Source organism: Streptococcus infantis ATCC 700779, from assembly GCF_000187465.1.
GTDB classification, from domain to species: Bacteria; Bacillota; Bacilli; order Lactobacillales; family Streptococcaceae; genus Streptococcus; species Streptococcus infantis.
Map to the genome: position 1 here is coordinate 1,825,797 of NZ_GL732439.1, position 57,671 is coordinate 1,883,467.

Annotated in this window: 54 protein-coding genes, 1 tRNA gene, 3 pseudogenes and 1 other annotated feature (1 of these 59 only partly in view); of the genes and pseudogenes, 56 read left to right on the plus strand and 2 right to left on the minus strand. The window is 37.3% G+C overall.

Annotated features, from left to right (window positions below; all coding sequences use genetic code 11):
• From HMPREF9423_RS12170 to HMPREF9423_RS11415, 23 genes and pseudogenes are all read left to right on the plus strand, one after another.
• Positions 1-1,093: pseudogene (locus HMPREF9423_RS12170) on the plus strand (T7SS effector LXG polymorphic toxin); the annotation flags it as partial.
• 18 nt (positions 1,094-1,111) lie between these two features.
• Complete coding sequence (locus HMPREF9423_RS11320; protein ID WP_006149485.1) at positions 1,112-1,771, plus strand: DUF6572 domain-containing protein; 660 nt, start codon at positions 1,112-1,114, stop codon at positions 1,769-1,771.
• Positions 1,772-2,274: 503 nt separating this feature from the next.
• Positions 2,275-2,553: a TIGR04197 family type VII secretion effector gene (locus HMPREF9423_RS11325; protein WP_006149487.1), complete on the plus strand. Its 279-nt coding sequence runs from the start codon at positions 2,275-2,277 to the stop codon at positions 2,551-2,553.
• Positions 2,550-2,909, plus strand: a complete 360-nt coding sequence (locus tag HMPREF9423_RS11330; protein ID WP_006149489.1) for a DUF3958 family protein — start codon at positions 2,550-2,552, stop codon at positions 2,907-2,909. Before HMPREF9423_RS11325 ends, HMPREF9423_RS11330 begins: the two co-directional genes overlap by 4 nt.
• Positions 2,899-4,536: a T7SS effector LXG polymorphic toxin gene (locus tag HMPREF9423_RS11335; RefSeq protein WP_006149491.1), complete on the plus strand. Its 1,638-nt coding sequence runs from the start codon at positions 2,899-2,901 to the stop codon at positions 4,534-4,536. Before HMPREF9423_RS11330 ends, HMPREF9423_RS11335 begins: the two co-directional genes overlap by 11 nt.
• 10 nt (positions 4,537-4,546) lie before the next feature.
• Complete coding sequence (locus HMPREF9423_RS11340) at positions 4,547-5,161, plus strand: TipC family immunity protein (RefSeq protein ID WP_025170227.1); 615 nt, start codon at positions 4,547-4,549, stop codon at positions 5,159-5,161.
• Positions 5,162-5,165: 4 nt separating this feature from the next.
• Positions 5,166-5,783, plus strand: a complete 618-nt coding sequence (locus tag HMPREF9423_RS11345) for a TipC family immunity protein (protein ID WP_006149494.1) — start codon at positions 5,166-5,168, stop codon at positions 5,781-5,783.
• A gap of 260 nt (positions 5,784-6,043) precedes the next feature.
• Positions 6,044-6,241, plus strand: a pseudogene (locus HMPREF9423_RS12720) (hypothetical protein); the annotation flags it as partial.
• A gap of 293 nt (positions 6,242-6,534) precedes the next feature.
• Positions 6,535-7,110: a hypothetical protein gene (locus HMPREF9423_RS11350; protein WP_006149496.1), complete on the plus strand. Its 576-nt coding sequence runs from the start codon at positions 6,535-6,537 to the stop codon at positions 7,108-7,110.
• A gap of 235 nt (positions 7,111-7,345) precedes the next feature.
• The gene (locus HMPREF9423_RS11355; RefSeq protein ID WP_006149501.1) at positions 7,346-9,379 is read left to right on the plus strand and encodes an ATP-dependent nuclease; all 2,034 of its coding nucleotides are present in this window, start codon (positions 7,346-7,348) and stop codon (positions 9,377-9,379) included.
• Positions 9,361-11,283, plus strand: a complete 1,923-nt coding sequence (locus HMPREF9423_RS11360) for a UvrD-helicase domain-containing protein (RefSeq protein WP_006149503.1) — start codon at positions 9,361-9,363, stop codon at positions 11,281-11,283. The genes HMPREF9423_RS11355 and HMPREF9423_RS11360 overlap by 19 nt, the downstream gene beginning before the upstream one ends.
• Before the next feature lie 43 nt (positions 11,284-11,326).
• On the plus strand, positions 11,327-11,914 hold the full coding sequence (locus HMPREF9423_RS11365; protein ID WP_006149504.1) for a hypothetical protein: 588 nt from the start codon (positions 11,327-11,329) through the stop codon (positions 11,912-11,914).
• Positions 11,915-12,492: 578 nt separating this feature from the next.
• Complete coding sequence (locus HMPREF9423_RS11370) at positions 12,493-12,876, plus strand: hypothetical protein (RefSeq protein WP_006149505.1); 384 nt, start codon at positions 12,493-12,495, stop codon at positions 12,874-12,876.
• A gap of 229 nt (positions 12,877-13,105) precedes the next feature.
• Positions 13,106-13,276 (plus strand): hypothetical protein, encoded by a 171-nt coding sequence (locus HMPREF9423_RS12470; protein ID WP_006149506.1) that lies wholly within the window; start codon positions 13,106-13,108, stop codon positions 13,274-13,276.
• Between the two features lie 531 nt (positions 13,277-13,807).
• A complete protein-coding gene (locus HMPREF9423_RS11375) occupies positions 13,808-14,383 on the plus strand; it encodes a DUF6287 domain-containing protein (RefSeq protein ID WP_006149507.1) in 576 nt (191 codons plus the stop codon).
• Between the two features lie 279 nt (positions 14,384-14,662).
• Entirely contained in the window at positions 14,663-15,253 is a 591-nt protein-coding gene (locus HMPREF9423_RS11380) for a rhomboid family intramembrane serine protease (protein WP_006149508.1), read from the plus strand.
• Between the two features lie 157 nt (positions 15,254-15,410).
• Positions 15,411-16,097, plus strand: coding sequence for an XRE family transcriptional regulator (locus HMPREF9423_RS11385; RefSeq protein ID WP_006149509.1), 687 nt, complete (start codon positions 15,411-15,413; stop codon positions 16,095-16,097).
• A 3-nt stretch (positions 16,098-16,100) separates the two neighbouring features.
• Positions 16,101-17,516, plus strand: a complete 1,416-nt coding sequence (locus tag HMPREF9423_RS11390; RefSeq protein ID WP_006149510.1) for a Y-family DNA polymerase — start codon at positions 16,101-16,103, stop codon at positions 17,514-17,516.
• On the plus strand, positions 17,513-17,875 hold the full coding sequence (locus HMPREF9423_RS11395; RefSeq protein ID WP_006149512.1) for a hypothetical protein: 363 nt from the start codon (positions 17,513-17,515) through the stop codon (positions 17,873-17,875). The genes HMPREF9423_RS11390 and HMPREF9423_RS11395 overlap by 4 nt, the downstream gene beginning before the upstream one ends.
• Entirely contained in the window at positions 17,868-18,161 is a 294-nt protein-coding gene (locus HMPREF9423_RS11400; protein ID WP_006149513.1) for a DUF5960 family protein, read from the plus strand. The genes HMPREF9423_RS11395 and HMPREF9423_RS11400 overlap by 8 nt, the downstream gene beginning before the upstream one ends.
• 100 nt (positions 18,162-18,261) lie before the next feature.
• Positions 18,262-19,062, plus strand: coding sequence for an ADP-ribosylglycohydrolase family protein (locus tag HMPREF9423_RS11405; RefSeq protein ID WP_006149514.1), 801 nt, complete (start codon positions 18,262-18,264; stop codon positions 19,060-19,062).
• Between the two features lie 273 nt (positions 19,063-19,335).
• Positions 19,336-21,144, plus strand: coding sequence for a glutamine--fructose-6-phosphate transaminase (isomerizing) (glmS, locus tag HMPREF9423_RS11410; protein WP_006149515.1), 1,809 nt, complete (start codon positions 19,336-19,338; stop codon positions 21,142-21,144).
• A gap of 104 nt (positions 21,145-21,248) precedes the next feature.
• Positions 21,249-21,776 (plus strand): hypothetical protein, encoded by a 528-nt coding sequence (locus HMPREF9423_RS11415; RefSeq protein WP_006155553.1) that lies wholly within the window; start codon positions 21,249-21,251, stop codon positions 21,774-21,776.
• Between the two features lie 78 nt (positions 21,777-21,854).
• Here HMPREF9423_RS11415 and HMPREF9423_RS11420 read toward each other — a convergent pair whose 3' ends face one another.
• The gene (locus HMPREF9423_RS11420) at positions 21,855-23,330 is read right to left on the minus strand and encodes an AcpB/EbpR/MafR family transcriptional regulator (protein ID WP_006149518.1); all 1,476 of its coding nucleotides are present in this window, start codon (positions 23,328-23,330) and stop codon (positions 21,855-21,857) included.
• A 157-nt stretch (positions 23,331-23,487) separates the two neighbouring features.
• Positions 23,488-24,972: a DUF1846 domain-containing protein gene (locus tag HMPREF9423_RS11425; RefSeq protein ID WP_006149519.1), complete on the minus strand. Its 1,485-nt coding sequence runs from the start codon at positions 24,970-24,972 to the stop codon at positions 23,488-23,490.
• Positions 24,973-25,121: 149 nt separating this feature from the next.
• On the opposite strand from HMPREF9423_RS11425, the gene HMPREF9423_RS11430 reads away from it, so the two are divergent.
• The 33 genes and pseudogenes from HMPREF9423_RS11430 to HMPREF9423_RS11580 all read left to right on the plus strand — a co-directional run.
• Positions 25,122-26,732: a glycoside hydrolase family 13 protein gene (locus HMPREF9423_RS11430; protein WP_006149520.1), complete on the plus strand. Its 1,611-nt coding sequence runs from the start codon at positions 25,122-25,124 to the stop codon at positions 26,730-26,732.
• Positions 26,733-26,900: 168 nt separating this feature from the next.
• Positions 26,901-28,868, plus strand: a complete 1,968-nt coding sequence (locus tag HMPREF9423_RS11435; protein ID WP_006149521.1) for a peptide ABC transporter substrate-binding protein — start codon at positions 26,901-26,903, stop codon at positions 28,866-28,868.
• Positions 28,869-29,029: 161 nt separating this feature from the next.
• Complete coding sequence (locus HMPREF9423_RS11440; RefSeq protein WP_006149522.1) at positions 29,030-30,988, plus strand: peptide ABC transporter substrate-binding protein; 1,959 nt, start codon at positions 29,030-29,032, stop codon at positions 30,986-30,988.
• Between the two features lie 195 nt (positions 30,989-31,183).
• Positions 31,184-32,632, plus strand: coding sequence for an LCP family glycopolymer transferase CpsA (cpsA, locus tag HMPREF9423_RS11445; RefSeq protein ID WP_006149523.1), 1,449 nt, complete (start codon positions 31,184-31,186; stop codon positions 32,630-32,632).
• A 1-nt stretch (position 32,633) separates the two neighbouring features.
• Positions 32,634-33,365 (plus strand): capsular polysaccharide biosynthesis protein Cps4B, encoded by a 732-nt coding sequence (cps4B, locus tag HMPREF9423_RS11450; RefSeq protein ID WP_006149524.1) that lies wholly within the window; start codon positions 32,634-32,636, stop codon positions 33,363-33,365.
• Positions 33,366-33,373: 8 nt separating this feature from the next.
• Positions 33,374-34,066, plus strand: coding sequence for a CspC family polysaccharide chain length determinant protein (locus HMPREF9423_RS11455; protein WP_006149525.1), 693 nt, complete (start codon positions 33,374-33,376; stop codon positions 34,064-34,066).
• 10 nt (positions 34,067-34,076) lie between these two features.
• Positions 34,077-34,769, plus strand: a complete 693-nt coding sequence (locus tag HMPREF9423_RS11460; RefSeq protein ID WP_006149526.1) for a tyrosine-protein kinase — start codon at positions 34,077-34,079, stop codon at positions 34,767-34,769.
• A 23-nt stretch (positions 34,770-34,792) separates the two neighbouring features.
• Positions 34,793-36,163, plus strand: coding sequence for a sugar transferase (locus HMPREF9423_RS11465; RefSeq protein WP_006149527.1), 1,371 nt, complete (start codon positions 34,793-34,795; stop codon positions 36,161-36,163).
• Positions 36,164-36,167: 4 nt separating this feature from the next.
• Complete coding sequence (locus HMPREF9423_RS11470; RefSeq protein ID WP_006155712.1) at positions 36,168-36,953, plus strand: LicD family protein; 786 nt, start codon at positions 36,168-36,170, stop codon at positions 36,951-36,953.
• 19 nt (positions 36,954-36,972) lie between these two features.
• On the plus strand, positions 36,973-37,695 hold the full coding sequence (locus HMPREF9423_RS11475) for a WecB/TagA/CpsF family glycosyltransferase (RefSeq protein WP_006149529.1): 723 nt from the start codon (positions 36,973-36,975) through the stop codon (positions 37,693-37,695).
• The gene (locus HMPREF9423_RS11480) at positions 37,670-38,755 is read left to right on the plus strand and encodes a glycosyltransferase family 4 protein (protein ID WP_006149530.1); all 1,086 of its coding nucleotides are present in this window, start codon (positions 37,670-37,672) and stop codon (positions 38,753-38,755) included. Before HMPREF9423_RS11475 ends, HMPREF9423_RS11480 begins: the two co-directional genes overlap by 26 nt.
• Positions 38,752-39,846, plus strand: a complete 1,095-nt coding sequence (gene wecB, locus HMPREF9423_RS11485; RefSeq protein ID WP_006149531.1) for a non-hydrolyzing UDP-N-acetylglucosamine 2-epimerase — start codon at positions 38,752-38,754, stop codon at positions 39,844-39,846. The genes HMPREF9423_RS11480 and wecB overlap by 4 nt, the downstream gene beginning before the upstream one ends.
• The gene (locus HMPREF9423_RS11490; RefSeq protein ID WP_006149532.1) at positions 39,846-40,811 is read left to right on the plus strand and encodes a glycosyltransferase family 2 protein; all 966 of its coding nucleotides are present in this window, start codon (positions 39,846-39,848) and stop codon (positions 40,809-40,811) included. Before wecB ends, HMPREF9423_RS11490 begins: the two co-directional genes overlap by 1 nt.
• A gap of 20 nt (positions 40,812-40,831) precedes the next feature.
• Positions 40,832-41,983 (plus strand): hypothetical protein, encoded by a 1,152-nt coding sequence (locus HMPREF9423_RS11495; RefSeq protein WP_006149533.1) that lies wholly within the window; start codon positions 40,832-40,834, stop codon positions 41,981-41,983.
• Positions 41,984-42,171: 188 nt separating this feature from the next.
• Positions 42,172-43,584 carry a flippase gene (locus HMPREF9423_RS11500; RefSeq protein ID WP_006149534.1) on the plus strand — a complete coding sequence of 471 codons (1,413 nt, stop codon included), beginning with the start codon at positions 42,172-42,174 and terminating at the stop codon, positions 43,582-43,584.
• A gap of 11 nt (positions 43,585-43,595) precedes the next feature.
• Positions 43,596-44,693, plus strand: coding sequence for a UDP-galactopyranose mutase (glf, locus tag HMPREF9423_RS11505; protein ID WP_006155711.1), 1,098 nt, complete (start codon positions 43,596-43,598; stop codon positions 44,691-44,693).
• 15 nt (positions 44,694-44,708) lie between these two features.
• Positions 44,709-45,764, plus strand: a complete 1,056-nt coding sequence (locus tag HMPREF9423_RS11510; protein ID WP_006149536.1) for a glycosyltransferase — start codon at positions 44,709-44,711, stop codon at positions 45,762-45,764.
• Between the two features lie 394 nt (positions 45,765-46,158).
• A pseudogene (ftsA, locus tag HMPREF9423_RS11515) lies at positions 46,159-47,350 on the plus strand (cell division protein FtsA); the annotation flags it as partial.
• The gene (locus tag HMPREF9423_RS12860; RefSeq protein ID WP_420902917.1) at positions 47,341-47,526 is read left to right on the plus strand and encodes a cell division protein FtsA C-terminal domain-containing protein; all 186 of its coding nucleotides are present in this window, start codon (positions 47,341-47,343) and stop codon (positions 47,524-47,526) included. The pseudogene ftsA and the gene HMPREF9423_RS12860, both read left to right, overlap by 10 nt.
• A 16-nt stretch (positions 47,527-47,542) precedes the next feature.
• Positions 47,543-48,796, plus strand: coding sequence for a cell division protein FtsZ (gene ftsZ, locus HMPREF9423_RS11520; protein ID WP_006149538.1), 1,254 nt, complete (start codon positions 47,543-47,545; stop codon positions 48,794-48,796).
• Positions 48,797-48,801: 5 nt separating this feature from the next.
• Positions 48,802-49,473, plus strand: a complete 672-nt coding sequence (locus HMPREF9423_RS11525; protein WP_006149539.1) for a YggS family pyridoxal phosphate-dependent enzyme — start codon at positions 48,802-48,804, stop codon at positions 49,471-49,473.
• Between the two features lie 9 nt (positions 49,474-49,482).
• Positions 49,483-50,031 (plus strand): cell division protein SepF, encoded by a 549-nt coding sequence (locus tag HMPREF9423_RS11530; RefSeq protein ID WP_006149540.1) that lies wholly within the window; start codon positions 49,483-49,485, stop codon positions 50,029-50,031.
• Positions 50,031-50,291 (plus strand): YggT family protein, encoded by a 261-nt coding sequence (locus HMPREF9423_RS11535; protein WP_004254129.1) that lies wholly within the window; start codon positions 50,031-50,033, stop codon positions 50,289-50,291. Before HMPREF9423_RS11530 ends, HMPREF9423_RS11535 begins: the two co-directional genes overlap by 1 nt.
• A complete protein-coding gene (locus HMPREF9423_RS11540) occupies positions 50,288-51,073 on the plus strand; it encodes a YlmH family RNA-binding protein (protein WP_006149541.1) in 786 nt (261 codons plus the stop codon). The genes HMPREF9423_RS11535 and HMPREF9423_RS11540 overlap by 4 nt, the downstream gene beginning before the upstream one ends.
• Before the next feature lie 8 nt (positions 51,074-51,081).
• Entirely contained in the window at positions 51,082-51,336 is a 255-nt protein-coding gene (locus HMPREF9423_RS11545; protein ID WP_006149542.1) for a DivIVA domain-containing protein, read from the plus strand.
• A 16-nt stretch (positions 51,337-51,352) separates the two neighbouring features.
• Positions 51,353-52,159 (plus strand): DivIVA domain-containing protein, encoded by an 807-nt coding sequence (locus HMPREF9423_RS11550; RefSeq protein ID WP_006149543.1) that lies wholly within the window; start codon positions 51,353-51,355, stop codon positions 52,157-52,159.
• Positions 52,156-52,368: a binding site (T-box leader), on the plus strand. Its footprint overlaps the gene before it by 4 nt.
• A 46-nt stretch (positions 52,369-52,414) precedes the next feature.
• Entirely contained in the window at positions 52,415-55,207 is a 2,793-nt protein-coding gene (ileS, locus tag HMPREF9423_RS11555) for an isoleucine--tRNA ligase (protein WP_006149544.1), read from the plus strand.
• Positions 55,208-55,308: 101 nt separating this feature from the next.
• Positions 55,309-55,677 (plus strand): hypothetical protein, encoded by a 369-nt coding sequence (locus HMPREF9423_RS11560; RefSeq protein ID WP_006149545.1) that lies wholly within the window; start codon positions 55,309-55,311, stop codon positions 55,675-55,677.
• A gap of 131 nt (positions 55,678-55,808) precedes the next feature.
• Positions 55,809-56,501 (plus strand): phosphoglycerate mutase, encoded by a 693-nt coding sequence (locus tag HMPREF9423_RS11565; RefSeq protein WP_004254105.1) that lies wholly within the window; start codon positions 55,809-55,811, stop codon positions 56,499-56,501.
• A 120-nt stretch (positions 56,502-56,621) separates the two neighbouring features.
• Positions 56,622-56,774 (plus strand): 50S ribosomal protein L33, encoded by a 153-nt coding sequence (gene rpmG / locus HMPREF9423_RS12180; RefSeq protein ID WP_001809375.1) that lies wholly within the window; start codon positions 56,622-56,624, stop codon positions 56,772-56,774.
• A gap of 9 nt (positions 56,775-56,783) precedes the next feature.
• Positions 56,784-56,960, plus strand: a complete 177-nt coding sequence (gene secE, locus HMPREF9423_RS11570) for a preprotein translocase subunit SecE (protein WP_004254104.1) — start codon at positions 56,784-56,786, stop codon at positions 56,958-56,960.
• Positions 56,961-57,009: 49 nt separating this feature from the next.
• The gene (nusG, locus tag HMPREF9423_RS11575; protein ID WP_006149546.1) at positions 57,010-57,546 is read left to right on the plus strand and encodes a transcription termination/antitermination protein NusG; all 537 of its coding nucleotides are present in this window, start codon (positions 57,010-57,012) and stop codon (positions 57,544-57,546) included.
• A 109-nt stretch (positions 57,547-57,655) separates the two neighbouring features.
• A tRNA-Glu gene (locus HMPREF9423_RS11580) sits at positions 57,656-57,671 on the plus strand (it continues 56 nt past the right edge of the window).

Below are 57,671 nucleotides of genomic sequence, written 5' to 3' on the forward strand. Positions count from 1 at the left end.
TAAGGCACGTTTTGAGGCCTTGGCTGCCGAGGACCGCGCTAAGAAGGGTTGGATAGACTTGGGTGTTGGCGTGTTCACGGCAGTGATTGGTATTGTAGTGATTGTATCAACTATGGGTGCTGCGACTCCTTTAGTTGTTGCAGGCGGTGTCGTGGGATTTGGGACGAGTGTCTATGGGTTATCTAATGCAGAAGAAGGGGTTCATAATATCGCACTTGGGAATGCAGGGGATATCCAGACCAAGGCAAGAAACCCTATCAGAGATACTGTATTCATGGGCAATGACAAGCTGTATCATGATGTTGGTGGTGCCTTTGTGATAGCGAGTGCTATCATGATTCCCATAGGGAAGACCCAGAGTGTTGTGCAAGGTTTGACAGAGTTTGCGATAGGGGAAGCAGGCGCTTATACAACGGGTCAGGCTGCTTACCATGTGACCAAGCTTGCGGGTGGAAGCGAAGAAGACGCCCAAACCGCAAACTTTTTAGGGAACCTGATAGGAGGGTATACAGCCTCTTCAGTAGCTAACAAGTTTAGTCTCAATAAGGTGAAAACTCAGTTCTCTCCTGAATGGAATGAATATCTAAATGAATTTCCAAAAATTGAAATTGATAAAAATAAAGTAGATGAGATTCTTAGAATAAGTCCTAATCCTGATGATGGCGTATTTAGACCTAACCCTCGGAAATATTTATCTAAAGAATACAGACAGGCTCACAAGGAATTATTTGATGATGGAGTTGCAGCCTTTGTGAAAGATGATTATTTCATTCAGAAATTTGGTAATTTTGGTCGAGAAGATGGGGCTTTTGTTTTTCCAAAAGATGTAGCAAAGGCTATGATTAAAGAGGCGGATGGAAATCCAAGGAAGTTAGAGGCTTTATTGGGGTTTGATGAGGGAAGTCTAGGAGACTCTCCTAAAATGGTACTTCCGCAGGAAGTACATAATTACAGAATTCCTGATGGAAATGAGGGAGGATCACGTGCCAATCCACAGTGGCGACCAGGAGGAAAAACATACCCTGGAGGAGTTCCTGAAGCAGTAATCGACCCAGTTCCAAAAGATAAGTTAACATTAGTAGACATTTGGTAAGCAACAAAGGAGATAAGAATGGAATCAATTTATGTAAGTCAAAAAGATATGTTGGAAATCTGTCAAGATGGTGACAAGTATTTTTTACGTTATCCAACTTTTAATATTACCTACCCAGAAGTGGTTCAAGAAATCCCAAAAGAAGCTGCCGATAGCTATATTTCGGGAGAACATACTGGCAAAGAGTTGATGAATTATGCGCAGTATGGTTTTTGGAAATCTAAAAAACAGTATACACAAGAAGAGTCAGACAAAATTTTTATACGAAATAATCCTGATCTAATTTTTAATGATTTATCTGATAGCCAAAAAATATTTTCTTCTGAAGAGTTTACTCAAATTGTCACCCAAGCCATCGTTTCAAAATTGAAACCTAGCGAACTTGACGCTATTGGTGTTGTAGATAGTCATTTAGAGTTACTCCTTGTGGATCCAATTGGTTGGGAGGAAGAGATAGAAGCGGTTCATTTGGAAATTTTGCAGGAAAAAATTAACAATTACATTCACTTCCTCGAAAGCAAGCAATATGTGGATCGATATGGCGATAGCTTTGACAAAAAAGTCATCCAAATTACTTTCCAATATTCTCCATCTGATAATGGACTAGCTTTTCTCGCAGCAGTTCAGAAGGTATTGCAACCAACGGATATGAGCTTGAAGGTAGAATTGCCAGAGTAAAAAAGGGAGCGGAAACGCTCTCTTTTTATGGTATAATGGAGAAGGATTAGATTTGTACCAGGAGCAATTCAACGAACTCTACCAGCTGGTGAAGTCTTACACGGCTCTATTGGGAGCGGATCTCGCTTTGATGACGGCTACAGGGAAAGAGATGTACCGAACTGATAGTGTCTTGGGTCAAAACATGTTTCCTGGTTTGCAGTAGGGAGGTATCATGAGTTACAATATAAAATTTGATGATATCACCTCTGTTCAAGTGGAAAGTCAAAAGACGATACCTCCAAGGTCAGGCCATGTCGAGTGTGTAAGCTTGTTGGTAAAAGTGTAAAAACTTTGTAACAAAAGTAAATCTGTGTGTAACTGCAACTTACTAGTTGCAGTTTTTTCTTTATACAAAAACTACATTAAAATGGTAACCCCTCTATAAAACATGGTATAATAGGCCTATATAGCTTAATGGAGTAAAAGTATCACAAGGGATTGAGAAAAAGGATAAAACAGTCATGTCAACAGTAAAAAGTGATCTAAATATTGCGCAAACCTATGCGACTCAGCTTAAAAATGCTTGTCAATCGTTAACAGCGATCGCTGCGGCTAGTCAAGATGACCTAACGACCCTTCAAGGGAATAACAAGGCCCATCAATGTCTGACAAAGGCTCAAAATCTAGCTAGTCAGATTACAACTGCTGTCACGCTAACTTCAGAACGACTGCACTCTGTAGCGAGCGATTTTGAGGCGCTAGATGAAGCGGGTGCCAATAGTTTTAGGAGTCATGCATGAGCAAGTTGGATGAGTTGAAGAACAGAGAGCGAGAACTCTTGTACCAGCTAGAAGACAATGGGAAAGAGAACTACCGCACCAAAGAACTAATAGAAACCTTTGAAGGATATGATAGAGCTAGCCACCGTTATCAAAGTGATTTGTGGGAGACTGCCTATCAGAGCCGATACGCAGGACAGTTGGAAGAAGCGCTCTTGCAAAGAAACCAACTCAAAAACCAAATCCTTGAGGACCTCAGCTACCGCATGGATGATTTGAAAAAAGAAAAGTTCCGGTTAGAGGGAGACTTGGATGCGGTTTACTATGAAAGACGAAAAGAACTAGAAAGAGAGGAGGAGAAACAACATGGGCATTGATATGTACCTAGAACAATCACAACTACAAAGTTCGAGTGTAGCGACCATGTGCCAATCTCAGGCGGAGGCTTATCAAGACTTGCAATCAGCCATTCAAAAGTTTTCAGAGGATACAGAGAGTCTAAAGGGCGACGCTTATGATTCGGCTAGAAGTTTTTTTGCAAGTGTCCTACTGCCCTTGAGTAAAGGGGGACAACTCTATGCGGAAACCTTCTCTCAAGCTATCAAGAAATTGCCAGAAGACTACCAAACGATGGTCGACAGCAAGAGTTGGCGGGAGGATGATCTGCTTGATAAGATCCGCCAGGAAGAGCAAATGATTGCTTATCTAGATGAAGTCAACCAATCTCTTTCTAGCTTGACCATGGATAGTGAAGAAAAGGGAAGATTGAGACGCAGTAATGTTGAACTCATGCGAGGGCATCATGCGAATAAACGTGTCTATGAAACGATTTTGAAAGACCTGCGTGCCTATGATAGCTACTCAGGAGGGTTTTTCGATGAACTAGACAGTATCGATGTGCAGTTGAGTCGTGGACTAGCTCAGATTGAAACGAGCTGGGATGCAAAAACAGGGGTCTTTAAAGTCCCATCTGACCTGACTTGGGCCAACTACCTGACTGCATATTCTGACACAAAGGATATGAAACTCAGTCGTCAAGAGAAGGCCTTTGTCCAGACCATGATGGCAGAATACGGCTTTGATGCAGAGACAGCCAAGCAGCTCCTGACTATCAAGCAAGGGATAGACAAGAAGTTCCCAACCTCTAGTCAAGAGTTCCGTGACTATATCTTTTTGCGAGTCGTCGGTGCAGCGTCTTACAACGAATCAAAGTGGGATGAGACTGCAGGCTATTTAAAAAATTATTTTTATGATGAGGTTGTTAGTAGTCCATCTACAGTTGAAAAAATGAGAGTAGAAAAACCACTTTTTGAAATTTTTAAAGAATTGGGATTGAAAGAAGAAAAGGCCAAAGAACTGTATTATAACCTTAGATTGCAACATGAGATGGCGGGTGGGAAAATTGATAATATAGAAAAAATAAAAGAAAACGAAATTGATTATAATAATGCCAAGTTTAAATACGAAAAAGTTTATGGTACTTCAGGTAGCTTTGACCAATTTTGGGACAGTAAGTTAAAGGCCTACTCTAACAATGGAGCTGGCCATGCAGACTTTACCCATCAATCCATTACTATGGCTACTCATCTAAATCCTAGCAGTTTCCAGTTATCTGATATCTATGGCGGTAGAGAGCATGTCAAGGATCTTTCGGGATGGGAGGGAGACACGACCTTTAACGCTAATGATATGAAGCCAAGCATCGGCGAAGATGACTACAAGGCAGACCTAGACTCGGTCAACCTTATCGGTCGGATACAGAAGGGGCAATCCTATGATCAAGCTATATCTTCTTACTATGCTGACCTTCAAAAAGACTCCTCTCAGAGAGAGAAAGAATTTTTGAAAAATAAGGATTGGAAAGAGGTCAAAGGCACAATCTATGCAGGGGTAGCGCCTGGGTATATACTGAGAAAGGGTGAGGCATCTATTAAAGAGTATATTGAGGAAAAATACCCAGAAGTATCCACATTTTTAAATCGTTTAGAGGCTGTGGCAGATTAGGAGGATGATGATGAAAAAAATATTCAGTTTAGTAGCGGTAGTCGTACTAATTGTATTATCCTGTTTCTACTTTTTTATCCGTCAACCTAAAAACATTTTTGATGAGATTTACCAAGAAACTGAGAAAACCTATCGAACAAATAATATTTTAAGGCATATAGATGGCTTTGAAATTAGTCCAGGTTGGCCAAGTGATGGAGAGTATTCTAAATATTATCCGTTTGGAACTTATAATAAAGACCATACCCCAGAAGAGTATTTTGAAGTAGAAATTAGTTTTAATTTTGCTACAAAAACACAGTTAAGTTCAATCTCATTTGAAAAGCGAATCGGGCCAAACGTTAGAGTTCGCTTATGGAATAAATATATTCGTAAGGATCGTGTTTTGAAAAAATTTGTCAAAATAGGTTTGAAGAAAGCAGATACGGAAACTTATATCGAAGATGAGGCCCAAGTGAAATCCTACCTAGAGCAGTATGGTATCACTGCCAAGGATTTGGATTCTTACTACGACGAAATCGTAAATCAGAAAGTCCTGAAAGATTGGTGCTCGATTTATGACAGCAAGTACTCGCCAACAAATTATGGTGAGGTGAAAGTCGAAACCCAGTGGGAGAATTGGTGACAATATGAAGAAGATCCTAGGTTTAGTAGCGGTAGCCGTACTAATTGTATTGTCCTGTTTTTACTTTTTTGTGCGTCAACCTAAAAACATTTTTGATGAAATTTACCAAGAGACGGCAAAAAATTATTTGGGCTATTATAATTTCAATGAATTAAAAAATGTGACAGTAAAAAATCGAAAGCTTTATGATTCGAATATGAATGAAACGGATAAGTATGAATCAATAATAACATACGATGATTCCTCTCTTGGAAGCGATGCGAAGAACTTAGAACTACGATTTAATTTTGATGGTAGTAGTAAAGGTATGAATATTTGGTTTGAAAGATATGCTAACTCAGGAGAAAAAATTAACTTTGTCATTCATTACGGATTTAAGAAAAAAGTACTAGTTAAAAAAATTATGATTTATGAAAATAGTTCGAAAACATATATTGAAGACGAGACGCAAGTGAAATCTTACTTAGAAAAGTACGGTATCACTGCTAAGGACTTGGATTCTTACTACGACGAAATTGTCAACCAAAAAGTCTTGAAAGATTGGTGTTCTATTTATGACAGCAAGTACTTGCCAAGCAACTATGGAGATGTCAAGATTGAAACCCAGTGGGAGAATTGGTAGTAAGTTGTATAAGAAACTGTGAAATAACTTTCAAACAGTTTTACTCATTTTTATTAGGCTATTTAGAATAAGACAGTATATGCTTTCGTTCCAAAGTATTATTTAAATGTTGTTTCTATCACTTTCGTTCTATAATATAGAAGTTTGCTAGCACGACATCTCGAGTATGCGCACTTACCTAGTAGAGGTGCATGGAACTCTGCTTCAGACACTGGTCAATTTGATGAATGACTACTCAACTAACCTCCTATCCAAATTTTGAAGAACATTTAAAACATATCCTAGAAAATCAAGTTTATGGATTTGTGCCTTCACCATTTATCTATAATATTTCCACTAATTTTATCTTTGGAAATCTCTCCTAAAATATCAGTAGAAAGAACTTTGTTCTAGAAAATACCATTCCTGCTGCTAAAGAAGGACGTATCCAAGAATTAGTAGATAAATATTTTGAGTAGTAGTTGATTGAAATTAAAACTTACGAAATTGTACAAAGAACTTTCGTATCTAAAAATATAAAAAGAGGTCAAGTTAAATCTTGACCTTTTTTGATTAAAGAGTATATTATCGTTGTTTAGGTAGAATAAAACAGAATCAGAAAATATAAATATGTATCATATCGAATTCTATCATCTCGGTTGATCAATAAATATTTATTTTATATTTATTAAATTAAAATATTATTTTAGTGTTAAATATCTATTGTTGGTGATATAATTTAAGAGAAGTTTTTTATAAGGAAGTTTTTATTATGGTTATTAACAAAATTAATTTAGTTATACCAAATGATATTCAAAAGGGCATAGAGTCAGGGATATACAAACAGTTTGGTTCTATTATCAGAAATAATAAGGGACAAATTATTAAACATCTCAAAGCTGTGGATCTTTCAAAAGATACTGCAAATAAATTAGTTGGGAACAAAGCTGTAAAAATGAGTCTAGTTGGTGCAGGGGTTGTAGCCGTAGGAGGTGTCGCTTATTTTGGTTATCATACTATTAGAATGAACAATCTAACAAAATCTTTAATAAAAAGATTGACCCAGTATTTAATCATAGCTCAAAAAGGTGAGTTGACTGAAAAAGATGTTGACAAGTTTCTAAACTTCTTAAACAAAAATGAATCTATGCTAAAGAAATTAGAATTAGATACCTCTCTTGATGAATTATTCTTATTGGTTAAGACTTATACAGAACAGTTTGCTGAAGCCAATAACTATGTGTATAATAAAAAATTTAAAACAAAGACTAATCATAAAGATAAAATTATTAACTTAAAAGAGTATCTTGAAGTGCAAAAGGACATTTATGATTCAGAAGTAGTTTAGTTTTTTATTATAAAATATTAGATGCTAAAACAAAATAGTCTCAATTCTAATTTCTGAAATTATTTTTTTAACAAGTATTTTCATTCAAATCATATTTTTTCAATTATAAATGATTTATCAGAATACGAAGGGCGATATAAAATGCTTCAAGTATACTGACAATAGGTTTAAAAAATATAGAAATTAGGACGCTACGATTGAGGGGATTTTTTGGAAATGAAAAAAGGTAGAATTTATGAGAATTAATAAAATTAATATTCGAAATTATCGTCTATTGAAGGATTTTTCTTTAGAATTGAAGAGTGAATTGTCGTTAATTGTTGGGAAAAATAATTGCGGAAAAACCTCAGTTTTATCTGTATTGGAAAAGGTAATTAATAAAAGATCTAGTTTAACCTGGGAAGATATAAATTTAAATCATAGAAAAGTAATTTTTGAAAATATAAAAAAGGTCTCGGACATTCCTGACTCGGAATTAGAACCTACTTTAGGAATCAACCTTCAAATATGGATTCAGTACTCAGAAGAAGATTCTTATCAAAACATCCAGCCATTTATGATGGATCTAAATCCTGATAATAATTTTATTATACTTGAATTTACGTATACAATCCCTATTCAAAAACTTCGTGACTTAAATTATCAAGTTAGTGATTTTATAGATGATTTTTCAAAGTTTGAGTTGTTCATGAAGAAAAATATGAGTAAATTTTTTGAAATGCAGGTTTACTCGCTGGGATACAATCCTTCTACTCAAAAATTAACAGAAGAAAAATCTAATTTACTTGAAATGAAAGATGTTCATAAAATTATTAAAGTAAGAGGGATCAGTGCTAGTCGAGAAGTCTCTAATAAAGAAAATAATCATTCATTGTCTAAGACGTCAAATCGATTTTATAAATTAAATAATGGTGAAGATATTGACACCAATGCAAATAATTTACTTCAATCTGCAATTTTAAAGGCAGATGAGACTTTAACGAAAGCCTATAGTGGTGATGATAGCAACGAAGGTATATTTACTCAAGTCTTTGAACGAGTAAAAAAATTTGGTGGAAATGATAGTGAAGCAGAGTTGGCAATTCATTCATCACTGTCTGAGAAAGATATTTTAAGTAACAATACGACGCTATACTATAAGCATGATGATAGTCTATTGCCGGAAACATATAATGGCTTGGGGTATTTAAATCTATATGGAATTATTTTTGAAATTGAGACTGTAATGGCAGATATAGAAAAAGATCCTGCAGATATTAACCTAGTTTATATTGAAGAGCCAGAATCGCATACACATCCACAATTACAGTATATTTTTATCAAGAATATCAAAGATTTGTTAAAAGTACACGATGATGAACTAAAAACACGCGGAGCTACTAGTGGTATTCAAACTTTAATTACGACTCATTCCTCTCACATAGTTTCTGATTGTAACTTTGATGATCTAATTTATTTTAAACGTGATAACGGCACAGCAGTATCAAAGGCTTTTAATTCATTGAAAGAAGAATATGGTGATGAACAATTAGGATATAAATTTGTAAAGCAGTACCTTACTCTCAATAGTAGTGAATTATTTTTTGCTGATAAAGTCATTTGTGTTGAGGGTGATACAGAAAGAATTTTAATTCCTACGATGATGCAAAAGGTGGATATATCCAATCCAATAAATCGAACTTCTAACACAATGCCATTGCTTTCTCAAAATATTTCAATCATTGAAACAGGTGCTCATTCACAAGTGTTTAGGAAGTTATTTAATTTTTTAGGAATAAAAGTATTGATAATTACAGATATTGACCCAGCGAATAAAAATGGAAATAATCGCTTGACTTCTTGTTCAGCAGTAGAGGCTACTTCTACGACAAATGCTTCAATTAAAAGCTTTTTTGATATTTCTGGAGATGAAGTTTTTTCAATAGTAGCTCAAAAGAGTTTTGAAGAAAAAATAACATCAGATAATAGAATTCGTATTGCCTACCAAATTCCTGAAGATGAAAATACTTATCAGCCTGCTAGTTTTGAGGATGCCTTTATCAGTTTAAATAAACAATTCATTATTAATCAAAAAGATGGTCTTATTAAATTTGAAGCTTTAAAAAACTTCGATGATAGTGAAATAGAAGATTTCTATAAATTTGCTAGGGATAAAGTGAATAAAAAATCTGCATTAGCGTCAAGTTTATTATACTTTGAAGATGATGGAAATACTTGGAAAGTGCCTAAATACATTTCGGAGGGGTTGTTATGGTTGAGAAGACAATAGAACCGGAAGTAGAAATGGTATTTGAAGCAATTAAAGAAGATAAAAACTTCATTCTTGAAGGTGGTGCTGGAAGTGGAAAAACTTTTTCATTAATTTCCATAATTGAAAAAATCTCAAGAGATGAACCAGACAAATCCATTGTATGTATTACTTATACTAATAATGCTGTTGCCGAAATTAGAGAGCGGATAACTAATGATAAATTAAAAGTATCAACGATTCATGAATTTATCTGGAGTATCATTGGACAATTTCAAAATGAAATAAAATACTGTTTAATTGATCTAATAAATGATGATGAGCAGAAAGAATTTATTAGACCTCTTGATTATCCAAGTGAAAGTCAACTTACAGATACTTATTTTGAAAACATTCGTGTAGATTATGATGAGCGTTATTCAATGAGTATAATTGATAATCGCGTTCAAATTAGTCATGACCATATTCTATTAGTTGCTGAAAAAATGTTTTCTACTTATCCTAAGTTATGCGACATTTTGATCGATATAGCTGATTATATTTTTGTAGATGAATATCAAGATACTAGTCCGTTAGTTGTAAAAATTTTATTGGAATATATACAGAATAGAACAAAGAAAAATATTGTGGGATTTTTTGGAGATTCTATGCAAGCCATCTATGACTCAGGAGTAGGAGACTTAAGTTCGTATAATCTAATAAAGATAGCAAAAGCTCAAAATCGTCGCAATCCTAAAAAAGTTATTGATTTAGCTAATAAATTTAGAGATGATGGATTGGTTCAAACTCCATCCAGCGATGATACAGCACCTAATATGGATAATGGGAGTATCATTCCAGGAATAGTGAAATTTATCTATGGGAATGATATTAATCAACTTGAAATTCTTAGAGGTAGTCAACTTTATAGAAAGTTAGAATTTAATGCACCCTCAAAAACAAAAGAATTGCGCCTGACACATAAACTTAATGCAGAAATGGCAGGTTTTTCTAAGTTATTTGAGTTATATAATACTGATTTATTTGTAAAATTAATTACAGGTATAAAGAAAAAAATCAATGAGAACAAGATAGTTGATAATGGAAAATCATTTAAAGATTTAGTAGAAGAAGCTCAAATAGTTGTTAGAAGGGGAGGGCCCTTAATAGTCGATGAGATTAAATCCACTTCAGAACTATCAGCTTTTTATGATGAAATTAAAACGTGCTCGTTTGAAGAAGTTAGTAGTAAGAGTAAAATTAATAAAGAATCGCTATTATCTTATAAATTTAATGGATTAAGTAGTAGATATGAAGCGGGCACAGATAGGGATAGAATTCTTAAAAGGTTGGATTTAGTCTATGAGCTAGTAAAACTATATAAAACAGGTAAGCATAATGAATTTTTACGTATTACTAAGTTTAAAATAACTTCGTCCAAAGATAAAATTAGTCTATCAAATGTTATGACAGAAATCTCTGCTGATGATATCACAATTGGAAGAGTAATAGAGCTTGCAGAGGAATGTGAACTAATTTCAAAGGATGACTTATTTACTAATTTTATTAAAAATAGAGGACATTATTTATGGTCGCGGCTTAAGATAATGCCGTTTCAAGAATATGTAAATAGTATTGATTATCTCAGAGAATATGTATCTGTTATAACGCAACATAAGGTCAAAGGCAGTGAATATGAGAATGTCTTAGTTTTATTAGATAATGGGAAATGGAATCAATATAATTTTGATACCTTGTTTGGAAAAGGTTCTTCTAATGAGAACGTTCAAAATAGAACTAAGAGGTTATTCTATGTTGCAATTACTAGAGCGATGAAAAATTTAATTGTTTACATGCCGAGTAATGATCGTCAGATTATTGAAAAAGCAAAAGATTATTTTGAAGAGAGTGATATTGTTGATGTTCTGTCATTAGTTGATGAGTAAATGAACTTTAACAATTGTTGAACTGAAAGTTGAAGGAGCAATTATGATTACATTGGAAAATGATTTACTTGAATTTGATATTACAGGTGTTCTAGGTTCTGAAATTAATCAGCACATTGATTTTTATAATACCGGAGTAGAAGAAGCTTATGTGGCAATAAAAAATAAAGATGACAGTACAGCACTGTCCATTTTAAGAATATTAAAATCACAACTAGATATGGAGTATGAGTATTTTGATTCTAAAAGGTTTTGGGATTTTGGTAAATTAAATGATGCTTACAGTTATGTTGATGGTATAAATAGAGCTAGTCGAGCATTGGTGGGAGCACCCAATTATCGAAATATGAAATCTATGCTCTATGACATTCAAGATTATATGACTAGAACAAGATTTGATGATGATAGGTATTATGGAAATGTATTCGCCTTAGCTGTTGACAAATGTTTAGATGAGATGACAGCCTCGGAACGTCATTCGCGTTTTGGAATATTCCTTCAAGGGATTAGAACGTTTTACCATCGACCAGGAAAAGGTACAGCAAAACAATGCATTACTCTATCTAAAGGTCTCACTCTTAAAGATATAGAACCTTTTATCTTCGTAGAGCATATTGAGAGATATTTGTGATAATTTATAATGCACTTCGTATATCAAATGTACAAAACAATAACAATTCAAATGGTGTGAACTTTTTGGTAAAATCTAGCTCAATTTGTGTATTTTTAGGGTAAAATTCACACCATTCAACTGAAATATATTCAAATTAGATGAAATTGTTCTTTCTGAAAGCGTTGGAAAACATTGATTTTAAGCCCATCTTGAAACTTATTCAAATAAAAGTGTTTCCAACCAGGTCTTAAGAAAGCTCGTAAAGCATCACAATTTAGTAAACGTTAATTCGAAAGAATTACTATACTTACAAAGAGCACCTTTCAAGGTGTTCTTTTTTAAATTTTCTTACTAAATTGGTGCAATTGATACCGTTGTTGCGACTTTAGTCGCTTACAAATGTGGCTGCAATCTGACAAAGTCAGTTGCCTCAAAACGTTAATCAATACGATACTATTGATGTTTACGGATCTTTAAGGATCTTTAAGGATTTTCTCTTGGATGTCTTTTTTGGGGGCAGAACTTGACTATGTATGAGAAGTTGCTACGTAATAAACTAACTATTTCTACTGTAAGACCTAGAGGGGGTACGAATAATGGAAAATAAAACTATATATACTCTTCCAATGTTTTCTTCACTTCTGTCTGAGTTACCTAAAATAACTTTTTCAGGTACAACTATTTGTATCAATTTAAAGGGATATGACTGTGATGATATCTATTCAGAAGTTGAATTGATCTTTCAAGAAGTCCACTATTTTTCAAAGACGAACGCATTGTTTTCGGCAAACACAATCGAAGCTTATGATAAAGTTTTAGAAATATTTAATTCATCAATTATACTACAGTTAATGGAAGCCAACAGGAATCTTTTTGAAGAAATGAACAAGCGTCAAGAATTAAAACATTTTTCTTTATATCTTGATGGTTATGATGGATATAATATAGTTTGCAAATCCATAGAAATCAAAGAGTTATAAGATCTTAAGACAATAAACAATTAGCAAATTAGAATTATCAAATAAAGAACACTTGAAATTGATTCAAGTGCTTTTACTGTTCAATAGGCACAAAGTTCCCCAACAATCATTCGAATAATGCGAAACTTATCAGATTTTTATTAGAGATAGTGAAGAATTATGTATTCTTGATATTGATAGAGATTCGGGTTTTAAACGCTATGAAGCCGACTCTTTCTTTGAGGCGCTTATGAACTATCGTCTGGATTTGGAGAAAGAAGGAGGGATTCTACAATGTAATGGAGCTGACAGGTGTGTATTTCCCTCTCCGATGCAGATGAATTTTGGAGGAGAAAAAGCCTATTTCTTAGAAATGGGAAAACAAGCCAGTTTAAACAATGTTTATGAGATTTTTGACTAAGATAAACCAAACTTAAACTGTGTCAGTGTCGCAGAACAGAAACAATTTTATGATGACTGGTTTACTAGCTTAGTAGGTGGGAACAATTAACCCCTCAGCTTTAAAGGAACGATTAGAAAAAATCTTAGTAGCCTATGTCTTAGTCCTTGTGACAGATGAAAGAATTGTAGATAGACATTATCAAAGAAGATTTGGAGAATGCTAGTTGAAATTAAACTAAAGACTTACTTAGTTCATATTATGGGGAGTATCTAAAGAGAGATGATTTCGACTGGATAGATAGTTGGGGAATTAGAGGACTGAATGTTGTATTATAAAACAATTTGGAATCATAGGAATGACTATGATCCGATCATAATGTACTCAGAAATAGACACAGAATGTTTCGAAATACTTCATGGTTCACAACATGGGGTGTTTTTTGATGATTTTTAGCAAAATTCACCCTAGTAGTCTTTGTCTTATATAACCTGTTCCTAGTATCAGTTTAGTATGATATAATTAAATACGAATAATGTAAAGGAGTTATAAATGAAAATAGGAAAAGGCATTAACTGGCTGTTGATTTTATTATGTTCCTTAATCCCGGTAGTACTGATAAGTTTTATGTTCTTCTTTAATCATAAGAAGCAAGATGTAGAAGCAGTAAATGCTCCCACAACGGAACAGGTTTCTACTACTAGTACGACAGCGACTAGTACAACAACCACTAGTTTAACGACTACCCAAGATAGTGTTATGACTACGGAGGAAAAGCTTTCGACACAAGAAGAGCAAACGAATGCTAGATCACAAAAAATAGATGATCAAGCAATTCTAAACGGGGATTACTCTACTCTAGTTGGAACTTGGAGAAATGGACTCGGGCAAGAGTTTACATTCGATAAAAATGGACTAGTAAACAGTGGAAATATTGAAAAAGTGCGCATAGGGAACCATGGAACGATTGAATTCAGCATTAGAGATGGTATCTCAGGGTATGGAATGAGTATTTATCCTGCTGGACTTATTATGGATGGGTTAGATACTGATTTAACTAAAAATAGGCTTATTGCTGGTCAATCTGCTCCAACCAGATCAGAACAAGTTTTTTATAAAGTAGATTAAATGATTGACCATCTCATCAAATTTGAGATGGTTTTCTTCTTTATTTGTGAGTCATTACCGTTTTATGAAGATGAAGTAAGTAGGGTTTAAAATTAGATTTATGTATTTTCATAGAAAAAATAGTTGAGATTTAGAATACATTTTTAAGTTTATGAAAGGTATCAAAAAATATTATAAGTTTTAATCTTATTCATTAAATAAAATTTATAGATGGAGTGGTATAATAGTGATGAATAATAATCAGCAGAAATTAGAATTCTTTGAAAGTGTATTCATCATATGAAAAAAATTATGAAAATTGCTCCTATTGTCAGTTTTTTATTAGGGATCTGTTTATTGTTTGGAATTCTTGCTACTTTTTATGGGAATGTTATATATGATTTATTTGCATTTCATTCAAAACCATTTTATTGTTGGCACTATTTTAGTGGTACATTTATGCATGGAAGTAAGGAAGCGCCAGTATGGTTTATATGGGTTCACTTAGTTTTGAACGCTTTAATGCTAATTCCTTTTGGTGGGCTGTTAGAATGGAAGAGAGGATCTAAATATGTATTTTTTGTTTTTATTACTTCTATGGTGATATCTTCAATTGTATTCCATGTATTAACACAAGACCGAGATATTCAGGCATCGGGTGTTTCCGCTGTTGGATATGCTTTTGTAACAGGTGGAGTGCTGAACATGTTTGATATATGGAAGAATTTCAGCGTAATAACCAAAATCTCCTATATTCTTTTACTTCTTTTATCCATTATTATGCTTCTACCAAATATTACAGGTTGGCTTTCGACTTTTCTTCATATATCAGGTATTGTCAGCTACCTTATTGTTTCTGTAGTAAGCAACTATCGTAAGAAAATTGGATAGTATCGTAATTTTGTAGAGATTAATGAAGCATGCTTTAAACCTCAACATTCCCAGTAGACATTTGTCTACTTTTTTTATATAATAAAACTAAACCAAAATGGTTGAATTTTAAAAATAGAGTCAACCGACGATGAAAGATCAAACTAGGAGCTAAATCATGTACCAACCAGAAAAACTCAAAGCTCGGAGAAAAGAGTTAAAGCTAACACAAAAAGAGATTGCAGAGCAGCTTGGCATTAGTTTTCAGGCTTATTCGGCTTGGGAGCGTGGAGTCAAGGAACCTTCTAAAGAAAAAGTTAAACAGCTAGAAGAGATTTTAAAAGTACCAAAAGGCTATTTCACCCAAATCGAAATTGTCCGTCTTTATAATAGCCTTTCCAATAAAGGAAAAGAAAAGGTGGTAGTTTATGCTCGCAACTTGGCCCAAGAAGAACAAGCCAAGAAGGTGACTGCTATTTCAGAAAAACTCTACGAGTATCATGTCTATGAACGCATGTCAGCTGGGATTGGTGCTTCGGTTTATGATGATCGAAACTTTGATACGGTTTATTTCAATGAAGAACTGGCTCACGATTTTGCTTCCTGGGTCTCTGGAGATTCCATGGAACCCAGGTATCAAAATGGTTCAGTAGCTCTGATTCGAGAGACTGGATTTGATTATGACGGAGCTGTCTATGCAGTGGTCTGCAATAACCAGACCTATATAAAACGGGTCTATCGAGAAGATGATGGTCTGCGTTTGGTTTCCATTAATCCTAAATATAAGGATATTCACATTTCTTACGAAGAAGATCCGCGGATTGTGGGAATTATCGTAGGTAATTTTGTACCGATGGAGGGATAGCCTATGGGCTACTTTGATTATTCCAGAGAGCCCAAAAGTGATATTGCCTTTGTCGATATGAAGTCCTTTTATGCTAGCGTTGAGTGTGTAGAAAGAGGGCTCCATCCTCTCAAAACCTCCCTTTGTGTCATGAGTCGGGCGGATAATTCTGTTGGGCTGATTCTTGCCTCCTCGCCTATGTTTAAAAAGGTTTTTGGGAAAGCAAATGTTGGTCGTGCCTATGACCTCCCCTTTGATATCAAGACGCGTAAATTTTCCTACTATAATGCCAAAAAACAAGGTTTACGGACAGACCCGGCCTATGTGAAATTTATCGAAGATTGGGCTCGGGTGACCGTGATTGTCCCTCCTAGGATGGATAAGTATATCGCAGTTAATATGGAAATCCAAGGAATCTTTCAGACCTATGGCAGTCCAGATGATATTTATCCTTATTCAATTGATGAAGGCTTTATTGACCTAACCAGTTCGCTTAATTATTTTGTCCCGGACCAGCAGATTTCTCGAAAAGATAAGCTAGATATGCTTTCGGCTCGTATCCAGAGAGATATCTGGCGGCAGACCGGGATTTACTCAACAGTCGGTATGTCGAATGCCAATCCCCTGCTTGCTAAGTTGGCCTTGGATAATGAAGCCAAGCACACACCGACCATGCGAGCCAATTGGTCTTACCAAGATGTGGAAGATAAGGCCTGGTCCATTCCAAAGATGACCGACTTTTGGGGGATTGGGCATCGGATGGAGAAGCGCTTGAATGCCTTAGAGATTTATTCGATTAAAGAATTAGCCAATAGCAATCCTGATGTCCTGAAGAAAGAACTTGGTCAAGCTGGACTTCGCCTATGGTTTCATGCCAATGGGATTGACGAGAGCAATGTTCATAAACCCTATAAGCCAAAATCTCATGGTCTAGGCAATTCGCAAATTTTACCGAGAGACTATGTCAAACAGCGAGACATCGAAATTATCCTCCGAGAGATGGCTGAACAAGTGGCTATCAGACTTCGAAGGGCCGGAAAAAAGACGACAGTGGTCTCTATTCATCTTGGCTTTTCTAAGCAGGAGCAAAAACGCTCTATCCATACCCAGATGAAGATTGAACCGACCAACAGCACGAGTCTTTTAGTCAGCTATGTATTGAAATTATTCCATAGCAAATACACTTCTGGGGCCGTCAGGAGTGTTGCCGTTAGTTATTCAGGATTTGTGGACGAGTCCTTTGGTTTGATTTCCCTTTTTGATGATGTTGATAAAGTAGAAAAAGAAGAAAGGCTCCAGACTGCCATTGATTCCATTCGAGAACAATTCGGCTTTACTTCTCTTTTGAAGGCGACTGCCTTAGAGGATGCGTCGAGAAGTATTGCCAGAAGTAAGCTTATCGGAGGACACTCTGCTGGAGGATTAGATGGACTAAAATGATTGATCGCTCTTATTTGCCCTTCCAATCCGCGAGGGATTATCAGGATCCAGGCATGCAGAAGTGGATGGGCTTTTTTCTATCGGAGCATACCAGTTCACTCAGTGCAGAAAAAAATCGTGTGGATTTATCAACAGATTTGAATCCTGTCGAGAAGTTGTTGCTGCTTTCCCAGCTCTACGTTGGACGACTAAAAGGCTCTTTTATGGTCAAGGAGAAAAATCATAAAAGCACGATATTGGGCGAAGTAAGAGAATTATCTCCTCAAGAAATCTCTGTTAGAACGGATGAAGGCTATCGATTAATAAGGGTAGATGATATTCTCACCATTCAACTTTATCAGGAGGAAGTTGATGACTAGAAAAGAGTTATATGAAAACAAATTGCAGATGGATTACTTCTCAGATGACTATATTCGATTTGAAGAAGATTTCCAAAAATACTCTGCCATGAATGTACCCCTGACTTTCCTAATTGACGACATCCTACGAACCATGGCCATCAACCAAAAGAACTACTTTGTCTTAAACAAGGAAAATGCCAAGGACGGTAGGGAGCATCGGTTTTATTTTAGGGTGAAGATGGAAAAAGATTGTCCACGTACTCGAACCTATGCTTATCTTGGGCTAAAACAAAACTGCCCGTAGATTGCATAGGAAATACCGAAACATTAGTAAACATGGTATAATGAAGGAAATTCATGAAGTATTACCTGTGAACAGGAGAAAAACTTCTAGGAGGTAGCTTATGCTAGGAGCAGTTATTGGAGATATTATTGGTTCTCGATTCGAGGCGGATAATCATAAGAGTAAAGAGTTTGATTTGTTCACCCAGGATTCTTGTCCGACGGACGATAGTATCATGACGTTGGCGGTTGCTAAAGCCTTATTGGCTAGTAGAAAAGACTGGAGTCAACTCTCGAAAAATGCAGTGAAATACATGCAAGAGATAGGGAGACAATATCCAAATTGTGGCTATGGCGGTCATTTTTTCTACTGGATCTTTTCAGATGATCCTCAACCCTATGGGAGTTATGGGAATGGCTCTGCTATGAGAATTAGCCCTGTTGGCTTTGCAGCAGATAGCATAGAGCAGGCAAAGGCTTTGTCCCAAGCAGTGACAGAAGTGAGTCATGACCATCCTGAGGGACTAAAAGGTGCAGAAGCAGTTGCAGTAGCTATCTTCTTGGCTAGAACTGGTTCTAGCCGCCATGAAATCAGAGACTACATCGATAAAAATTACTATTCCATGGACTTTACCCTGGACCAAATTCGTGAGGACTATAGCTTTGATGTGACTTGTCAAGGTTCGGTTCCTCAGGCTTTCCAAGCCTTTTTCAAGTCACAAGATTTTGAAGATGCTATCAGAAATGCTATTTCCATCGGAGGAGATAGCGACACCATCGCTGCTATCTGTGGAGGTCTTGCGCAAGCCTACTATGGAATTCCTGCTCCAATCAGAAATCAAGCTATGGCCTATTTGGATGATCATTTAGTAGAGATAGTGGATACTTTTGAAAGCACCTATCCCATCCACCCTAATAAATAATTGGCTGCGAGGAGTGAGAAAAGATAAACTATGATATCTAGTGTTAGACAGGGTATGGATATCAATTGATTAGCTATATTTCTAAGCCGTTCAAGAGCTATTTCTTGAATGGTTTTTTGTTTGCTGTTTAAAAACAATTGAGCTATACCAATTTTTATTCTTGACAAGTGAAAGAAACAAGTATATACTGTTTTCACTGATTCTAAAAACAGAAAATCAGACTATACCAATTTCGATAAGGAGAAAGCACAGCTTGCCTGTGTCGTATATACTATGTGTGGAATTGTTGGTGTTGTTGGAAACACAAATGCAACTGATATTTTGATTCAAGGGCTTGAAAAGCTCGAATACCGTGGTTATGATTCTGCGGGAATTTTTGTTCTAGGTGGTCCTGAAAGCCATTTGGTCAAGGCTGTTGGTCGTATCGCAGAATTGTCTGCCAAGACAGCTGGGGTTGAGGGAACAACTGGTATCGGACATACTCGTTGGGCCACTCACGGAAAACCAACAGAAGATAACGCTCACCCACATCGCTCTGAGACAGGACGTTTTGTCTTGGTCCACAATGGGGTGATCGAAAACTATCTTGAAATCAAGGAAGAATACCTTGCAGGTCACCATTTCAAGGGACAAACAGATACAGAAATCGCTGTTCACTTGATTGGGAAATTTGCGGAAGAAGACGGCTTGTCAGTACTTGAAGCCTTCAAAAAAGCTCTTCACATCATTCGTGGTTCTTATGCCTTTGCCTTGATCGACTCTGAAAATCCAGATGTCATCTATGTAGCCAAGAACAAATCACCACTCTTGATTGGTCTTGGAGATGGCTACAACATGGTCTGTTCAGATGCCATGGCCATGATTCGTGAGACTAACCAATACATGGAAATCCATGACCAAGAGTTGGTCATCGTGAAAGCTGATAGCGTTGAAGTTCAAGACTATGATGGAAATCGTCGTGAGCGTGCTAGCTACACTGCTGAACTTGACTTGTCAGATATCGGTAAGGGAACTTACCCTTACTACATGCTCAAGGAAATCGATGAGCAACCAACGGTGATGCGTAAGTTGATCCAAGCCTATACTGATGAGGCTGGTCAAGTAGTGGTAGACCCAGCTATCATCAAGGCTGTTCAAGAGGCAGACCGCATCTACATTCTTGCAGCTGGAACTTCTTACCATGCAGGATTTGCTTCTAAGAAGATGCTAGAAGAATTGACAGATACGCCAGTTGAACTCGGTATTTCATCTGAGTGGGGCTATGGGATGCCACTTCTCAGCCAGAAACCGCTCTTCATCTTTATCAGTCAATCTGGTGAAACAGCTGATAGCCGTCAGGTTTTGGTTAAGGCCAATGAAATGGGTATTCCAAGCTTGACTGTTACAAATGTTCCAGGATCCACTCTTTCTCGTGAAGCCAACCATACTATGCTTCTTCATGCAGGACCTGAAATTGCCGTAGCATCAACCAAGGCATATACTGCGCAAATCGCAGCCCTTGCCTTCCTTGCAAAAGCAGTCGGTGAAGCAAATGGGAATGCTAAAGCGCAAGCCTTTGACCTGGTTCACGAGTTATCTATCGTGGCTCAGTCTATCGAATCAACCCTTTCAGAAAAAGAATTGATTGATAGTAAGGTTCGTGAGCTTCTTGAAACAACACGCAACGCCTTTTACATCGGACGTGGTCAAGACTACTATGTAGCCATGGAAGCTAGTCTCAAACTCAAAGAGATTTCTTACATCCAATGTGAAGGTTTTGCGGCTGGAGAACTCAAGCATGGAACCATTGCCTTGATTGAAGAGGGGATACCTGTTTTAGCCCTCTTGTCAGACCCAGTTCTTGCTAACCACACTCGTGGGAATATCCAAGAAGTGGCAGCGCGTGGCGCTAAGGTCCTCACCATCGCAGAAGAAAATGTTGCCAAAGATACAGACGATATCGTTCTTACGACCGTACACCCTTACCTCTCACCAATCTCAATGGTCGTACCAACGCAACTAGTCGCTTACTTTGCAACCCTCCACCGTGAACTCGATGTGGATAAACCACGGAATCTTGCTAAGTCTGTAACGGTAGAATAAGGAAATCCTCTTACTGAATTCCAACATTTCTTGTCAACCAATAAAAATCTTGTTATACTATAGAAAAGTAGTTAATAGTGAAGTATAAGGAGATTGGAGCGGAAATGAAAAAGGGGAAAATTTCATCTATCATAGGACTCTTGTTTGCAAGTTCGTTTTTGATTCGGACTGTAGTGATCCATCAAATGAGAGCTTCAAAGAAACAAGAGAGTGAAAAGATTGCTGCAGTTCAGGAATTTATCAAATCTCAAGAACAGGCTGAGGCAGAAAAGCGAAAGGATACTTTTAAGGATATCCTTGGAAATGGATCAGGAACTTCTGAACCAAGACCTAGCTACGACAAAACCATATTTGTTAATAATCAATACAATATTGGTGTTCGAGACGGAGCCTATTATCTACTGACACTCAGTAGCAACAAGGAACTCTTGCTAGAAGGGGTCGATAATGCCTATGCCTTAGCTGTTAAGAATGAAGATAAAAACAAACAAGAAGTTGCTATGGTGGTTCATAAAGATGGAGCTTGGCATATTATAAATGGTGAAGGGGAAGTCACAACAACCCTTGACCGACAATATATAACAGCTCATACCAAGCTTGTGATTAAGAATAATACAGTTGATTTTGAATAATGTGATTGACTCATGATTCTTTAGAGAAAACATAGATTTACAAAAACCTCCTAGATTCTTTCTAGGAGGTTTTTAAAATTATAAATCTTGCATAGAAATCTTATTGAGTTCGTTGACAACTTGCAGGATAGATAGTCGACTGATATTAATGACGAGCATATCTTCGAGGCTTTTGATATCAAAATTAGTGATAATAGCATCGTAGTCACTATCCATGATTTCTTCGATGTTAAGGGTTTCTTTATCCCAAGTTTCATACTGGATGTTATTTGAAGTATGGAATTTGTAGAGAGAAATCAAGAATTGTGGGTGGGCAAAGTCATACTCACTCAGAACTAAGACCTTGACTTTCTTTTTATGTTCAAATAATTGATCTGTAAGCCCTTCAGCGTGAGTGAACAGGGTGTAGATCAGGTGAGAAAGGGCAGGAGTTTTCTCCTTTTGTCCCATAATGTTCTTGTATCGCATCATTTCAAAGACGGTTGCTTCATAAAATTTAGGGAAGAATTTTTTAATTTTTCCAAGCGTATAATCCTTGTTTTGTGAAATGATCGATTCGGAGTTGATTTCTCTTCGCTCGAGCAAGGCAGTGTTGTGCAGGTTCCAAATCAAGGTATCCGTATTTGAAAATTGAACACCAAATCTTCGAGTTAAGTTGTCTAGGATGTCTCGCGCAGTATGATAGGAACGATCGACTTGTTCGTAAGACTGACGAGCCTCTAGGAAATCTTCGACTGTAAAGAAAAGACCAGGCTCAGCAAAGGGACTGAAAATCTGATTAAGGTTTTCAGGAGTGACTTCAACATTGAGTCCTTGGGCCAAGTCTTGTAACTGATACTGAAAATCAGAGAGTTGGTCGTAGATAGGGCTCAACCAGGAAGTGGTTTGTTTTGGGAAACGAACAAAATAACCTCTCTTCATTCGGTGCAAATCGACTGTAGCCTGAGTTCTGATTTGATAAAGATTTTGATATTTTGCAGGAAATTTTGCCAAATTGATAAAGAAGGAAACAAAGCTATCAATGTCTGCTTCTTTGATTTCTGTAAAAGGCCATTCTAAAAAGCTATATGCTTCATGGAAATATTGGGAGAAGAAAAATCGAATATCTTTTTCATCACCAATAATAGAAATAGGGGTTACCTTGAGCTTGAAGCGGTAGGTTCCATCGAGAATCTTATTGATATCTGCAACCTTCTTACGCAAAGAAGGAAGGGAAATATCCAAAGATTCGGCAAGATGTTCATAGGTAAAGGGGCTGTTCAAGAGGAAGAAAGCTTTTAAAATTTGGAAATAATCAGATGTATGTAAAAAATATTGGTAGATTCGCTCAATACCATTATTTTGTACATTCACCATCATAATTCCCGCAGTTGAATGTCTGATATCAAAGTCAGGGAAGACTTCGCGTAAATCCTTGATATCACTCTTGATGATGCGAGCATTGTAGCCAATGGTCTTAGATAAATCGTCTAGGTAAATCCAGTCAGGATTTTCAAACAAATATTCTAAAATCTTTAATTGCCTTTGCTCTTTTTGGCTGAGTAATTCTCTCATTATAAATAAACTCCCGAAGTAATGTTAGAACAATTAGAAAAGAAGATAACCGAAGATTGTCAAAATTCTAGCATAAAAGAAAGTCATCCCTTAAGAGAGATTCGAAATCTATCGAAGAGGGGTGATACTTGATAAGAAGTTCCTACGAGTCTTCAATCTATTTACGATATAAACGATCATATTGGTAGTATGGATCAAAGGTTACGTTAATTCCCAATTTACGGAGAACGTTCTTGTCTTCATCTGTTAAGATAATCGTAGAATGAGCTTCGCTACCTTTGAGATTTCCGAGTTCTTTCATAGCGCGGTCTGCATCAGGATTCTGCATAGCTGTGATTGCAAGAGCGATAAGAATCTCATTAGAATGAAGACGTGGATTGCGACTACCTAAGTGATTGATTTTCAAACCTTGGATTGGTTTCACCACTTCTGGTTCAATTAACTTGGTTTCAGCATCGATATTCGCTGACTTCTTGATAGCATTGATCACGGCAGCAGCTGTCGGACCAAAGAGTTCTGAATTCTTACCAGTGACGATTTCACCAGAAGGTAACTCAAGTGCTAGAGCAGGTCCATCTGTTTCTTCAGCTTTTTGTCGAGCAGCAACAGCAACCTTACGGTCAGCTGGCGTAATGCCGAGATCATTCATGAGAAGTTCGATTTTCTTGACAGCAGACTCAGCAACTTTTTCAGCCTTGAAGTCGAGAACTGTTTGGTAGTAGCGACGGATAATCTCTTGTTTCGATGCTTCAATTGCAGCATCGTTATCAGTGATTGCAAAACCAACCATATTTACACCCATGTCAGTTGGAGATGCATAAGGAGATTCGCCCAAGATACGTTCGAGCATACGCTTGAGAACAGGGAAAATTTCGATATCACGATTGTAGTTGACTGTAGTTTCTCCGTAAGTTTGGAGATGGAACGGGTCAATCATATTGACATCATCAAGGTCTGCTGTGGCAGCCTCATAAGCCAGGTTAACTGGATGATGGAGAGGTAGATTCCAAACTGGGAAGGTTTCAAACTTAGCATAACCAGATTTGATACCATTCAGTTGGTCGTGGTACATGTTAGACATACAAGTTGCCAACTTACCTGATCCAGGTCCAGGAGCAGTCACGACAATTAAATTGCGACTCGTTTTGATATAGTCGTTTTTCCCCATACCTTCAGGAGAGATGATATGGTCCATATCTGTCGGATAACCCTTGATTGGGTAGTGGAGATAAGAGTCAATCCCATTTTTAGCTAATTGATTACGGAAGGTATCTGCTGCAGGTTGACCGGCGTATTGTGTGATAACAACAGAACCAACAAAGATTCCCAATTCGTTGAATTTGTCAATCAAACGAAGCACTTCTTGGTCGTAAGAAATACCCAAGTCACCACGAGCTTTTGAGTGCTCGATATTGCTAGCGTTAATAGCGATAACAACCTCAACTTGCTCCTTCAATTCTTGCAAGAGTTTGATTTTGTTATCTGGCTCATAGCCAGGAAGGACACGGGCAGCGTGGAAGTCCTCCAACATCTTGCCTCCAAACTCCAAGTAAAGCTTGCCGTCAAACTGGTTAATACGCTCCAAAATATGGTCGCGTTGTAAATTTAAATATTTTTCAGAACTAAAAGCTTGTTTTTTCATTTTTTTACCTCTATTTTCTATTATATAAAAAAAATAGAAGATAAGAAACTACAGAGTAATAAAAGTAAGAAAAAAGATAAAGCAAACGCTTGCACAAACAGGAGAAAAAGTCTATGATGGAGTAAAGTGAATTTAAAAGAGGTGAAAATATGCAAGAAAAATGGTGGCACAATGCCGTTGTTTATCAGGTCTATCCAAAAAGTTTCAAGGATAGTAATGGAGATGGGATTGGTGATTTACCTGGAATTACTAGCAAGTTAGACTATCTAGCTAAGCTAGGAATTACGGCAATTTGGCTTTCACCAGTTTATGATAGCCCTATGGATGACAATGGTTATGATATTGCCAATTATCAAGACATAGCTTCTATCTTTGGAACCATGGAAGACATGGACCAGCTAATCGCCGAAGCCAAAAAACGAGATATTCGAATCATTATGGATTTGGTTGTCAATCATACATCCGATGAGCATGCTTGGTTTATTGAAGCGCGTGAAAATCCTCAAAGCCCCGAACGTGACTACTATATTTGGCGAGATAAACCCAATGATTTAACCTCTACTTTTAGTGGTTCTGCATGGGAATACGATGAAAAGTCTGGTCAATACTATCTACACTTTTTCAGTAAGAAACAACCAGACCTCAATTGGGAAAACGAAGAGCTCCGTCATAAAATCTATGAGATGATGAATTTCTGGATTGATAAAGGGATTGGTGGATTCCGTATGGACGTTATTGACATGATTGGGAAAATTCCTGATCAGAAGATTGTCAACAATGGTCCTATGCTCCATCCCTATCTCAAGGAAATGAATCAGGCTACTTTCGGCGGCAAAGACCTTTTGACAGTAGGGGAGACTTGGGGAGCAAATCCAGAAGAGGCCAAGAAATATTCGAATCCAGAAGGTCAAGAGTTGTCTATGGTCTTCCAATTTGAACATATCTGTCTTCAGTATAAGGAAGGACAACCTAAGTGGCACTACCAAAAAGAGCTAAGTGTAGGGAAATTAAAAGAGATTTTCAACAAGTGGCAAACAGAGCTCGGAGTGGAAGATGGTTGGAACTCCCTATTCTGGAACAACCATGATCTTCCACGCATTGTTTCCATTTGGGGGGATGAGGAGCAATACCGTGAGAAATCAGCTAAAGCTTTTGCGATTTTACTTCATTTGATGAGGGGGACGCCTTATATCTATCAAGGTGAAGAAATCGGTATGACCAATTTCCCATTTGAAAGTTTGGAGCAAGTAGAAGATATTGAATCTATCAACTATGCCAAAGAGGCGCTAGAACAAGGTGTACCGCTAGAGCAAATTATGGATAGTATTCGTGTGATTGGGCGTGACAATGCTCGTACGCCAATGCAGTGGGATGCTACAGATTATGCTGGCTTTTCAAGCACGAAGCCATGGTTAGGAGTCAATCCAAACTATGATGCTATCAATGTTGAGTCTGCTTTAGATGATCCAAACTCTATCTTCTATACCTACCAAAAATTAGTCCAGCTTCGCAAGGAAAATAGCTGGCTGGTTCAAGCTGACTTTGAATTATTAGAAACGGCTGAGAAAGTCTTTGCCTATATTCGCAAGGACGGGGAACGCCGTTTCCTAGTAGTAGCTAACCTCTCAAATCAAGAACAAGAATTTCACTTTAATGGGGTTCTCAAATCAATCTTAGTTGCTAACACCGAGATTCAAGAAAATCTCGAGCAACTAGCACTGGCTTCTTGGGATGCATTCTGTGTCGAATTGACCAATTAAACCTAAAAAACTCAAGTATCCAAGATGCTTGAGTTTTTTCTAAAATAAGTGTAGAAATTTCTTAAAAAAATATTAGTTTGAATTTTCTAAAAAATACCCTTAAAACCCTTGCTTTTATAAAAAAATAGGGTATAATGGTGAAAAATAGTATTTTAAAGGAGAATACCGATGAAATCGAAAAAGTTGCTCGCAGTAGCAGGGATAACGATGAGTGCAGCTCTTCTTTTAGCGGCTTGTGGAAAGACAGAGAAAAAAGCAGATGCTCCTACAACATTTTCATACGTATATGCCATCGATCCATCAACATTGGACTATAGCGTTACTAGTAAAAGTTCAACATCAGACGTCATCGCTAACTTGGTCGACGGACTCTTGGAAAATGACAAATACGGAAACTTGATTCCATCTCTTGCTGAAGACTGGTCAGTTTCAAAAGACGGTTTGACCTATACTTACAAACTACGTAAAGGTGTCAAATGGTATACTTCTGAAGGTGAGGAGTACGCCGAGGTCAAGGCTCAAGACTTTGTGACTGGTTTGAAACATGCTGCTGATGGTAAGTCAGATGGCTTAAGTCTGATCCAAGATTCTATCAAAGGTTTAGCAGAATATGTCAGTGGTGAAAGCAATGACTTCTCAACAGTTGGAGTTAAAGCAATTGACGACTACACTGTTCAATACACCTTGAACCAGCCAGAAAGCTTCTGGAATTCTAAGGTAACAACAGCGACTATGCTCCCAGTTAATGAAGAATTCCTGAATTCTCAAGGTAAAGATTATGGTGCAGCAACACCTTCAGGTATTCTCTATAATGGACCATATATTTTGAAGAACTTCACTTCAAAATCAGTGATCGAGTACGAAAAAAATCCAAATTATTGGGATAAAGACAATGTTAAGATTGACCACATCAAACTTACTTTCTACGATGGATCTGACCAAGAATCATTGATTCGTAGTTTCTCATCAGGAGCTTATACAACAGCTCGTCTCTTCCCAACAAGTTCAAACTTTGATTCAACTAAGCAAGAATACGGGGATAAGATTGTCTATAGTCCGCAAGAAGCGACCAGCTATTACTTTACTTTCAACGTGAATCGTCAGTCTTACAATAAAACTGCAAAGACAGATGAAGCACAAAAGACTTCTACAAAAGAAGCGCTTCTCAATAAAAACTTCCGCCAGGCAATCAACTTTGCTCTTGACCGTCATTCTTACTCTGCACAGATGAATGGTGAAGAAGGAGCGGACAAGATTATCCGTACCAGTCTTGTACCTTATGACTATGTTCAGGTTGGTGAAAAGACCTTCGGTGAATTGGCTCAAGAACAATTAGTAACATACGGAGACCAGTGGAAAGATGTAGCTTTGACAGATGGTAAAGACACTATTTACAATCCAACAAAAGCAAAAGCTGCCTTTGAAAAAGCAAAATCAGAATTGCAAGCTAAAGGTGTAACCTTCCCAATCCATTTGGATATTCCAGTTGAACAGACAGATGTCATTGCTGTTCAACAAACCAACTCCTTCAAACAATCTGTCGAAGCAGCGCTTGGGACTGAAAATGTTGTCATCGATGTGCTTCAAATGACAGATAATGAGAAAATGAGTATTACTTCTCAAGCTAAGGTTCCTTCTCAAAAAGACTATGACTTGAATGGAACTGGTTGGGGACCAGACTATCAAGATCCAGCTACCTATCTAAATATCTTGGATGCTAAGAAGGGTTCTGCCCTTAAACACTTGGGTATCACAAAAGGTAAAGATCCAGAAGTCATGGCTCAAGTTGGACTTGATGAGTACAAGAAACTCTTGGATGATGCAGCATCAGAAACAACCGACCTTAACAAACGATATGAAAAATATGCTAAAGCACAGGCTTGGGTATCTGATAGTTCACTTCTCATTCCTGTAGCATCTTCAGGAGGTTCTCCTACAGTTAGTCGTACAGTACCATTTTCGAAAGCCTACTCTCAAGTTGGTATCAAGGGAGATCCGTTTGTATTTAAAGGTCTAGAGTTGCAAAATGATATTGTAACCACTAAAGAATACGAAGAAGCTCTCAAGAAATGGCAAAAAGAGAAACTTGAAACAAACGCTAAATATCAAAAAGAGTTAGCGAACCACGTTAAATAATCTTAAACAACGATGAAAGAAATCCTGATTTTATGTGGGATTTCTTTCTTTTTTTCGTCTTAGTGACGGGGTGCAAAAAATTAAATAACTTTACTTTTAGTGTGAAATTTGATAAAATAGACTTATGTCATAAAACCTAACATTTAAGGAGAAAATGAATCATGAAACTCAAAAAACGACTGATTGGAGCGGGGTTGACGCTTGCCGCGGCGGTCTTATTGACAGCGTGTGGGAAGTCAGCATCAGATGTTAAAACCTACTCGTCAACATTTGGTGCCGACCCGACAACCTTCAACTACCTGTTGGACTACTCTGGTGATAATACCGCCGTTGTAACCAACTTGGTAGATGGTTTGCTTGAAAATGACAATTATGGAAATCTCATTCCTGCTCTTGCAGAAGATTGGAGTGTTTCAAAGGATGGTTTGACTTACACTTATAAACTTCGTCAAGATGCTAAATGGTTCACTGCTGACGGGGAAGAGTACGCCCCAATTAAAGCACAAGATTTCGTCACAGGTATCAAGTATGCAGCTGATAACAAGAGTCAAGCTCTCGATTTGATTCAGAACTCAATCAAGGGATTAGATGATTATGTGACAGGCGCAAATACTGACTTTTCAAATGTTGGTGTGAAAGCTGTAGATGATTACACTGTCCAATATACCTTGACACGTCCAGAACCATTCTGGAACTCTAAGACTACCAATAGTATCCTCTTTCCTGTCAATGAAGAATTCTTGACTTCTAAAGGTAAAGAATTTGGAGAATTGAAACCAGACAGCATTCTCTACAGTGGTCCTTATTTGTTAAAAGATTTTACATCAAAATCATCACTTGAGTACATGAAGAACCCTCATTACTATGACCAAGAAAAAGTGACGATTGAAAGAGTTAAGTTGGCTTATGTTGATGGTTCTGACCAAGATATGACGATCCGTAATTTCGAAAGCGGAGCCTACTCATCTGCTGGTGTCTACCCAAATAGTTCAAACTTTGCTAAGACAAAGGAAAAATACAAGGACAACATCGTCTATAGCTTGCAGGATGCGACTTCTTGGTACTATAATTTTAACGTTAATCGCCAAACATACAATCATACAGCTAAGACTAGCGATGAGCAAAAACAAGCTACCCAAGATGCGATTTTAAATAAAAATTTCCGTCAAGCAATCAACTTTGCCATTGACCGTACAGCCTATTCGGCTCAGTCTAATGGAGAAGAAGCGGCTAAAAACACTCTTCGTAACACACTTGTGCCACCAACTTTCGTGCAAGTAGGTGACAAGACTTTCGGTGAGACAGTTTCATCTAAGTTGGTAAACTATGGTACGCAGTGGTCAAATATGAATCTTGAAGACGCTCAAGACGGCTACTTCAATAAAGAAAAAGCACAAGCTCAGTTTGCAGAGGCTAAAAAAGAGCTAGAAGCACAAGGTGTGACCTTCCCGATTCATTTGGACTTGCCTGTAGACCAAGTTAACAAAACCTTGCTTCCAAAGATTCATTCGCTGAAACAATCTGTCGAATCAACTCTTGGGGCAGAAAATGTAGTGATTGATGTCGTTCAAATTTCAACAGAAGACTATGCCAATGCGACATTCCAAGCGCCAACCACAGCTGATCATGATTATGACTTGAACTTGGATGGTTGGTCTGCAGACTACCAAGATCCATCGACTTATCTCAATCCTTTCAACGCTGAGGATGGATTCTATCTCAAGATTTTAGGACTTGATCCAAGCAAGGATACTGATAAGATTACAAATATCGGATTGGACCAATATACTCAAAAATTGAAAGCGGCAGATGCAGAAAATACAGACGTAGCCAAACGTTATGAAAATTATGCAGATGCACAAGCTTGGCTGATTGATAGTTCGCTATTGCTCCCTGTAAACTCAAACGGTGGTGGTGCTTCAGTAACACGTGTGACACCATTTACACGAGCTTACTCACTTGTCGGAATCAAAGGTACTGGAAGTAACTATAAGTACATGAAATTGCAAACCGAAGTGGTAACAACTGCTCAATTTGACGAAGCTAAAGCCAAATGGGAACAAGAACGTAAAAACTCAGTCGAAAAGAGTCAAAAAGAATTCGAAAGTCACGTTAAATAATTAAAAATAGAGCTTTTTAAGAGCTCTATTTTTTATTTTAGCTGTTTTTTGAAAACATAAAATGTAGTAGAAACGCTAATAAATATACACTAACTAAATACATTTTCAAAATAAAACGTTTCCTTAACTAATGTAGATAGCCTTTAGAGGTACTTTGTGATATAATTAAATTAAAATGTTTTGAAGAGGTGTTCCATGAAAAGTAGACGCATAAAAAAAAGTAAATCTAGTAAATTTCAGCAGAGCTTAAACATAGGTTTGTTGTTAATCTATGCTGTTCTAGCTTCTTTTTTATTGTTTTTGATTTTTAAATATCAGATTTTAGCGGTTAGCTATTTTAATATTATCTTGGCAGTAGTTTTAGTGCTTATAGCATTATTATCCCTCTTGTTGATAGTTAAGCGCAAAGCCAAGGTGTTCACCTTGATAGTCCTATTGCTCTCAGTTTTATTTAGCTCTGTAGCTTTAGTAGCTGTAAATCGATTTGTTGGACTCGCCAATCAATTTAATGCAACTTCAAATTATTCAAGCTATTCTATGAGTGTTGCAGTACTTGCAGATAGTGAGATTAATAACGTTTCTCAACTTTCTAGTGTAACTGCTCCAACAGGAACAGATGCTGAGAATATTCAAAAATTGATAGATGACATTAAAACAACTCAAAGCAAGGAATTGACAGTTGAGGAAGCTTCTTCTTACCTAGCAGCCTATAAGAGTTTGTTAGATGGAGAAACCAAAGCAATCGTCTTAAACGGTGTTTTTGAAAATCTGATTGAGCAGGAATATCCAGACCACGCTAAAAAGATCAAGAAAATTTATACCAAGGACTTGACCAAGAAAGTGGAAGCGCCTAAGGTAGCTACAGGAAATTCTTTCAATGTTTACATCAGCGGGATTGATACCTATGGTCCTATCAGTTCTGTTTCGCGCTCAGATGTCAATATCATCATGACAGTGAATCAAGATACTAAGAAGATTCTCTTGACGACAACTCCTCGAGATGCCTATGTCCCTATTGCAGATGGTGGAAACAACCAAAACGATAAGTTGACGCATGCGGGTATCTATGGCGTAGATGCTTCTATCCATACCTTAGAAAATCTTTATGGTATCGACTTGAACTATTATGCTCGACTTAATTTCACCTCTTTCTTGAAACTGATTGACCTTCTTGGAGGTGTTGATGTCTATAATGACCAAGAATTCACATCGCGTCATGGGCAATACCACTTCCCAGTCGGCAATGTCCATCTGGATTCTGAACAAGCTTTGGGATTTGTGCGTGAACGTTATTCGCTTGCGGATGGTGATGGGGATCGCGGTCGCAACCAACAAAAAGTCATTGCGGCTATTATCCAGAAATTGACTTCAGCAGAATCTCTAAAAAACTATGACAGTATTATTCAGAGCTTGCAGGATTCAATTCAGACCAATATGCCACCAGAAACAATGGTAGGCCTTGTCAACACTCAGTTGGCAAGCGGAGGAAAATATACCGTTACCAATCAAGATTTGAAAGGGACTGGTCGCATGGGTCTCCCGTCTTATGCTATGCCAGATAGCAATCTTTACATGTTAGAAATCGACCCAACAAGCTTGGAAACTGTTAAAGCAGCCATTAAGGCTACCATGGAAGGAAAATAAGATGATTGATATTCACTCACATATTGTTTTCGATGTTGACGATGGACCTAAAAATAGAGCTGAGAGCAAGGCTCTCCTAGAGGAAGCTTACGCACAAGGTGTTCGAACCATTGTTTCCACCTCTCATCGTAGAAAAGGGATGTTTGAAACACCAGAAGACAAAATTGCGGCTAATTTTAGCGAAGTTAAACAGTTGGCTCAAGAAATCGCACCGGATTTGAACATCGTGTACGGAGCTGAGATTTATTTTTCAAGTGATGTTTTAGAAAAACTTGAACAAAATATCATTCCAAAACTCAATGGAACTCGTTATGCTTTGATCGAGTTTAGCATGAATACACCCTACAGAGATATTCATAGCGCCTTGACCAAAGTTCTCATGTTAGGGATTACACCAGTGGTTGCTCATATTGAGCGCTATCACACCTTGGAAAACGATGAGAAAAAAGTTAGAGAGCTCATCAATATGGGCTGCTATATGCAGATTAATAGCTCGAGTGTCTTAAAACCGCGACTATTTGGTGACACCTACAAGTTTATGAAAAAGCGTGCTAGGTATTTCTTGGACAAGGACTTAGTCCATGTAGTGGCTAGCGATATGCACAATTTAGATAATCGCCCACCGTATATGAGAGAAGCTTATGAGCTCATTGCTAAAAAATACGGATCAGGAAAAGCTCGTGAACTTTTTGAAACAAATCCATCAAAAATAATAAATGACCAACTAATTTAGGAGAAATGATGAAAGAACAAGATAAAATTGAAATTGATGTACTGCAATTAGTAAAAGTGCTTTGGAAACGAAAATTCCTCATCGCCTTAGTTGCACTATTAGCAGGTATAACAGCGTTTGCTTATAGTTCGTTTGTAATCAAACCTCAGTATACCAGTACTACCCGCATCTATGTCGTTAATCGTAACCAGGCAGATAAGCCAGGTTTGACGAACCAAGATTTGCAGGCGGGTGCTTACCTAGTAAAAGACTACCGTGAAATCATCCTCTCTCAGGATGTACTTGAAAAAGTAGTAGCTGATCAAAGTTTAACCATTGATGCAAAAACTCTTGGGAAAAAAGTTTCAGTAACAGTTCCTGCAGATACTCGTATCGTATCCATTTCAGTTCGAGATGGCAAGCCTGAAGAAGCAAGTCGTATTGCCAATGCACTTAGAGAAGTAGCCGCTCAGAAAATTATTTCTGTAACACGGGTGTCAGATGTAACGACACTTGAAGAAGCAAGGCCAGCAACATCGCCATCTTCTCCAAATATTCGTCGAAACACAATGATGGCTACTATAGCAGGTGTAGGATTTGTTGTAGTTATTGTACTTCTAGTCGAATTATTAGATGATCGAGTGAAACGTCCAGAAGATATCGAAGAAGTAATGCACCTCTCGCTTCTAGGTGTTATTCCAAATCTTGAGAAATTAAAGTAAAGAGGGAAATATGGCAAAGTTAGAATTATCAGAACAACGATTACACTCTGTAAAAAAAGCTGAAGAGTATTATAACGCACTACGGACCAATATCCAGTTGAGTGGAGATGGTCTCAAAGTAATTGCCCTTTCTTCAGTTAGACCTGGAGAAGGGAAGTCAACCACTTCAACCAACATAGCTTGGGCATTCGCGCGTGCAGGCTATAAGACACTCCTTATCGATGCCGATATTCGTAATTCGGTAATGTCAGGTGTCTTTAAATCTCGAGAAAAAATTACAGGTTTGACAGACTACTTATCAGGAACCAAAGATTTATCGCATGGTTTGTGTGAAACAAACGTAGAAAACTTGTTTGTCATTCAATCAGGAGCTGTTTCACCAAACCCGACTGCTCTTCTTCAAAGTGACAAATTTGAAGCAATGATTGAGACTTTACGCAAATACTTTGACTATATCATTGTGGATACAGCCCCTATAGGTGTTGTCATTGATGCGGCTATTATCGTACAAAAATGTGATGCCTCTATCCTGGTAACTGAAGCTTCTGCAACAAAACGGAGAGAAGTTCAGAAAGCTAAAGATCAGCTAGAGCAAACAGGAACACCATTCTTAGGAGTTATTCTGAATAAATTTAATATTCAGCTTGAAAAATATGGTTCATATGGTTCATACGGGAACTACGGTTCATACGGGAAGAAATAAGTAGGAAAAAAAGGGAGTAAAAAATGGAAGGAAGGGGTTTCTACAACGTAACTCTAGCGTTTTTGCAGAGTATACTGGTCAGTATATTGGCTTATATACTAATCTCTGTATCTGAAACAGAAATTGTTGCAAAAACGGTTTTTGTTCTGTATTTTCTTCATTTTGCAGCCTTTTATATCAGTGGCTACGGAAAGGATTTTTTTAAACGCAGTCAATCCGTCGAATTGATAGAGATAGTAAAATACATCATCTTTTTTGCATTGCTGATTAGTTTTTCTAGTTTTTTCCTGAAAGACCAATTTGTTATTTCAAGGCGTGGTATGATTTACTTCCTATCTTTGTACGGAGTGTTTAATTATATCCTGAGTTTTGTTATCAAAAAATATTGGGTGCATTTTAATCACAATTTAAAAGGGAGTCGTAAAATTATTTTGATTACTGCGACATCCCGAATTGAAAAGGTGATAGATCGGTTGTTGAGTGCAACTGACGTCGGTGGGAAACTTGTCGCTGTGAGTGTACTAGATAAACCAGATTTTAAACACAATAAAGTAACGGTTATTCCTCGAGAAAACCTCATTAATTATGCAACTCATGAAGTTGTAGACGAAGTTTTTGTGAACCTGCCTAGTGAGGATTATGATATCGGTAGCATTATTTCACAATTTGAAACAATGGGAATTGATGTTACTGTAAATTTAAATGCCTTTGATAAGAATTTAGGTAGAAATAAACAAATCCATGAGATGGCTGGATTGAATGTAGTAACTTTTTCTACAAACTTATATAAACCAAGCCACATAGTTGCCAAACGAATTATTGATATTTTAGGGGCAATTGTTGGGTTAATCATCTGTGGACTAGTAAGCATAGTCCTTGTTCCAATGATTCGAAAAGATGGTGGACCAGCAATTTTTTCTCAGACCCGAATAGGAAAAAATGGTCGTCATTTCACTTTTTATAAATTCCGTTCTATGCGAGTAGATGCGGAAGAAATCAAACAGCAATTGATGGACCAAAATACCATGCAGGGGGGTATGTTTAAGATGGACAATGACCCTCGCGTTACTAAAATTGGACACTTTATTCGAAAGACAAGTTTGGATGAACTGCCCCAATTTTGGAATGTGTTGATTGGTGATATGAGCCTAGTAGGAACTCGACCTCCAACAGTGGACGAATACGAAAAATACACACCTGAACAAAAACGTCGTTTGAGTTTCAAACCAGGAATTACTGGCTTGTGGCAAATTAGTGGTCGTAGTGAAATTACCAACTTTGATGATGTTGTCAAACTAGATGTGGCCTATATCGATGATTGGACAATCTGGAAAGATTTTGAAATTTTATTAAAAACAATAAAAGTAGTGCTGATGAGAGATGGAGCAAAATGATTCTATGAATAAAGTGAGAGAAATTCAATTAGGAGAGTTAACACTTTTAGAAAGTTATATCGATCTTTGTAAAAGACATGATTTGCGTTATTACGCTTTGGGTGGGACATTACTCGGTGCCATTCGTCATAAAGGATTTATCCCATGGGATGACGATATGGATTTAGGAATGCCTAGAAAAGATTATGAAAAATTCTTGTCAATCTGTGAGAAAGAGCTTCCTGAAAGTGTTATTTTAAGACTTCACGATGATAATCTAGGTAATACTTCTATTATGGATACTTCAATCCAAATTCAATTTGGTAATGAATGGTGTAGTCCTTTTATTGATATCTTTCCTTTAGATGGTTATCCAGAAGATGGAATCCATTATTGGTTGCATACGAATAAAATAAAGTTCTATCGTGCCTTGTCTAAAATTTCTGTCATCGATCGCATACATGAGAGAGATAGAGGCTCGTTCGAAAATGCGATTGTAAAAGTTTCAAAAAGTTTGAAATTAAATAAACTTTTAAACACTTCAAAAATTAATAAAAAATTGCAAAGTATCATCAAACAATATGATTACGAGACTAGTACTATGGTCGGAAATGTCTTGGGTTCCTACCGCGAACGAGAACTCGCAAGAAAAGAAGTGTTCGGGGAACCGCAACTACTAGAATTTGAAAGTTTACAAATAAGTTGTCATGCAAATCCCGATGAATATTTGACAAAAATATACGGTGATTACATGCAACTGCCAAAAGAAACTGAGCGTAAGGGTCATTTTGAGTCTACGTGGGGAGATTAAGTTGAATAGTTTTGATTTAATGGGGGTCAGAATTGACCCCTTAACAATGGACGAAACTGTCCAAGCTGTTGAAAAATTTGTTCTTGACCAACGTCCACTCCACTTAATGGGAGTGAATGCAGACAAAATTAATCAATGTCAAACAGATGAATCTATTAAAAAGATTGTTAACGATTCTGAAATTATTAATGCAGATGGGGCTTCAGTTGTTCTTGCTTCCCGTTTTTTGGGTTATCAAGTTCCTGAGAGAGTCGCTGGAATTGATTTGATGCAAAAATTGCTTCATTTAGCTAATGAAAAGTCTTATTCGGTTTATTTTTTTGGTGCCAAAGAAGAAGTTTTAGTAGATATGTTGGAAATCTTTAAGAAAGATTATCCAAATTTACGAGTCCTTGGGCATCGCAATGGTTATTTTTCTGAAGAAGATGAATATGGCATTCAAGAAGACATTCGTGAGAAAAATCCTGATTTTGTTTTTGTTGGGATCACCTCTCCTAAGAAAGAATACATCATTCAAAAATTTATGGATCAAGGTGTTAATTCTGTCTTTATGGGAGTTGGAGGTAGTTTTGACGTTTTATCTGGCCATATTAAACGAGCTCCTCTATGGATGCAAAATGCACATCTTGAGTGGCTGTTCCGAGTGGCAAATGAACCTAAACGTCTCTTTAAACGTTATTTCGTAGGAAATGTCACGTTTATTAAGCGAGTATTAGATGAAAAACGAAAATCAAAAAAATAATATTTTACATATTTCACGTACCATGGATATTGGTGGTGCAGAGAGAATTGTCTACCAATTGAGCTCGGATTTGAAAGACGAGTTTGATAGTGTCCATGTGGCGTCTACTGGTGGGCTTTGGGAGAGCGAACTGGCTGCTCAAGGGATTCAACATCATAAAATTTTAGATATCGATAGTAAAAATCCCGTGAAGGTATTAAAGCTTCTATATTCTATTCGCCAGATTATCAAAAATAATGAGATTACTATAGTTCATACTCATCATCGAATGGCTGCTTTTTATATTCGATTATTAAAATTTGTTTGTCCAAAATTGACACATGTTTATACAGCTCACAATGTCTTTAAAGATAAATTGCCCTTATATAGATTTGCTTTAGGAAATGCTAAAAGTGTAGCAGTAGGAGAAGCAGTAAATAAAAACCTAAAAGAAGACGTAGGAATTACTGATAGTAAGGTTATCTACAATGGAGTTATCTTAAAGAAAACGGATAATCAAGTCGATGATATTGTCGGTTATGATGGGACTAAGCTTGGCTGTATAGCTAGATTGTCTGAACAAAAAGGTTTGACTTATCTTATTGAAGCTATGTCTTTACTTACAACGAAGGATATTCGGTTGTTTATCGTTGGTGATGGTGAGCTTAGAAATGAACTTGAGAATAAGGTTGAAGAGCTACATCTTCAAGATTCGGTAACATTTTTAGGATATCGCCAGGATATAGTAGAATGTATCAATAGTTTTGATTTTCTGGTTTCATCGTCTTTATTTGAAGGTCTAGCTCTAAACATCATTGAAGCTTTTATGAATGGGAAAACGATGGTTGCTACGGATATTCCAGGCATAAATGAAGTAGTTAATGATGAAAATGGAATTCTTGTTCCTGCCAAAAATCCAGGTGCATTAGCTGGTGCCATAGACAAATTAGCAACAGATGTACTGCTAAGAAATCGTCTTGCTTTTCATGCCAAAAAAACTTATGAAGAAAGATTTAGTTATTCAATGTTTTTGGAAAACTATCGAGCATTGTATAGAGAAATACAAGGAGAACCAAAATGAAAAAAGTAATGTTGGTTTTTGGGACACGTCCAGAAGCAATCAAAATGTGTCCGTTAGTAAATGAGTTGAAGGAAAATGATTCAATCAAGACCATTGTCTGTGTAACTGGCCAACACAAGGAAATGCTTGACCAGGTTCTGAATGTCTTTAAGGTTGTTCCTGATTATGATTTGGGGATTATGAAGGCCAATCAAACTCTATTTACAATTACGACCAGTATTCTAGACAAGATTCAAGCAGTTCTTGAACAAGAAAAGCCTGACATTGTTTTGGTTCATGGGGATACAAGTACAACATTTGCCACAGCTTTAGCTGCCTTTTACATGGGTATCAAAGTTGGGCATGTGGAAGCGGGTTTGCGAACTTATAATCTTCAGAGCCCTTTTCCTGAGGAGTTTAACCGTCAAACAACTTCTATTATTGCGGATTATCATTTTGCGCCAACAGAAATGGCCAAGGAGAATCTTCTGAAAGAAGGAAGAAAAAATATCTTTGTGACTGGGAATACTGTTATTGATGCTCTGAAAACAACTGTTCAAGACAACTATCATCATCCTATTTTAGAGTGGGCTAAAGATAGTAAGTTAATTATGTTGACAGCTCACAGACGTGAAAATCTTGGGCAACCAATGGAAAATATGTTTAATGCTGTTAATCGTATTTTAAATGAATTTGAAGATGTAAAAGTTGTTTACCCAATTCATAAAAACCCTAAAGTTCGTGAATTGGCAAGTAAAGTCTTTGGGGATAATGAACGCATGAAAATCATTGAACCTTTAGAAGTTATTGATTTCCATAATTTTATGAACCAAAGTTATATGATTTTAACAGATTCTGGTGGTGTGCAGGAAGAGGCTCCATCCTTAGGGAAACCAGTTTTAGTCATGCGTGATACCACAGAACGTCCCGAAGGGATTGCTGCAGGAACTTTGAAATTAGTTGGAACAGAAGAAGAAAATATTTATAGGAATTTTAAGCTTCTTTTGGAAAATGAAGAGGAATATAACAAGATGAGTAAGGCTAGCAACCCTTATGGGAATGGGACAGCTTGTCAACAGATTGTAGAAGTTATCATGAAGGGATTAGTATAATGGGGAAAGTTTCGATTGTTGTTCCAGTATACAACGTTGAAGATTATTTGAAATATTGTGTTGATAGCTTAATTAATCAATCGTACAAGGATATTGAGATTATTTTGGTAGATGATGGCTCTACTGATGATTCTGGAAGAATATGTGATAAGTATGCCCAAGAAGATGACCGTATTAGAGTCCTGCATATTGAGAATGGAGGTCTTTCTAATGCTCGAAATACGGGTGTAAAATTTGCTTCTGCTGAGTGGATAATTTTCATTGATTCTGATGATTACTATGATCGTAGAACTGTTGAGTATTTAGTGCAACTTCAAAAGAAGTATGCTGTTGATCTTGTTGCAACTTCCGTCATTGAAGTTAGGGACTTCCAAAGTGAGGATTTTTCAGGTTCATTAACTAACATAGATTCTTTGAAATTAGATCGCTATACAGCTTTGAAAGAGATGTTTTATGGAAATATAGTTGGAACTCATCCAGGGGGAAAACTATACAAAAAAGAAATCTTGCTGAAGTTTCCTTTTCCAGAGGATATGATCTATGAAGATTTGGCTGTCTCTTTTGAGCATATCGGAGCATGTAATGAAATTGCCGTAGGATGCATCAATTTATACAAATATTATCGAAGACCTGGAAGTATTGTCAATTCTTCTTATAGTGATAAATTTTTAGACTTCTATAAGGCTATAGAGATGAACAGAGAATTTGTTCAGAGAGATTATCCTAATGATAAGGAAATGAAGAAAGCACTTACTGTACGTTATGTCTTTAAGGGGTTACATGTAGTACATGCTATGCTGAGTTCAGGTATGTATGAGGAAATTAATAAAATCAGAAAAGAATATACTAGATACTTCAATGATATAATTCCTAATCCAAATATAACTGGTAAAAATAAAGTAAAATATTTGCTATTCTTATGTTCTAGCAAATTATATAATGCTGTTCGAAGGAAGGTTGGATGACTTAATTTTCAGGTGAGCATATGAAAATAACATTAAAATTATCAGATACATTATATTATTTATCGTACTTTATTTGGTTGTTCTTTATCTTCATTTCCCAAACAAGCTTAGTTAATAAATTTCCTGTAATATATAAGCTTAGAATACTTGCTATGGTAGTTAGTATCATTTTACTATTTGTAAAATTTTTATGTGAAAAACACACTATAGAATTTATACTAACCTATTTTGGAGCTCTTTGTTTAGGGATGGCAATCGGGATTACAGTTCATAAACCCTACTATGCTTTGATGGTTATTTCAACAATCTTATTGATAGTTTCTATAAAAAATGTAAATTTTAGAAATGTACTGATTTTATGGTCTTCATCAATAGCTTTATTCATGTTTCTGATATTTGGGTTGGTAAAATTAAACCTTATAGAAAATAGCTTGAGAATTCAATCAGGTGGGAGAGTTAGATTTAGTCAGGGATATTTTTATGTCAGTTTTGGAGCAAATTATCTTTTTCATCTAACACTAGTTTACTTATATATACGATTAAGTAAAATTAAGTTTTGGGAAATTTTGAGTTTGGGGCTACTAAATTACTATTTTTATATTAATACAGATACAAAATCAGCTTTTTATAGTGCTATTTTGTCCCTAGTGTTGGTATATTTATTTAAAAATAAAACGTTGAGTCCGAAGTTATTGAGTATAATGGGACGATTTGTATTAACAGTAGGGATTCTCCTTCCAATAGCGCTAACTTATTTTTATAATGGAAGTAGTAAATTCTTTCACACTCTAAATATTTTCCTGACAGGTAGATTAAGCTTAGGTCATAAAGCATGGTCTTTATTTGGAGTACATCTATTTGGTCAGAGGATTGATTGGGCGCTTCAACAAAGCACAACATCTGTTTTTGATGACTACTTATATGTGGATTCTTCCTTTGTAAATATTTTATTGCACTATGGAGTTATATTGTTAATTGTCATCTGGTTTTCTTATTATCAGTTGATTAAAAGAGAGTATTTTAACACAATTGAAATGCTTGTGTTTGTTGTGTTAATTATCCATTCAATGTTTGATCCACAATTCTTTGAATTAATGTACAATCCGTTATTGCTATTGATTGGTGTTTCTTGGACTATGGACAGGCACAAGTATCAGGAAGGTTTAAACTGATTTTTATCTGAAAGTTAACTTTGTGTATGGGGTGCATCGGTTTGAACTTTTAGTGTAGAGATTTTCGAATCAATATTTATAAAAAACGTATAAAGGAAATCATTCGTAGTGGTTATAGGTTATAAGATATTCTAAGGTCATACGATTTTTTGCGTTTCAAATAGTATTCTAATGAGGAAGGTCCCTTTATGAAAGTTCTTAAAAATTATGCATATAATCTCTCGTACCAACTTTTGGTTATTCTTCTCCCAATTATTACGACTCCCTATGTGACGCGGGTCTTTTCTTCGGATGATTTAGGAACTTATGGTTATTTTAATTCCATTGTCACCTACTTTATTCTATTAGCGACTCTGGGAGTTGCTAATTATGGAACCAAGGTCATTTCAGGGCATCGCAAGGAAATCGAAAAAAACTTTTGGGGAATCTACTCCCTGCAATTAGGTGCAACTCTTCTTTCTCTAACCTTGTATGGCCTTCTTTGTATGGCTCTTCCCTTTATGCAAAATCCGGTAGCCTATATTCTAGGCTTGAGTTTAGTTTCTAAAGGTTTAGACATCTCATGGCTCTTTCAAGGGTTGGAGGATTTTCGAAAGATTACTGTTCGAAACATCACGGTTAAAATCGTTGGGGTCACCTCTATCTTTCTCTTTGTCAAGTCTGCAAATGATCTTTACCTCTATGTTTTTTTACTAACCATATTTGAGCTTTTGGGGCAATTAAGTATGTGGTTGCCTGCTCGAGAGTTTATCGGTAGACCTCATTTTGACATAGAATATGCTAGGCATCATTTGAAACCTGTCATCTTATTGTTCCTTCCGCAAGTGGCGATTTCCTTGTATGTAACGCTAGATCGTACCATGCTTGGAGCCTTAGCTTCTACAAAAGATGTAGGGATTTATGACCAGGCTCTAAAGTTGGTAAATATCCTTCTGACCTTAGTAACTTCCTTGGGAAGTGTTATGTTGCCACGTGTCGCTCATTTGTTAGCGACAGGTGATCATAAGGCAGTCAACAAGATGCATGAAATGTCCTTCCTCATCTATAATTTAGTGATTTTTCCAATGATGGCAGGAATCTTGATTGTCAATGATGATTTTGTTCAGTTTTTCCTTGGTCAAGATTTTCAGGATGCACGTTATGCAATCGCCATTATGATCTTCCGTATGTTCTTTATCGGTTGGACCAATATCATGGGAATTCAGATACTGATCCCTCATAATCAAAATAAAGAATTCATGATTTCAACAACAGCTCCCGCAATTATCAGTGTAGGTTTGAACTTACTATTCCTTCCTAAACTTGGCTATATCGGAGCAGCCATTGTTTCTGTTTTGACAGAAGCGCTAGTATGGGCGATACAATTATACTTTACCCGTAGATACCTAAAAGAAGTTCCGATTATGGGATCTATGATAAAAATTGTAGTAGCATCCGCTATCATGTATGGCATTCTGCTAGGTTCAAAAACAGTGATACATTTTTCACCAACCCTAAATGTTCTAGCATTTGCAGTGCTTGGTGGAATCATTTATCTTTTTGCAATTCTATCTCTGAAAGTGGTAGATGTAAAAGAATTAAAACAACTTATTAAAAAATGACGGAGTTAACTATGTACGATTATCTTATCGTTGGTGCAGGTTTGTCTGGAGCAATCTTCGCACACGAAGCTACAAAACGTGGTAAAAAAGTAAAAGTGATTGACAAACGTGATCACATCGGTGGAAATATCTACTGTGAAAATGTTGAAGACATCAATGTCCACAAGTATGGTGCCCACATTTTCCATACTTCTAACAAAAAAGTGTGGGACTATGTCAACCAGTTCGCTGAATTCAATAACTATATCAACTCACCAGTGGCTAACTACAAGGGAAGCCTCTACAATCTTCCTTTCAACATGAATACCTTTTATGCCATGTGGGGAACCAAGACACCACAAGAAGTTAAGGACAAGATAGCAGAGCAAACGGCTGATATGAAAGATGTTGAGCCTAAAAACCTTGAAGAACAAGCAATCAAGTTGATTGGTCCGGATATCTATGAAAAATTGATCAAGGGCTACACAGAAAAACAATGGGGACGTTCAGCAACAGAACTTCCACCATTTATCATCAAGCGCCTTCCAGTGCGTTTGACTTTTGATAACAACTACTTTAATGACCGTTACCAAGGAATTCCAATCGGTGGATACAACGTCATCATCGAAAACATGCTTGGTGATGTGGAAGTAGAGCTTGGCGTTGATTTCTTTGCTAATCGTGAAGAATTGGAAAGCTCTGCTGAAAAAGTTGTCTTCACAGGGATGATTGACCAGTACTTCGACTACAAGCATGGGGAGTTGGAATACCGCAGCCTTCGTTTTGAACACGAAATCTTGGATGAGGAAAACTATCAAGGTAATGCAGTGGTCAACTACACCGAGCGTGAAATTCCTTATACTCGAATCATTGAGCACAAGCACTTCGAGTATGGTGCTCAACCGAAAACGGTTATCACTCGTGAGTACCCAGCTGATTGGAAACATGGAGATGAACCATACTATCCAATCAATGATGAAAAGAATAACGCCATGTTTGCTAAGTACCAAGAAGAAGCAGCCAAAAATGACAAGGTCATCTTCTGTGGACGCCTAGCAGACTATAAATACTACGACATGCACGTGGTTATTGAACGTGCTTTAGAAGTAGTAGCAAATGAGTTTGATTAAGAGAAACGATAATTTATGAAATATTACTTAAAAGAAGAATTCCTGCATGATGTCAACGCAAAGAACGCGGGAAATAAAGCACGCAATGACGTAGAAAGTATTGTGAAAGAAGAAGGCTATCACCCCTTGATCTTTTCCGTCGACAATTGGTATCAAATGAGTACCCTTGCGGCTCAACGCCATAAGGCAAAGGCTTTTGGACAAGCCTTGGATCAACTAAAGCAAGGAGATGAGTTATTGATCCAGTTTCCAATGCTTCACCATAGCTTTTTCTCCACACATTTGGTCAAAAAAGCGCAAAAAAGAGGGATTAGAGTCTATCTTTTGATTCATGACCTAGAAGTGCTCCGCCATGCCAACATGACTTCACTACCTTTAAAACACAGAATTCGGATGTACCTTCAAGAAGCAAGTTTTCTCAAAGCAGCTGATGGGATTATCGCCCACAACCCGGTTATGAAATCTGTTTTAGTGGATAAGGGAATTGAGGAAGATAAGATTGTCAGCCTTGGCATTTTTGACTATTTAATTCCAGATTTTCAAGAAAAGACAACTCAAACAAAAGACCAACCAATTATTGTAGCAGGTAATTTGGCTCAGGAAAAAGCGGGTTATCTTTATAAACTTCCTGCAGAACCTTCTTATAATCTCTATGGTGTTGGATTTGATAAGAATAGAGCTTTGGAGAATGAGGCTTACTTTGGTTCTTTCTTACCTGATGAACTACCTTCAGCCCTTGAGGGTGGCTTTGGACTTGTATGGGATGGCGATAGTGCTGAAACATGTAGTGGTGTATTCGGAGAGTACCTCCGTTATAACAATTCTCACAAGGCGTCCCTTTATTTGGCATCTGGATTCCCACTTATAGTGTGGAAACAGTCTGCCTTGTCTCGTTTTGTGTTTGAGAATGGCTGTGGGATTGCAGTAGAATCGCTTCATGATTTAAAAAACACGATCGAAAATCTATCAGATGCAGATTATCAAGAATTGGTTGCTAATGCAAAAAAAATTGGTAAAAAAATACGAGATGGTTTTTATCTAACCAGTGCTCTTAAACAATTAACAAAATAAGAAGTCTATTTGGACTTCTTATTTTGTTACAAAGTTAATCATTCTAGTATATAAGTTAGAAAAGAAGTGATTTATTTTTAGGGACAATTTAAGTATTTCATCTTAACGTAAAATTGAAATGAACTTGGCATGAAATACTTGAAAAAATACAATAAGTTACATCGCATTTTTCAGCTTTTCTGACATTTTTACACTGTTTTTCATAGAAAAAATAAAAAAGAGGGACTTGTAATGGAATATTAAAATAAATTTAATGAAAAACCTTCGATAAAATCACAAAAAATTAGGCACGAATCGGATTTTTGTGATATAATATTCTGTGAATAGCTATGCCTTCTTGTAGCTATTAAAAAATCAAAGTGTGAAACTTGGAAGATAGAGAGGACGCAATGTAATGACTAGAAATGGTTTCTTTACAGGCTTAGATATTGGAACAAGCTCAATTAAAGTGTTAGTTGCTGAGCTTGTAGATGGTGAAGTAAATGTAATCGGTGTTAGTAACGCCAAAAGTAAAGGTGTCAAGGATGGGATTATCGTTGACATCGAAGCCGCAGCAACGGCTATCAAATCTGCTATTTCTCAAGCAGAAGAAAAAGCAGGGATTTCAATCAAATCAGTAAATGTTGGACTTCCAGCAAACTTGTTGCAAGTGGAACCAACTCAGGGAATGATTCCTGTAACATCAGATACAAAAGAAATTACAGATCAAGATGTTGAGAATGTTGTCAAATCAGCTTTGACTAAGAGTATGACACCTGATCGTGAAGTGATTACGTTTGTGCCAGAAGAATTTGTAGTAGACGGTTTCCAAGGCATTCGCGACCCTCGTGGTATGATGGGTGTTCGTTTGGAAATGCGTGGACTTCTCTATACAGGTCCAAGAACCATTCTTCACAACCTTCGTAAAACTGTAGAACGTGTTGGAGTTCAAGTCGATAACGTGATTATTTCACCACTTGCAATTGTAAACTCTGTTCTTAACGAAGGCGAACGTGAGTTTGGAGCGACTGTTATCGATATGGGTGGTGGTCAAACAAGTGTTGCTACTATCCGTAACCAAGAGCTACAATACACAAATGTTTATCAAGAAGGTGGCGATTACGTCACTAAAGACATTTCAAAAGTTCTTAAAACTTCTAAGAAGATTGCAGAAGGTTTGAAGCTTAACTACGGTGAAGCTTATCCACAACTTGCAAGCAAAGAAACTTTCCAAGTTGAAGTTATCGGTGAAGTAGAACCTGTAGAAGTTACAGAAGAATACTTGGCTCAAATTATTTCAGCTCGATTGAAACACATCTTTGAACAAATCAAACAAGATTTGGAAAGAAGACATTTGTTGGACTTGCCAGGTGGTATTGCTCTGATTGGTGGAAATGCTATTCTACCAGGTATCGTTGAGCTTGCCCAAGAAGTACTTGGAGTTCGTGTGAAACTTTACGTTCCAAACCAAGTAGGTATCCGCAATCCTGCATTTGCTCATGTGATTAGTTTGTCAGAATTTGCTGGAAGTCTTACAGAAGTGAATGTTTTAGCTCAAAGAGCTATCAGAGGAGATCAAGTTCTACGTCAACAACCAATTGACTTCAGAACTTCAAGTCAGGAAAAACCTGCAACTTCTCAACGTCCAGTGTTTGGTACAACTTCAACTGAATCAGCAGAACCAACTTATACAGTTGAATCAGCAACTCCAAATCAATCAGAAGAAAAACCAAAATTGACTGACCGATTCCGTAGCTTAATCGGAAGCATGTTTGATGAATAGGATAGAGGAATAAAATATGACATTTTCATTTGATACAGCAGCAGCACAAGGTGCAGTAATTAAAGTAATTGGTGTCGGTGGTGGCGGTGGAAACGCCATTAACCGCATGGTTGACGAAGGCGTTTCAGGTGTTGAGTTCATCGCAGCCAACACGGATGTACAAGCCTTGAGCAGTACAAAAGCTGAAACAGTTATCCAACTTGGTCCAAAATTAACTCGTGGACTTGGTGCTGGAGGACAGCCTGAAGTTGGTCGTAAGGCTGCTGAAGAAAGCGAAGAAGCAATTACTGAAGCTATCAGTGGTGCAGATATGGTCTTCATCACTGCTGGTATGGGTGGTGGTTCTGGTACAGGTGCTGCACCAGTTATCGCTCGTATCGCTAAAGGTTTAGGTGCTTTGACTGTCGGTGTTGTGACACGTCCATTCGGTTTCGAAGGAAGCAAACGTGGTCAATTCGCAGTCCAAGGGATCAACGAACTTCGTGAACATGTTGATACTCTCTTGATTATCTCAAACAACAACTTATTAGAAATTGTTGATAAGAAAACTCCACTTCTTGAAGCTTTGTCTGAAGCAGATAATGTTCTTCGTCAAGGTGTTCAAGGGATTACAGATTTGATTACAAATCCTGGTTTGATCAACTTGGACTTCGCAGACGTGAAGACAGTAATGGCAAACAAAGGAAATGCCCTTATGGGTATCGGTATCGGTAGCGGAGAAGAGCGTGTTATAGAAGCAGCTCGTAAAGCTATCTACTCACCACTTCTTGAAACAACTATTGATGGAGCAGAAGATGTTATCGTTAACGTAACTGGTGGTTTGGATATGACTTTGATTGAAGCAGAAGAAGCTTCTGAAATCGTCAATCAAGCTGCTGGGCATGGCGTAAATATCTGGCTCGGTACTTCTATTGATGAATCAATGAAAGATGAAATCCGTGTAACTGTTGTTGCAACTGGAGTTCGTCAAGATGCAGTCGAAAAAGTTGTAGCGCCACAACCAAGACAAGCGTCATTCCGTGAACCAGTAAAATCTGGACATACACACACTTATGACCGTCATTTTGATTTGGCAGAAACAGCTGAACTTCCAACTCCTTCACAACGTCACACTGAAGCGCCTAAAGCATCAGCTTTTGGTGACTGGGACTTGAGACGTGATTCAATTGTTCGTCAAGGTGAATCAGTCGTATCTCCAGTTGAGCGTTTTGAAGCACCGGCTTCTGACGAAGACGAGTTGGAAACACCACCATTCTTTAAAAACCGTTAATAGAGATGGATTTAAAAGAAAATACAAATCAGGTATTTCAACAGGTTACAAAAGCAATTCAAGAAACCGGCCGTGAAGACGGTTCGGTTTCTGTAATTGCCGTAACAAAATATGTTGATATTGTAACTGCAGCAAATTTGATTGATCAAGGAGTCAAACACATCGGTGAAAATCGTGTTGATAAATTTCTTGAAAAGTATCATGCCTTAAGTGATAAAGGTGTTACTTGGCACTTGATTGGTAGCTTACAAAGAAGAAAAGTCAAGGATGTTATTCCTTTTGTTGATTATTTTCACGCTTTAGATTCTTTGAAATTAGCCCAAGAGATTCAAAAACGTGCCGATCGAACCGTTAAATGTTTTTTGCAGGTCAATATTTCTGGAGAGGAAAGCAAGCATGGTTTTTCAAAAGAAGAACTATTGACAGTCTTGCCAGACTTGTCTAGCTTGGATCAAATCGAGTATGTTGGTCTCATGACCATGGCTCCCTTTGAGGCCCAAACAGAAGAGTTGCAAAAAATCTTTAAAGAAACGCAAGAGTTGCAACAATACATTCGTGAACAACAATTCCCCAATATGCCAATGACAGAACTAAGTATGGGAATGAGTCGTGACTACAAAGAAGCGATTCAGTGTGGCTCAACTTTTGTTCGAATTGGTACAGCATTTTTTAAATAGGAAATAATCATGTCATTAAAAGATAAATTTGATAAATTTATAGATTACTTTACAGAAGATGGAGATGAAGTTGCTTCAGAAGTTGTAGCTGCACAACCTGAACGTTCACTAGCTTCGGTTCCTCAAAAAAGAGAATTGCCACAGCAAGCTGCTGCTCAAGATTCTTCTTCAGTCGGAGCAAAAGAGAAAAATATTACAAAACTTCATGCCCGTCAGCAACAACTAGCAATTGAAAGTCATCACTCTACTGAAAAAGTAACCATCGATGTTCGTTACCCACGCCGTTACGAAGATGCAACAGATATTGTTGATTTGTTGGCTGGAAATGAAAGTATCTTGATTGACTTCCAATATATGACAGAAGTTCAAGCTCGTCGTTGTTTGGATTACTTGGATGGAGCACGTCATGTCCTTGCTGGTGAGTTAAGAAAAGTAGCGAACACAATGTATCTTTTGACACCTGTTGGTGTTGTGGTAAACATTGAAGATATTCGTTTACCTGAAGAAGCTCAAAGCGAAGAATACGACTTTGACATGAAGAGAAATAGAGTACGTTAATGTTTCTAATAATTCGTTTTATCCAAAATGCTACAGATATCTATTCACTGATACTTGTAGCTTTTGCTCTATTATCATGGTTTCCAAATGCCTATAACACACAGTTGGGGAAATTTTTAGAGACTTTGTGTAAACCAATTCTTGAACCTCTAAAACGTCTACCTCTTCAAATTGCAGGTTTGGATTTCTCTGTTTGGATAGCTCTAATTCTCTTGCGCATGATTAGTCGCTATCTTATCAATTTGCTAGTCATATTATGAGCAAGGAACTTTACCAACATTTCGCAACGGAGGATATTCCATTCATCGATAAGGGCTTGGAATGGTTGAATCAAGTCGAGGAGCACTATGCACCGATTTTATCTCCTTTTATAAATCCTCACCAAGTATTTATCTTGGAAACTTTAGGAAATAATAGAGGGATAAAAGTCTTCTCTAGTACGAGTTATATCTCTTCGGAATACGCTAGGGTTATTTTAGCGCCCGATTACTTCACGCCAAGTTTGGAAGATTTTGAAATGACCTTGCTTGAGATTGTTTATCCCAGCAAGTTTCAGCAACTGACCCATTCAAAGATATTGGGTACAGTTCTCAATCGACTAGGGATTGACCGTAAGTTATTCGGAGACATTCTGGTGACAGAAGATAAAGCCCAAATTATTGTCGATCGAAGATTTACCACTCTTTTCCAAGATGGAATTCAAAAGATTTCCAAGTTGCCTGTAAGTTTAGTAGAACGCCCTTTTTCAGATATGATAGAATCTAAAGACGAGTATCAAGAAAAAGAAGTCTTGGTTTCAAGTCTTCGTCTGGATACCTTCTTATCTAGCATATTGAAATTATCTCGTTCCCAAACTTCGGCTCTGGTTGAAAAAAAGTTGGTTCAAGTCAACTATCATATAGTTGAAAAATCGGACTATCCGGTAAAAATTGGTGATTTAATCAGTGTCAGACGCTTTGGTCGAATTATCTTACTTAAAGAAAACGGTCAAACCAAAAAGGATAAGAAAAAATTAACAGTCCAGCTACTATTAAGCAAGTGAGAATAAACATGTCAATTACACCACAAGAAATTAGTGATAAAGCTTTCTCAAGATCATTCAGAGGCTACAATCAGGAAGAAGTTGACCTATTTCTAGATAAGATTTATTTTGAATTAGAGGAATTAATCCGAAACAAAGAGGAAACTGAACTCTACATCAAAAAACTAGAAGAACGTCTTTCCGACTATACGACTGATATTCCTAAAAGAACAGTAACAAACGAGCAAGAACCAGAAGCAATTCATGATTCTATTTTTTATTAAATAAGTGAGGAAAAATATGCCAATTACATCGTTAGAAATTAAGGATAAAACCTTTGGTGTTCAGTTTAGAGGTTTTAACCGTGAAGAAGTTGATGAATTTTTAGATATTGTTGTTCGTGACTATGAAGGTTTGGTTCGTAGTAATCATGAAAAAGAACAGCACATTAAAAATTTAGAAGAGCGTCTATCTTATTTTGATGAAATCAAAGATTCATTGAGTCAGTCAGTATTGATTGCTCAAGACACAGCTGAACGTGTGAAACAAGCTGCGAACGACCGTTCTAATAACATCATTAAGCAGGCTGAGCAAGATGCCCAACGCTTGCTTGATGAAGCAAAATACAAAGCCAATGAAATTTTGCGACAAGCAACAGATAATGCTAAAAAAGTTGCTGTAGAAACTGAAGAGTTGAAGAACAAGAGTCGCGTCTTCCACCAACGTTTGAAATCAACAATCGAAAGTCAGTTGGCTATTGTTGATTCATCAGATTGGGAAGAAATTTTGCGTCCGACTGCAACTTATCTTCAAACGAGCGACGAAGCATTCAAGGAAGTCGTCCAAGAGGTTCTAGGTGAAGATGTATCTTCATATCATGATGAAGAACCAATTGACATGACTCGTCAATTTTCTCCAGAAGAAGTTGCAGAACTTCAAGCGCGTATTGAAGCAGCTAACAAAGAATTGTTAGAGGCTGAACAAGCTGCTGAAGAGTCAACTGAAGTTGAAGTTCAGCCAGTTGCTGAAACTCCTGTTGAACCAGCACATGAGGAAGGACCTCAAGATGATGCTGACACTCAACAAGAATCAGTTCTAATTTTATAAGAATCTCATTAGAGAACAAGAATTTATCAATCAAATTTCTAGCGAGTAGGAGATGGTGGAAGTCCTACAATCCCTGTTGGTAAATTTATCCTCTCTTAGTATCAAATCTGAAAATAGTAAGATTTGACGTTGCCCACGTTACGGGAAAAGAGGGAAAGAGACTAGGTCTTTTTCCGAACAAAGGTGGTACCACGATTTTCGTCCTTTTTGCGAGTCGTGGTTTTTATATTGTCAATTTACATTAAAGGAGTACTAATGAAACTTAAAGAAACCCTCAATCTTGGGAAAACAGAATTTCCAATGCGTGCCGGCCTTCCGAGCAAAGAGCCAGTTTGGCAAAAGGAATGGGAGGAAGCAAAACTCTATCAACGTCGTCAAGAATTAAATGAAGGAAAACCGCATTTCACGCTTCATGATGGCCCTCCGTATGCCAACGGGAACATCCACGTAGGACATGCCATGAACAAGATTTCTAAAGATATCATTGTTCGTTCTAAGTCTATGTCAGGCTTTTATGCACCTTACATCCCAGGTTGGGATACTCATGGTTTGCCAATCGAGCAAGTTTTAGCAAAACAAGGTGTTAAACGCAAAGAGATGGACTTGGTTGAGTACTTGAAACTCTGCCGTGAATACGCTCTGTCTCAAGTAGATAAACAACGCGAAGACTTTAAACGTTTGGGTGTTTCTGGTGACTGGGAAAATCCATATGTAACACTAACTCCTGACTATGAAGCAGCGCAAATCCGTGTCTTCGGTGAAATGGCTAATAAATGCTACATCTACCGTGGAGCGAAGCCTGTTTATTGGTCTTGGTCATCTGAGTCTGCGCTTGCAGAAGCGGAAATTGAATACCATGACTTGGTTTCTACGTCCCTTTACTATGCCAATAAGGTAAAAGATGGTAAAGGTGTCCTTGATACAGATACTTACATCGTCGTTTGGACAACAACTCCATTCACCATCACGGCTTCTCGTGGTTTGACTGTTGGTGCGGATATTGATTACGTCTTGGTGCAACCAGCTGGTGAATCTCGTAAGTTTGTGGTTGCTTCAGAATTGTTGAATAGTTTGTCTGAGAAATTCGGTTGGTCTGACGTTCAAGTTTTAGCTACTTACCGTGGTTCAGAATTGAATCAAATTGTGACAGAGCACCCATGGGATACAGCAGTAGATGAACTCGTTATCCTTGGTGACCACGTTACAACTGATTCTGGTACTGGTATCGTCCATACAGCTCCTGGTTTTGGTGAGGATGACTACAATGTCGGTGTTGCTAATGGGCTTGAAGTCGCAGTCACTGTTAACGAACGCGGGATCATGATGGCCAATGCAGGTGCAGAGTTCGAAGGCCAATTCTACGACAAGGTTGTGCCAACGGTTATTGAAAAACTTGGTGATTTACTCCTTGCTCAAGAAGAAATCTCTCACTCTTACCCATTTGACTGGCGTACGAAAAAACCAATCATCTGGCGTGCAGTGCCTCAATGGTTTGCTTCTGTATCTAAATTCCGCCAAGAAATCTTGGACGAAATTGAAAAAGTGAAGTTCCACTCAGAATGGGGTAAAGTCCGTCTTTACAACATGATTCGTGACCGTGGTGACTGGGTTATCTCTCGTCAACGTGCTTGGGGAGTTCCTCTTCCAATCTTCTACGCAGAAGATGGCACACCAATCATGACAGCTGAAACCATCGAGCATGTTGCTCAACTCTTTGAAGAACATGGTTCCATCATCTGGTGGGAACGTGATGCCAAAGACCTTTTGCCAGAAGGATTTACCCATCCAGGTTCACCAAATGGTGAGTTCAAGAAAGAAACAGACATCATGGACGTTTGGTTTGACTCAGGTTCTTCATGGAACGGAGTTGTGGTTAACCGTCCAGAACTCAAATACCCAGCTGACCTCTACCTTGAAGGTTCTGACCAATACCGTGGTTGGTTCAACTCATCACTCATCACATCTGTTGCCAACCATGGTGTAGCACCATACAAACAAATCTTGTCACAAGGTTTTGCCCTTGACGGTAAAGGTGAGAAGATGTCTAAATCTCTTGGGAATACCATTGCTCCAAGCGATGTTGAAAAACAATTTGGTGCAGAAATCTTGCGTCTCTGGGTAACCAGTGTAGATTCAAGTAACGACGTCCGTATCTCTATGGATATCTTGAGTCAAGTCTCTGAAACATACCGTAAGATCCGTAACACCCTTCGTTTCTTGATTGCCAACACTTCTGACTTTAACCCAGCTGAGGATTCAGTCGCTTACGAAGAACTTCGTTCTGTTGATAAGTACATGACTATCCGCTTTAACCAGCTTGTTAAGACTATTCGTGACGCTTATGCTGACTTTGAATTCTTGACAATCTATAAGGCGCTTGTTAACTTTATCAACGTTGATTTGTCTGCCTTTTACCTTGACTTTGCCAAAGATGTTGTCTACATCGAAGGTGCAAAATCACTTGAACGTCGTCAAATGCAAACAGTCTTCTACGACATTCTGGTCAAAATCACCAAACTCTTGACACCAATTCTTCCTCACACTGCTGAAGAAATCTGGTCATATCTCGAGTTTGAAACAGAAGACTTTGTTCAATTATCAGAATTACCTGAAGCACAAACATTTGCCAACCAAGAGGAAATCTTGGATACATGGGCAGCCTTTATGGACTTCCGTGGACAAGCTCAAAAAGCCTTGGAAGAAGCTCGTAATGCAAAAGTAATCGGAAAATCACTTGAAGCTCACTTGACAGTTTATCCAAATGAAGTGGTTAAAACTCTTCTTGGAGCTGTTGATAGCAATGTAGCCCAACTCTTGATCGTGTCAGACTTGACTATCGCAGAAGGACCAGCTCCAGAAGGTGCGGTTGCTTTCGAAGATGTAGCCTTCACGGTTGAGCGTGCGGCTGGTGAAGTTTGTGATCGTTGCCGTCGTATCGATCCAAGTACAGCAGAGCGTAGCTATAATGCAACCATCTGTGATCACTGTGCAAGCATCGTTGAAGAAAACTTTGCAGACATAGTAGCAGAAGGATTTGAAGCTAAATAATCTAACAAAAATACAGGAGAAATTCCTGTATTTTTTTAAAAAATAAAAACTTTAATAAAAATATGGTATAATATACCTTATTAAAATAAAAGGAGATATTTATGAAGACAAAAACACTAGCACAAGTAGATGGCTTTATTGGTATTATTGCAGGAGCTATTTTAGCTTTCTTACCAGTTTTTATTATTTTTCTTGCAGCCATTTCTGAAGATGAAGATTTTGCAGGAGTAGTATTGGGAATTATTTTCATTGTGTTCTCTTTAGTGAAAATTGCAACTCTCATTCTTGGAATCCTCTCACTTGTCTACTATAAGGATGATAATCGTATTTCACTAGCACCATCGATTCTATTTATCGTTGGATCTGTAGTTGCCTTGATTCCTTTCCTTGGGTGGATTGGCGGAATCGTCCTTGTCATTGGTGGAGCTTTGTACCTAGCAAGCTTGAAACAATTCAAAATTGAAGGATAAGTTATTCTAGGAGAAGAGTCGAAGAGCTCTTCTCTTTTTCGTTGATTTTAACTAGCTTTTTTGTGAAAAATTGTGTAAAATAGAATAGATAAACGAGGGTAACCTCGAAAAATAAAAGGAGAATCCAACTAATGGTAAAATTGGTTTTCGCTCGCCACGGTGAGTCTGAATGGAACAAAGCTAACCTTTTCACAGGATGGGCTGACGTAGATCTTTCTGAAAAAGGAACTCAACAAGCTATCGATGCTGGTAAATTGATCAAAGAAGCTGGTATTGAATTTGACCAAGCTTACACTTCAGTATTGAAACGTGCAATCAAAACAACTAACCTTGCACTTGAAGCATCTGACCAACTTTGGGTTCCAGTTGAAAAATCATGGCGCTTGAACGAACGTCACTACGGTGGTTTGACTGGTAAAAACAAAGCTGAAGCTGCTGAACAATTTGGTGATGAGCAAGTTCACATCTGGCGTCGTTCATACGATGTATTGCCTCCAGCAATGCCTCGTGATGATGAGCACTCAGCTCACACAGACCGTCGTTACGCTTCACTTGATGACTCAGTAATTCCAGATGCTGAAAACTTGAAAGTGACTTTGGAACGCGCTCTTCCATTCTGGGAAGATAAAATCGCTCCAGCACTTAAAGATGGTAAAAACGTATTCGTAGGTGCACACGGTAACTCAATCCGCGCCCTTGTAAAACACATCAAACAATTATCAGACGACGAAATCATGGATGTGGAAATCCCTAACTTCCCACCATTGGTATTCGAATTTGACGAAAAATTGAACGTAGTTTCTGAATACTATCTTGGTAAATAATGTAAAATAGAGTCTAGGATTATTCCTGGGCTTTTTTATTTTAAAAATAGGAAAATGCAGAGTGCAATTTAACTTGTCAAAGACAAGGATTCTTGTTATAATAGATAAGATGGAGGCGCTATGGCACTTAAAAAAGCAAGTTTAGCCTGTGCGGTTTGTGGTTCAAGAAACTACTCAATTAAAATTAGTGGGAATCCAAAACCGACTCGCTTAGAAGTAAATAAATTTTGTAAACATTGTGGTAAATACACAACACATCGAGAAACGAGATAGGAGATAAGAATGGGTTTTATTAAGGATATCTTTACACTTCTTAAAGATACAACTTGGCCAACTCGAAAACAAAGTTGGGTAGATTTCAAATCTATCATGGAATACACTGCCTTCTTTGTTGTCATCATTTATATTTTTGACCAGTTAATCGTTAGCGGATTAATCCGATTCATTAACATTTTTTAAGATAGTATAAATAGGCTGAAAGAAGTTTACCATTAAGAAAGGAAAAAAGATGGATAGTTTTGATAAAGGATGGTTTGTCCTACAAACATATTCTGGTTATGAAAATAAAGTAAAAGAAAATCTCTTGCAACGTGCACAAACATACAATATGTTGGATAATATCCTACGTGTGGAAATTCCAACTCAAACTGTGCAAGTTGAAAAAAATGGGAAGAAAAAAGAAGTTGAAGAAAATCGCTTCCCAGGATATGTCCTTGTGGAAATGGTTATGACTGATGAAGCTTGGTTTGTGGTTCGTAATACACCAAACGTTACGGGATTTGTCGGCTCACACGGGAACAGATCTAAACCAACTCCGCTTTTGGAACAAGAAATCAGAGATATATTGGTATCAATGGGACAAACGGTTCAAGAATTCGATATCAATGTTGAAGTTGGTCAAACAGTGCGCATCATTGAGGGTGCCTTTGCTGATTACACAGGAAAAATTACTGAAATTGATAACAACAAAGTGAAAATGGTTATTTCAATGTTTGGTAATGATACAGTAGCAGAAGTAAACTTGAATCAAATTGCTGAATTGTAATCTCAGTTACTCATCTACTTGTGTACCTAGAATCTTGTTAACTAATTTTTAAAAAACTAGTTGACAAGATTGTAAAAGCAGGTATAATAGAAAGAGTTAAAAAGCTCAGGGTCCGTTGGTCAAGG

Coding starts and splice junctions, on each gene's coding strand:
- HMPREF9423_RS11320 (WP_006149485.1), top strand. CDS start 1,112: ATGGAATCAATTTATGTAAGTCAAAAAGATATGTTGGAAATCTGTCAA.
- HMPREF9423_RS11325 (WP_006149487.1), top strand. CDS start 2,275: ATGTCAACAGTAAAAAGTGATCTAAATATTGCGCAAACCTATGCGACT.
- HMPREF9423_RS11330 (WP_006149489.1), top strand. CDS start 2,550: ATGAGCAAGTTGGATGAGTTGAAGAACAGAGAGCGAGAACTCTTGTAC.
- HMPREF9423_RS11335 (WP_006149491.1), top strand. CDS start 2,899: ATGGGCATTGATATGTACCTAGAACAATCACAACTACAAAGTTCGAGT.
- HMPREF9423_RS11340 (WP_025170227.1), top strand. CDS start 4,547: ATGAAAAAAATATTCAGTTTAGTAGCGGTAGTCGTACTAATTGTATTA.
- HMPREF9423_RS11345 (WP_006149494.1), top strand. CDS start 5,166: ATGAAGAAGATCCTAGGTTTAGTAGCGGTAGCCGTACTAATTGTATTG.
- HMPREF9423_RS11350 (WP_006149496.1), top strand. CDS start 6,535: ATGGTTATTAACAAAATTAATTTAGTTATACCAAATGATATTCAAAAG.
- HMPREF9423_RS11355 (WP_006149501.1), top strand. CDS start 7,346: ATGAGAATTAATAAAATTAATATTCGAAATTATCGTCTATTGAAGGAT.
- HMPREF9423_RS11360 (WP_006149503.1), top strand. CDS start 9,361: ATGGTTGAGAAGACAATAGAACCGGAAGTAGAAATGGTATTTGAAGCA.
- HMPREF9423_RS11365 (WP_006149504.1), top strand. CDS start 11,327: ATGATTACATTGGAAAATGATTTACTTGAATTTGATATTACAGGTGTT.
- HMPREF9423_RS11370 (WP_006149505.1), top strand. CDS start 12,493: ATGGAAAATAAAACTATATATACTCTTCCAATGTTTTCTTCACTTCTG.
- HMPREF9423_RS12470 (WP_006149506.1), top strand. CDS start 13,106: ATGAACTATCGTCTGGATTTGGAGAAAGAAGGAGGGATTCTACAATGT.
- HMPREF9423_RS11375 (WP_006149507.1), top strand. CDS start 13,808: ATGAAAATAGGAAAAGGCATTAACTGGCTGTTGATTTTATTATGTTCC.
- HMPREF9423_RS11380 (WP_006149508.1), top strand. CDS start 14,663: ATGAAAAAAATTATGAAAATTGCTCCTATTGTCAGTTTTTTATTAGGG.
- HMPREF9423_RS11385 (WP_006149509.1), top strand. CDS start 15,411: ATGTACCAACCAGAAAAACTCAAAGCTCGGAGAAAAGAGTTAAAGCTA.
- HMPREF9423_RS11390 (WP_006149510.1), top strand. CDS start 16,101: ATGGGCTACTTTGATTATTCCAGAGAGCCCAAAAGTGATATTGCCTTT.
- HMPREF9423_RS11395 (WP_006149512.1), top strand. CDS start 17,513: ATGATTGATCGCTCTTATTTGCCCTTCCAATCCGCGAGGGATTATCAG.
- HMPREF9423_RS11400 (WP_006149513.1), top strand. CDS start 17,868: ATGACTAGAAAAGAGTTATATGAAAACAAATTGCAGATGGATTACTTC.
- HMPREF9423_RS11405 (WP_006149514.1), top strand. CDS start 18,262: ATGCTAGGAGCAGTTATTGGAGATATTATTGGTTCTCGATTCGAGGCG.
- glmS (WP_006149515.1), top strand. CDS start 19,336: ATGTGTGGAATTGTTGGTGTTGTTGGAAACACAAATGCAACTGATATT.
- HMPREF9423_RS11415 (WP_006155553.1), top strand. CDS start 21,249: ATGAAAAAGGGGAAAATTTCATCTATCATAGGACTCTTGTTTGCAAGT.
- HMPREF9423_RS11420 (WP_006149518.1), bottom strand. CDS start 23,330: ATGAGAGAATTACTCAGCCAAAAAGAGCAAAGGCAATTAAAGATTTTA.
- HMPREF9423_RS11425 (WP_006149519.1), bottom strand. CDS start 24,972: ATGAAAAAACAAGCTTTTAGTTCTGAAAAATATTTAAATTTACAACGC.
- HMPREF9423_RS11430 (WP_006149520.1), top strand. CDS start 25,122: ATGCAAGAAAAATGGTGGCACAATGCCGTTGTTTATCAGGTCTATCCA.
- HMPREF9423_RS11435 (WP_006149521.1), top strand. CDS start 26,901: ATGAAATCGAAAAAGTTGCTCGCAGTAGCAGGGATAACGATGAGTGCA.
- HMPREF9423_RS11440 (WP_006149522.1), top strand. CDS start 29,030: ATGAAACTCAAAAAACGACTGATTGGAGCGGGGTTGACGCTTGCCGCG.
- cpsA (WP_006149523.1), top strand. CDS start 31,184: ATGAAAAGTAGACGCATAAAAAAAAGTAAATCTAGTAAATTTCAGCAG.
- cps4B (WP_006149524.1), top strand. CDS start 32,634: ATGATTGATATTCACTCACATATTGTTTTCGATGTTGACGATGGACCT.
- HMPREF9423_RS11455 (WP_006149525.1), top strand. CDS start 33,374: ATGAAAGAACAAGATAAAATTGAAATTGATGTACTGCAATTAGTAAAA.
- HMPREF9423_RS11460 (WP_006149526.1), top strand. CDS start 34,077: ATGGCAAAGTTAGAATTATCAGAACAACGATTACACTCTGTAAAAAAA.
- HMPREF9423_RS11465 (WP_006149527.1), top strand. CDS start 34,793: ATGGAAGGAAGGGGTTTCTACAACGTAACTCTAGCGTTTTTGCAGAGT.
- HMPREF9423_RS11470 (WP_006155712.1), top strand. CDS start 36,168: ATGAATAAAGTGAGAGAAATTCAATTAGGAGAGTTAACACTTTTAGAA.
- HMPREF9423_RS11475 (WP_006149529.1), top strand. CDS start 36,973: ATGGGGGTCAGAATTGACCCCTTAACAATGGACGAAACTGTCCAAGCT.
- HMPREF9423_RS11480 (WP_006149530.1), top strand. CDS start 37,670: ATGAAAAACGAAAATCAAAAAAATAATATTTTACATATTTCACGTACC.
- wecB (WP_006149531.1), top strand. CDS start 38,752: ATGAAAAAAGTAATGTTGGTTTTTGGGACACGTCCAGAAGCAATCAAA.
- HMPREF9423_RS11490 (WP_006149532.1), top strand. CDS start 39,846: ATGGGGAAAGTTTCGATTGTTGTTCCAGTATACAACGTTGAAGATTAT.
- HMPREF9423_RS11495 (WP_006149533.1), top strand. CDS start 40,832: ATGAAAATAACATTAAAATTATCAGATACATTATATTATTTATCGTAC.
- HMPREF9423_RS11500 (WP_006149534.1), top strand. CDS start 42,172: ATGAAAGTTCTTAAAAATTATGCATATAATCTCTCGTACCAACTTTTG.
- glf (WP_006155711.1), top strand. CDS start 43,596: ATGTACGATTATCTTATCGTTGGTGCAGGTTTGTCTGGAGCAATCTTC.
- HMPREF9423_RS11510 (WP_006149536.1), top strand. CDS start 44,709: ATGAAATATTACTTAAAAGAAGAATTCCTGCATGATGTCAACGCAAAG.
- ftsZ (WP_006149538.1), top strand. CDS start 47,543: ATGACATTTTCATTTGATACAGCAGCAGCACAAGGTGCAGTAATTAAA.
- HMPREF9423_RS11525 (WP_006149539.1), top strand. CDS start 48,802: ATGGATTTAAAAGAAAATACAAATCAGGTATTTCAACAGGTTACAAAA.
- HMPREF9423_RS11530 (WP_006149540.1), top strand. CDS start 49,483: ATGTCATTAAAAGATAAATTTGATAAATTTATAGATTACTTTACAGAA.
- HMPREF9423_RS11535 (WP_004254129.1), top strand. CDS start 50,031: ATGTTTCTAATAATTCGTTTTATCCAAAATGCTACAGATATCTATTCA.
- HMPREF9423_RS11540 (WP_006149541.1), top strand. CDS start 50,288: ATGAGCAAGGAACTTTACCAACATTTCGCAACGGAGGATATTCCATTC.
- HMPREF9423_RS11545 (WP_006149542.1), top strand. CDS start 51,082: ATGTCAATTACACCACAAGAAATTAGTGATAAAGCTTTCTCAAGATCA.
- HMPREF9423_RS11550 (WP_006149543.1), top strand. CDS start 51,353: ATGCCAATTACATCGTTAGAAATTAAGGATAAAACCTTTGGTGTTCAG.
- ileS (WP_006149544.1), top strand. CDS start 52,415: ATGAAACTTAAAGAAACCCTCAATCTTGGGAAAACAGAATTTCCAATG.
- HMPREF9423_RS11560 (WP_006149545.1), top strand. CDS start 55,309: ATGAAGACAAAAACACTAGCACAAGTAGATGGCTTTATTGGTATTATT.
- HMPREF9423_RS11565 (WP_004254105.1), top strand. CDS start 55,809: ATGGTAAAATTGGTTTTCGCTCGCCACGGTGAGTCTGAATGGAACAAA.
- rpmG (WP_001809375.1), top strand. CDS start 56,622: ATGGCACTTAAAAAAGCAAGTTTAGCCTGTGCGGTTTGTGGTTCAAGA.
- secE (WP_004254104.1), top strand. CDS start 56,784: ATGGGTTTTATTAAGGATATCTTTACACTTCTTAAAGATACAACTTGG.
- nusG (WP_006149546.1), top strand. CDS start 57,010: ATGGATAGTTTTGATAAAGGATGGTTTGTCCTACAAACATATTCTGGT.